52 protein-coding genes (2 of these 52 cut by a window edge) are annotated in these 57,671 nt (G+C 69.0%); 13 read left to right on the top strand and 39 right to left on the bottom strand.

Features of this window, described 5'->3' with window-relative positions; all coding sequences use genetic code 11:
- The 6 genes from gatA to mnmA all read right to left on the bottom strand — a co-directional run.
- Window positions 1-958, bottom strand: the 5' portion of a protein-coding gene (gene gatA / locus HDC34_RS14010; RefSeq protein WP_104311368.1) for an Asp-tRNA(Asn)/Glu-tRNA(Gln) amidotransferase subunit GatA. It extends 569 nt beyond the left edge of the window; the window shows 958 of its 1,527 coding nt (coding positions 1-958); the start codon lies at window positions 956-958; its stop codon lies off the left edge, out of view.
- On the bottom strand, window positions 955-1,254 hold the full coding sequence (gene gatC, locus HDC34_RS14005; protein WP_104311367.1) for an Asp-tRNA(Asn)/Glu-tRNA(Gln) amidotransferase subunit GatC: 300 nt from the start codon (window positions 1,252-1,254) through the stop codon (window positions 955-957). Before gatC ends, gatA begins: the two co-directional genes overlap by 4 nt.
- A 75-nt stretch (window positions 1,255-1,329) precedes the next feature.
- The gene (locus tag HDC34_RS14000) at window positions 1,330-3,540 is read right to left on the bottom strand and encodes a DUF6882 domain-containing protein (protein WP_179557444.1); all 2,211 of its coding nucleotides are present in this window, start codon (window positions 3,538-3,540) and stop codon (window positions 1,330-1,332) included.
- Between the two features lie 118 nt (window positions 3,541-3,658).
- A complete protein-coding gene (gene ligA, locus HDC34_RS13995; RefSeq protein ID WP_179557443.1) occupies window positions 3,659-6,037 on the bottom strand; it encodes an NAD-dependent DNA ligase LigA in 2,379 nt (792 codons plus the stop codon).
- Complete coding sequence (locus tag HDC34_RS13990; RefSeq protein WP_179557442.1) at window positions 6,034-6,510, bottom strand: hypothetical protein; 477 nt, start codon at window positions 6,508-6,510, stop codon at window positions 6,034-6,036. Before HDC34_RS13990 ends, ligA begins: the two co-directional genes overlap by 4 nt.
- Window positions 6,507-7,685, bottom strand: a complete 1,179-nt coding sequence (mnmA, locus tag HDC34_RS13985; protein WP_179557605.1) for a tRNA 2-thiouridine(34) synthase MnmA — start codon at window positions 7,683-7,685, stop codon at window positions 6,507-6,509. The genes HDC34_RS13990 and mnmA overlap by 4 nt, the downstream gene beginning before the upstream one ends.
- A 129-nt stretch (window positions 7,686-7,814) precedes the next feature.
- Here mnmA and HDC34_RS13980 point away from each other — a divergent pair, with 129 nt between their 5' ends.
- Entirely contained in the window at window positions 7,815-8,666 is an 852-nt protein-coding gene (locus HDC34_RS13980) for a DUF2690 domain-containing protein (protein WP_179557441.1), read from the top strand.
- 32 nt (window positions 8,667-8,698) lie between these two features.
- On the opposite strand, the gene HDC34_RS13975 is transcribed toward HDC34_RS13980, so the two are convergent.
- Window positions 8,699-10,333, bottom strand: coding sequence for an MDR family MFS transporter (locus tag HDC34_RS13975; protein ID WP_179557440.1), 1,635 nt, complete (start codon window positions 10,331-10,333; stop codon window positions 8,699-8,701).
- On the bottom strand, window positions 10,330-10,944 hold the full coding sequence (locus tag HDC34_RS13970; protein ID WP_104311360.1) for a TetR family transcriptional regulator: 615 nt from the start codon (window positions 10,942-10,944) through the stop codon (window positions 10,330-10,332). Before HDC34_RS13970 ends, HDC34_RS13975 begins: the two co-directional genes overlap by 4 nt.
- 76 nt (window positions 10,945-11,020) lie before the next feature.
- On the opposite strand from HDC34_RS13970, the gene HDC34_RS13965 reads away from it, so the two are divergent.
- The gene (locus tag HDC34_RS13965; RefSeq protein WP_179557439.1) at window positions 11,021-12,289 is read left to right on the top strand and encodes a CynX/NimT family MFS transporter; all 1,269 of its coding nucleotides are present in this window, start codon (window positions 11,021-11,023) and stop codon (window positions 12,287-12,289) included.
- 25 nt (window positions 12,290-12,314) lie between these two features.
- On the opposite strand, the gene HDC34_RS13960 is transcribed toward HDC34_RS13965, so the two are convergent.
- Both HDC34_RS13960 and HDC34_RS13955 read right to left on the bottom strand, forming a co-directional pair.
- Complete coding sequence (locus HDC34_RS13960; RefSeq protein ID WP_218855289.1) at window positions 12,315-14,186, bottom strand: ABC transporter ATP-binding protein; 1,872 nt, start codon at window positions 14,184-14,186, stop codon at window positions 12,315-12,317.
- Between the two features lie 86 nt (window positions 14,187-14,272).
- On the bottom strand, window positions 14,273-15,484 hold the full coding sequence (locus HDC34_RS13955) for a cysteine desulfurase family protein (protein WP_104311357.1): 1,212 nt from the start codon (window positions 15,482-15,484) through the stop codon (window positions 14,273-14,275).
- Window positions 15,485-15,621: 137 nt separating this feature from the next.
- On the opposite strand from HDC34_RS13955, the gene HDC34_RS13950 reads away from it, so the two are divergent.
- From HDC34_RS13950 to glgB, 3 genes are all read left to right on the top strand, one after another.
- Window positions 15,622-17,754, top strand: a complete 2,133-nt coding sequence (locus HDC34_RS13950; RefSeq protein ID WP_257023295.1) for a glycogen-debranching protein — start codon at window positions 15,622-15,624, stop codon at window positions 17,752-17,754.
- Window positions 17,755-18,120: 366 nt separating this feature from the next.
- A complete protein-coding gene (locus HDC34_RS13945) occupies window positions 18,121-20,115 on the top strand; it encodes an alpha-1,4-glucan--maltose-1-phosphate maltosyltransferase (RefSeq protein WP_179557603.1) in 1,995 nt (664 codons plus the stop codon).
- A 57-nt stretch (window positions 20,116-20,172) separates the two neighbouring features.
- Window positions 20,173-22,377: a 1,4-alpha-glucan branching protein GlgB gene (gene glgB, locus HDC34_RS13940; RefSeq protein WP_179557437.1), complete on the top strand. Its 2,205-nt coding sequence runs from the start codon at window positions 20,173-20,175 to the stop codon at window positions 22,375-22,377.
- A 77-nt stretch (window positions 22,378-22,454) separates the two neighbouring features.
- On the opposite strand, the gene HDC34_RS13935 is transcribed toward glgB, so the two are convergent.
- Complete coding sequence (locus HDC34_RS13935; protein WP_179557436.1) at window positions 22,455-23,435, bottom strand: tetratricopeptide repeat protein; 981 nt, start codon at window positions 23,433-23,435, stop codon at window positions 22,455-22,457.
- A complete protein-coding gene (locus tag HDC34_RS13930) occupies window positions 23,428-25,833 on the bottom strand; it encodes a hypothetical protein (protein ID WP_179557435.1) in 2,406 nt (801 codons plus the stop codon). Before HDC34_RS13930 ends, HDC34_RS13935 begins: the two co-directional genes overlap by 8 nt.
- A gap of 333 nt (window positions 25,834-26,166) precedes the next feature.
- Here HDC34_RS13930 and HDC34_RS13925 point away from each other — a divergent pair, with 333 nt between their 5' ends.
- From HDC34_RS13925 to HDC34_RS13915, 3 genes are all read left to right on the top strand, one after another.
- Window positions 26,167-27,642 carry a DivIVA domain-containing protein gene (locus tag HDC34_RS13925; RefSeq protein WP_179557434.1) on the top strand — a complete coding sequence of 492 codons (1,476 nt, stop codon included), beginning with the start codon at window positions 26,167-26,169 and terminating at the stop codon, window positions 27,640-27,642.
- Window positions 27,643-27,727: 85 nt separating this feature from the next.
- Window positions 27,728-28,774: an AI-2E family transporter gene (locus HDC34_RS13920; protein ID WP_104311352.1), complete on the top strand. Its 1,047-nt coding sequence runs from the start codon at window positions 27,728-27,730 to the stop codon at window positions 28,772-28,774.
- Window positions 28,775-28,837: 63 nt separating this feature from the next.
- On the top strand, window positions 28,838-29,863 hold the full coding sequence (locus HDC34_RS13915; protein WP_308807351.1) for a putative zinc-binding metallopeptidase: 1,026 nt from the start codon (window positions 28,838-28,840) through the stop codon (window positions 29,861-29,863).
- Here HDC34_RS13915 and HDC34_RS13910 read toward each other — a convergent pair.
- The 11 genes from HDC34_RS13910 to rpsB form a co-directional block, all read right to left on the bottom strand.
- Window positions 29,835-30,569, bottom strand: a complete 735-nt coding sequence (locus HDC34_RS13910; RefSeq protein ID WP_179557602.1) for an alpha/beta hydrolase — start codon at window positions 30,567-30,569, stop codon at window positions 29,835-29,837. The two genes, HDC34_RS13915 and HDC34_RS13910, sit on opposite strands and share 29 nt — an antisense overlap.
- A gap of 20 nt (window positions 30,570-30,589) precedes the next feature.
- On the bottom strand, window positions 30,590-30,946 hold the full coding sequence (locus HDC34_RS17910) for a hypothetical protein (protein ID WP_249312497.1): 357 nt from the start codon (window positions 30,944-30,946) through the stop codon (window positions 30,590-30,592).
- Window positions 30,947-31,050: 104 nt separating this feature from the next.
- On the bottom strand, window positions 31,051-31,812 hold the full coding sequence (locus HDC34_RS13900) for a lytic transglycosylase domain-containing protein (RefSeq protein WP_179557432.1): 762 nt from the start codon (window positions 31,810-31,812) through the stop codon (window positions 31,051-31,053).
- 139 nt (window positions 31,813-31,951) lie between these two features.
- Complete coding sequence (locus HDC34_RS13895; RefSeq protein WP_179557431.1) at window positions 31,952-32,605, bottom strand: transglycosylase family protein; 654 nt, start codon at window positions 32,603-32,605, stop codon at window positions 31,952-31,954.
- Window positions 32,606-32,686: 81 nt separating this feature from the next.
- A complete protein-coding gene (locus HDC34_RS13890; RefSeq protein WP_104311348.1) occupies window positions 32,687-33,295 on the bottom strand; it encodes a hypothetical protein in 609 nt (202 codons plus the stop codon).
- Window positions 33,296-33,389: 94 nt separating this feature from the next.
- Window positions 33,390-33,950: a DivIVA domain-containing protein gene (locus tag HDC34_RS13885; RefSeq protein WP_244296327.1), complete on the bottom strand. Its 561-nt coding sequence runs from the start codon at window positions 33,948-33,950 to the stop codon at window positions 33,390-33,392.
- A gap of 55 nt (window positions 33,951-34,005) precedes the next feature.
- Window positions 34,006-35,166, bottom strand: coding sequence for a phosphatidate cytidylyltransferase (locus HDC34_RS13880; RefSeq protein ID WP_308807350.1), 1,161 nt, complete (start codon window positions 35,164-35,166; stop codon window positions 34,006-34,008).
- Between the two features lie 30 nt (window positions 35,167-35,196).
- Window positions 35,197-35,751 (bottom strand): ribosome recycling factor, encoded by a 555-nt coding sequence (gene frr, locus HDC34_RS13875; protein WP_104253187.1) that lies wholly within the window; start codon window positions 35,749-35,751, stop codon window positions 35,197-35,199.
- Between the two features lie 122 nt (window positions 35,752-35,873).
- Complete coding sequence (gene pyrH / locus HDC34_RS13870) at window positions 35,874-36,599, bottom strand: UMP kinase (protein ID WP_104253188.1); 726 nt, start codon at window positions 36,597-36,599, stop codon at window positions 35,874-35,876.
- A 151-nt stretch (window positions 36,600-36,750) separates the two neighbouring features.
- Window positions 36,751-37,581, bottom strand: coding sequence for a translation elongation factor Ts (gene tsf, locus HDC34_RS13865; protein WP_104311347.1), 831 nt, complete (start codon window positions 37,579-37,581; stop codon window positions 36,751-36,753).
- Window positions 37,582-37,608: 27 nt separating this feature from the next.
- Window positions 37,609-38,499: a 30S ribosomal protein S2 gene (gene rpsB / locus HDC34_RS13860; protein ID WP_179557430.1), complete on the bottom strand. Its 891-nt coding sequence runs from the start codon at window positions 38,497-38,499 to the stop codon at window positions 37,609-37,611.
- 309 nt (window positions 38,500-38,808) lie between these two features.
- Here rpsB and HDC34_RS13855 point away from each other — a divergent pair, with 309 nt between their 5' ends.
- On the top strand, window positions 38,809-39,351 hold the full coding sequence (locus tag HDC34_RS13855) for a murein hydrolase activator EnvC (RefSeq protein ID WP_179557429.1): 543 nt from the start codon (window positions 38,809-38,811) through the stop codon (window positions 39,349-39,351).
- 154 nt (window positions 39,352-39,505) lie between these two features.
- The gene (locus tag HDC34_RS13850; protein ID WP_179557428.1) at window positions 39,506-41,035 is read left to right on the top strand and encodes an LPXTG cell wall anchor domain-containing protein; all 1,530 of its coding nucleotides are present in this window, start codon (window positions 39,506-39,508) and stop codon (window positions 41,033-41,035) included.
- Window positions 41,036-41,381: 346 nt separating this feature from the next.
- On the opposite strand, the gene HDC34_RS13845 is transcribed toward HDC34_RS13850, so the two are convergent.
- Entirely contained in the window at window positions 41,382-42,287 is a 906-nt protein-coding gene (locus tag HDC34_RS13845; RefSeq protein WP_104311344.1) for a tyrosine recombinase XerC, read from the bottom strand.
- A gap of 52 nt (window positions 42,288-42,339) precedes the next feature.
- Window positions 42,340-44,481, bottom strand: coding sequence for an MMPL family transporter (locus HDC34_RS13840; RefSeq protein WP_179557427.1), 2,142 nt, complete (start codon window positions 44,479-44,481; stop codon window positions 42,340-42,342).
- Between the two features lie 65 nt (window positions 44,482-44,546).
- Here HDC34_RS13840 and HDC34_RS13835 point away from each other — a divergent pair, with 65 nt between their 5' ends.
- Window positions 44,547-45,017: a MarR family winged helix-turn-helix transcriptional regulator gene (locus HDC34_RS13835; protein WP_179557426.1), complete on the top strand. Its 471-nt coding sequence runs from the start codon at window positions 44,547-44,549 to the stop codon at window positions 45,015-45,017.
- 41 nt (window positions 45,018-45,058) lie between these two features.
- Here HDC34_RS13835 and dprA read toward each other — a convergent pair whose 3' ends face one another.
- From dprA to HDC34_RS13795, 9 genes are all read right to left on the bottom strand, one after another.
- Window positions 45,059-46,381, bottom strand: coding sequence for a DNA-processing protein DprA (gene dprA / locus HDC34_RS13830; RefSeq protein WP_308807349.1), 1,323 nt, complete (start codon window positions 46,379-46,381; stop codon window positions 45,059-45,061).
- A gap of 6 nt (window positions 46,382-46,387) precedes the next feature.
- Window positions 46,388-48,031: a YifB family Mg chelatase-like AAA ATPase gene (locus HDC34_RS13825; protein WP_179557425.1), complete on the bottom strand. Its 1,644-nt coding sequence runs from the start codon at window positions 48,029-48,031 to the stop codon at window positions 46,388-46,390.
- Entirely contained in the window at window positions 48,028-48,387 is a 360-nt protein-coding gene (locus HDC34_RS13820) for a YraN family protein (protein WP_179557424.1), read from the bottom strand. The genes HDC34_RS13825 and HDC34_RS13820 overlap by 4 nt, the downstream gene beginning before the upstream one ends.
- Before the next feature lie 242 nt (window positions 48,388-48,629).
- Window positions 48,630-50,729 (bottom strand): RecQ family ATP-dependent DNA helicase, encoded by a 2,100-nt coding sequence (locus tag HDC34_RS13815; protein WP_308807348.1) that lies wholly within the window; start codon window positions 50,727-50,729, stop codon window positions 48,630-48,632.
- A 90-nt stretch (window positions 50,730-50,819) separates the two neighbouring features.
- Complete coding sequence (locus tag HDC34_RS13810; protein ID WP_068484088.1) at window positions 50,820-51,143, bottom strand: DUF2469 family protein; 324 nt, start codon at window positions 51,141-51,143, stop codon at window positions 50,820-50,822.
- A 12-nt stretch (window positions 51,144-51,155) separates the two neighbouring features.
- On the bottom strand, window positions 51,156-51,809 hold the full coding sequence (locus tag HDC34_RS17905; protein WP_258068050.1) for a ribonuclease HII: 654 nt from the start codon (window positions 51,807-51,809) through the stop codon (window positions 51,156-51,158).
- On the bottom strand, window positions 51,806-52,684 hold the full coding sequence (gene lepB / locus HDC34_RS17900) for a signal peptidase I (RefSeq protein WP_249312498.1): 879 nt from the start codon (window positions 52,682-52,684) through the stop codon (window positions 51,806-51,808). Before lepB ends, HDC34_RS17905 begins: the two co-directional genes overlap by 4 nt.
- 104 nt (window positions 52,685-52,788) lie before the next feature.
- Window positions 52,789-53,139 carry a 50S ribosomal protein L19 gene (gene rplS, locus HDC34_RS13800; RefSeq protein WP_068484112.1) on the bottom strand — a complete coding sequence of 117 codons (351 nt, stop codon included), beginning with the start codon at window positions 53,137-53,139 and terminating at the stop codon, window positions 52,789-52,791.
- Window positions 53,140-53,300: 161 nt separating this feature from the next.
- Window positions 53,301-53,876 (bottom strand): hypothetical protein, encoded by a 576-nt coding sequence (locus tag HDC34_RS13795; RefSeq protein ID WP_179557422.1) that lies wholly within the window; start codon window positions 53,874-53,876, stop codon window positions 53,301-53,303.
- A 76-nt stretch (window positions 53,877-53,952) separates the two neighbouring features.
- Between HDC34_RS13795 and map the strand changes: the two genes are divergently transcribed.
- A complete protein-coding gene (gene map, locus HDC34_RS13790) occupies window positions 53,953-54,720 on the top strand; it encodes a type I methionyl aminopeptidase (protein WP_179557421.1) in 768 nt (255 codons plus the stop codon).
- A 10-nt stretch (window positions 54,721-54,730) separates the two neighbouring features.
- Here the strand turns inward: map and trmD are convergent, their stop codons facing one another.
- The 5 genes from trmD to HDC34_RS13765 all read right to left on the bottom strand — a co-directional run bounded on the left by trmD (window position 54,731) and on the right by HDC34_RS13765 (window position 57,153).
- On the bottom strand, window positions 54,731-55,477 hold the full coding sequence (gene trmD / locus HDC34_RS13785; RefSeq protein ID WP_179557420.1) for a tRNA (guanosine(37)-N1)-methyltransferase TrmD: 747 nt from the start codon (window positions 55,475-55,477) through the stop codon (window positions 54,731-54,733).
- 71 nt (window positions 55,478-55,548) lie between these two features.
- Window positions 55,549-56,148 carry a ribosome maturation factor RimM gene (rimM, locus tag HDC34_RS13780; protein ID WP_308807365.1) on the bottom strand — a complete coding sequence of 200 codons (600 nt, stop codon included), beginning with the start codon at window positions 56,146-56,148 and terminating at the stop codon, window positions 55,549-55,551.
- Window position 56,149: 1 nt separating this feature from the next.
- On the bottom strand, window positions 56,150-56,380 hold the full coding sequence (locus HDC34_RS13775) for an RNA-binding protein (protein ID WP_068484100.1): 231 nt from the start codon (window positions 56,378-56,380) through the stop codon (window positions 56,150-56,152).
- Between the two features lie 2 nt (window positions 56,381-56,382).
- On the bottom strand, window positions 56,383-56,799 hold the full coding sequence (gene rpsP / locus HDC34_RS13770) for a 30S ribosomal protein S16 (protein WP_179557418.1): 417 nt from the start codon (window positions 56,797-56,799) through the stop codon (window positions 56,383-56,385).
- A 144-nt stretch (window positions 56,800-56,943) separates the two neighbouring features.
- Window positions 56,944-57,153: a hypothetical protein gene (locus HDC34_RS13765; RefSeq protein WP_179557417.1), complete on the bottom strand. Its 210-nt coding sequence runs from the start codon at window positions 57,151-57,153 to the stop codon at window positions 56,944-56,946.
- Window positions 57,154-57,275: 122 nt separating this feature from the next.
- Here HDC34_RS13765 and HDC34_RS13760 point away from each other — a divergent pair, with 122 nt between their 5' ends.
- A protein-coding gene (locus HDC34_RS13760) for a glutamate--cysteine ligase (protein ID WP_179557416.1) crosses the window boundary here: on the top strand, window positions 57,276-57,671 show its 5' portion. It continues 708 nt past the right edge of the window; 396 of the gene's 1,104 nt are visible here — the first part of the coding sequence; the start codon lies at window positions 57,276-57,278; its stop codon lies beyond the right edge, outside the window.

Raw genomic sequence — 57,671 nt, 5'->3', positions numbered from 1 at the left:
TCAGGTAGTACGCGGCGACGGCGTACTCGAAGTGCGGCGTCTCGATCCACGAGACGACCGCACCGCGTTCCTCGAGCGCGGCAAGCGCCTCCTGGAAGCGCTGGGTGACCCCGGGTTCGAAGCCCGCCCCGTCGGCGATCTGCTTGGGCACACCGATGCGGAGTCCGCGAACGGAGTCCTCGTTGCGGCCCGCAAGAGCTGCGTCGGTGAAGGACGGCCACTCCCCCGTGAGCGAGGTGGAGTCGCGGCGGTCGTGGCCCGCGAGCACGTCGTGGAGGGCGGCCGTGTCGAGCACGTTGCGTGCTGCCGGCCCGATCTGGTCGAGCGAGGATCCGAGCGCGAGGGCCCCATAGCGGCTGACGCCGCCGTAGGTGGGCTTCATGCCCACGGTGCCCGTGACGGATGCAGGCTGACGGATGGATCCACCGGTGTCGGTTCCGAGAGCGAGCGGCGCCTCGTAGGCGGCGACGGCAGCGGCGGAGCCTCCACCTGAACCGCCGGGAATGCGCTCGAGGTCCCACGGGTTGTGCGTGGCACCGTAGGCGGAGTGCTCGGTGGAGGAGCCCATCGCGAACTCGTCGAGGTTGGTCTTGCCGATGATGACGAGGTCGTTGTCGCGGAGGCGCTCGACGACGGTCGCGTCGTACGGCGGCACCCAGCCCTCGAGGATGCGGGAGCCGGCGGTCGTCGGCGTGCCCTTCGTGGCGATGTTGTCCTTGACGGCGACGGGGACGCCAGCCAGCGGAGCGAGCTTCTCGCCGGCCTGCCGCTTCGCGTCGACACGTCCCGCGGCGGCAAGCGAGGCGTCGGCGTCGACGTGGAGGAACGCGTGGACGTCACCGTCGACAGCCTCGATGCGCTCGAGGTGTGCGGTGGTCGCTTCGATGGAGCTGATGGTGCCGGCCGCGATCGCCGCCGCCAGGTCGGTCGCGCTCAGGCGCGTGATGTCGGCGGTCACTGCTCTTCTCCCAGGATCGCGGTGACACGGAATCGTGTCCCGTCGCTGTCCGGCGCTCCTGCGAGCGCAGCATCGCGGTCGAGCGGTTCGCCGACCTCGTCTGCACGTGTCACGTTGTGCATGGCGATCGGATGCGTCGTCACGTCCACGTCGGGGGTCGCCACCTCCTGCACTTTCTGGATCAGGTGCTGGATTTCGATGAGTTCGCCGGTGACGCGCTCGATCTCGCCGTCTGCGAGGTCGATGCGTGCGAGCTGAGCGAGGTGCTCAACGTCGGCGGCAGTGATGTCGGTCATTCGTCTCCGATAGTGCGTCGGCCAGGGCTGGACAAGTCTAGGCCGCGCCCAGGGCGCGGCCGTGCTCGCTGCTGACTACTGGCGTGGTGGCTGCTGCTGGGGTGGCCAGGGCGGCTGGCCGTTGCCAGGCCAGCGTGGATCGTACCCGGGCTGGCCCGGCTGAGGGTGCTGCCCCTGGTTCGGCCCCTGCTGCGGAGCCTGGCCGGGATACGGACCCTGCCCCTGTGGGTTCTGTCCATACGGTGGCTGGCCCTGTGGCGCCTGACCGTACGGTGGCTGGCGGTTCCAGGCGCCGTCCTGCGGACGTTGCTGCGCCGCGCGCGACGGCGGGAACTGCTGCGGCTGCCCCTGGGGCCTCGGGTCGAAGCCTCCGGGCTGCGCTGGGTACTGGTTGCCGGGATGCTGGCTGCCGGGAGCCTGCTGCTGACCAGGTTGCCACTGCGGCGGCTGGCCCTGGTTCTGCTGAGCGCGCCCCTGTTCGTTGCCGTACGCCGGCGGCTGTACCTGCGGGCGCTGCCAGGAGGCACCCGGCTGGGATTGGCCCTGCCACGGCTGACCCTGGGGGCCCGGGTTCCCGGGCTGGCCGGGCTGCCCCGTGTGCGGGAACTGCTGCCGGGGAGGCTGCTGCCACCCGGCTTGCGGCGGCTGGCCGTGATTTCCGCCCTGCCCCTGCTGGGGATACTGCTGGCCCGGATGTCCCACGGCGCTCGGCTGGCCGTACGCGCTCGGCTGGCCATAGGCGCTCGGCTGGCCGTACGCGCTCGGCTGGCCGTACGCGCTCGGCTGGCCGTAGGCGCTCGGCTGGCCAGGCTGCATGGGCTGCTGGTTGGGTTGGCCGAAGTGATTCGGCTGGCCTGGCTGCGTGGGCTGGCCGTACTGCCCCTGCTGCGGAGGACGCCCGAAGGGAGCTGACGGGCCTGCTTGCGAGGGCGGGACAGGGTTTCCGGCCTGGGCACCCTGGGGCGGGTTCGCGAGGTGCGGCGGAAGGAAGCCCTGTGCTGCGCCCTCACCTGGCGCAGGTGCTGGAACGGGAGGGGGGCCGCCGACAGGTGGGGCGACGGCCGATGGCGGGGTCCGTTCCCAGCGGGGCGAAGCGTCGAACGGCTGCCAGGGGGCACCGGGAGCCGCGGCCTGAGACTGAGCCGTTCCTGATGCCGGTGGAAGCCCCGCGGACGGGGGCGCAGCGGTCTCTGCTCGCCGCTCTGCGCGCTGCGGCGATTCGACGTACGGGGCCGATGCGGGTACGACAGGCGGAGGTGGTGTCGGGAGCCCAGCGGGCGGTACGACAGGAACAGGCGCAGGCTGCGCCTCCGTGGTCTGCAGCTCGTGCAACGGAGCCGGAGGTGCATCGCTCGGTGCGTGATCGAGTTTCACCCCCGGTTCCGGAGTCGGCGTGTGCTCGATCTGCGGCGTGTGATCAGCCGTCGGCTCCTGGTCCGGAACAACCTCGGTGGCCGGTTGCTCTTCGGGCGACACCTGAGCTGTTTCGGCCGACGGAGCGACGTCAGACGTGCGCTCGGGCGCCACCTCGGGCACGCTGCCCGACGTGCTCTCGGACAGGCTGCCCGATGTGCTGTCCGGCACGCTGTCCGGCACGACCTCGGGCTCGCTGCTGTCGGCGGTCGCCTCCGGGGTCACGCGAGCGACCAGGATCCGCTGCGCGTCGTCGAGGGTGATCTCGACGCTGCCGGCACTCGTGGAGAGCTCGTAACTGGACGCGCCCGTGCGGCTGAGCTGCGACTCGCTGCGTGCCGCATACGCGTGGAGGGCACGCACGTGGTCGCCCAGGACCCCGGCATCCAGTGCATCCAGGATGGCGCGCGTCGCTCGCTCGGCGGTCGTCGCCGTGTCTGGCCCCGCTTGCACCATGAGGTGCACCTGCACGCCGGGCGCGGCCTCGAGGACGACGCTGTCGCGCGATCGTGTGAGGGCCTTCGCCGCGAGGACCAGCAGGAGCGGCGCGGCCTCGTCGGTCTTCACCACGGAAGACGACAGCTGCTCCGGCCCGCCATCGAGCACAAACGAACGCACCCGTCCGGCGAGCGCGATGGCCTGCTCCGGGAAGTTGTTGACGTTGTTCCAACCCCACATCCACGTGCCCGCACTCTGGGCGACGCTGCCGATGAGCTGGACCGGGAGCACCGTCGGGCTCGGCTGGGTCTGGTACGTGATCGACGGAGCAGTCAAATCGACATCCCATCCGGCGTCGCCGAGCCGCTCCGTGAGCTGCGCGTGCGCGTCGAAGTGGAGGATGGCGGCGTCGTCCGCCAGATCTTGCAAGCTCACGCTGAGCATGGTTCCCCGTTCCTCCGCGGCGAGCCGATGCCACGGCCTGCACACTGTAGCCGAGCGACCGGGCCGCAGCCTCGGAGTCCGCTCCTGGTCGTCGGACCCTGCGGGTCCCTCATTCTGCTTCTGCTCGCAGGTGCTCCACTGCGCTCGGCCCGCCCTCGAGCAGCAGGCGGAAGCCGTCGGCATCGAGGATCGGGATGCCGAGCTCCTCCGCCTTCGTCAGCTTCGAGCCGGCACCGGGGCCCGCCGCCACGAAGTCCGTCTTCTTGGAAACGCTCCCCGCGGCCTTCCCGCCCGCCGCGATGATCGCCTCCTTCGCGCCGTCGCGCGTGAACCCCTCGAGGGTTCCGGTCGCGACGACGCTCAGGCCGGAGAGCGGACCATCCGCGCTCGTCATCGCGCCGGGTCCGGGGTGGTTCGGAGTCGCGAAGCGAACGCCCGCCGCCCGCCAGGCGTCGATGATCTCCCGGTGCCAGTCTTCCGCGAGCCACTCGACGATCGCGTCGGCGATCGTCGGCCCCACGCCTTCAACCTGTGCCAGCTCCTCGGCGGGCGCCGCCTCGATGGCGTCGAGCGAACCGAACCAGTCAGCCAGCGCGCGTGCAGCGACAGGACCGACGTGGCGGATGTTCAGCGACACGAGCTGACGCCACAGGTCTTTGGTCTTGGCGACTTCGAGCTGCTCGAGGAGCGTCGTCGCCTGCTTCGACGGCTCCACGAGCCGGAAGTCCTTCTTGATGCCGGCCTTGCGGCGCTCCGCCGGCGTCATGTCCTCAGAGCCTGGCGGGTACACCAGAGAGACCTTCTGGAACGGGGCGCGTCGCACGAGCTCGCCCGTCTCCTCGTCGGTCTTGGGCTCACCGGTCTCGGAGTCGCGGACGACGACCTCGATGGGCACGATCTCCTCGAGCGTGAGCGCGAAGAGCCGCGCCTCGGTCTCGAGTGGTGGCTGCTCTGGCACGGTCGGCTGGGTCAGCGCGGCAGCGGTGACCTCGCCGAGCGCATCCACATCGAGTCCTCCGCGCGAGCCGATGTGCTCGACGCGACCACGAACCTGGGCGGGGCACGACCGGGCGTTCGGGCAGCGCAGATCGACGTCGCCCTCCTTCATGGGCCGAAGCGGCGTGCCGCATTCCGGGCAGTCGGCCGGCATCACGAAGTCGCGCACGTCGTCGCCGCGCAGCTCGAGCACCGGGCCGAGCACCTCGGGGATCACATCTCCCGCCTTGCGCAGCACGACGGTGTCGCCGATCTTCACGCCCTTGACGCGAACCACATCCTGGTTGTGGAGAGTGGCCATGCGCACCACGCTGCCCGCGACCTTGACGGGCGCCATGATCGCGAACGGCGTCACTCGCCCGGTGCGGCCGACGCTGGCCGCGATGTCGAGGAGCTTCGTGTGCACTTCCTCTGGCGGGTACTTAAAGGCGATGGCCCAGCGTGGGGCGCGGCTCGTCATGCCGAGCTCGTCGTGCAGGTCGAGCTCGTCTACCTTCACGACGATGCCGTCGAGCTCGTGCTCGACGGAGTGGCGTTCCGCGCCGTAGTGCTCGACGAACTCCACGACGTCGTCGACGGATGCGGCGACCTTCGCGTACGGGGTGACGGGCAGGCCCCAGCTCGCCAGCAGCTCGTAGACCTGGCTCTGCGACTCGACGGGCGGCGACGGCCAGGCACCGATGCCGTGCACGTACATCTGCAGCGAGTGGAGCCGCAGCTCGCCTGCCTCTCGCTCGAGCCCGCTCTTCTTCTCGAGCTGCTGCCGCAGCCCGCCGCTCGCCGCGTTGCGCGGGTTGGCGAAGTCCGGGAATCGCTTGGTCGCTCGTGCCAGCTCGGCGTCCTCGTCGAACTCGCCTCGCGTCGCCTCCGAGCGTGCTTCCCACCTGGCCCGGTACTCCTCGACGGCGCGGGGCCGCAGCGAGGCCTGGAACTCGTTGAGCTCCCTGAACGCGGCGACGGGGATGAACACCTCGCCGCGCACCTCGACGATCGGCGGATGCCCCTCGCCCGCGAGCGCAGCCGGGATGCCGTCGATCTGCAGTGCGTTCTGGGTCACCTCCTCGCCCGTGCGGCCGTCGCCACGGGTCGCCGCGGTCACGAGCTTGCCGTGCTCGTAGCGCAGCGCGATGGCGAGCCCGTCGATCTTCAGCTCGGTGAGCCATTCGATGTGTCGGCCCGCGGACGCCTCCGTCTTGGCGCACCACTCGCGCAGCTCGTCGACCGAGAAGACGTTGTCGAGCGAGAGCATGCGCTCAGCGTGCTCGATGGGCCGCAGGCCGTCCGCGACGCCGCCGCCGACGGTCTGCGTCGGCGAATCCTGCGACTGCAGCTCGGGATGCTCACGCTCGAGCTGGTCCAGCTCACGGACAAGGCCGTCGTACTCGGCGTCGGAGACGAGCTGCGCGTCGCGCTCGTAGTAGGCCGCCTGGTAGCCGGAGACGAGTTCCCGCAGCTCCTCGACGCGGACTCGCGCGTCGTCGAACGTCGTCATGCCGACGCCCCGGAACGCGAGTTGAGCGTCGCCATCGCCGCTTTGCGGCTCACATTCAGCAGCCATTCGTTCTTGGCGGCCAGACGTTTCGTCGCGCGCTTCTCGCTGGTCGTCTCGAGGTAGCTCTGCACGATGCCCACCACTGCGATCAGCCCGGCGAACACCGCGAAGACGATCTGCCAGGTCGGCTCGAGCTGCATGAGGAAGTTCGAGGCGAGGAACACGGTGCCGCCGATGAGGAACCAGAGCACCAGGGCGAGGATCCAGTCCTTCGCGCCGAACTTCCGAGCCTCGAGGGTGCAGCGCTTGGCGAGCTGCAGCGCGGGAGCTGCGAAGTGCGCGTCGTAGTCAGCGCGCCACCGATCGGGGTCGGACAGGTTCCTGTACTGCGCCGCCCAGCGCTCGGCGCGGTCGGTGAGCAGATCCATCGCCTCGCCGTCCTTGAGCGGGCCACCCTCGGTCTTCTTGCTCATGCCGCCTCCTGCTCATCTGCGCTGCGTGTCTCGGCAGAACCCGCCGCTGTCTCACCGGTCTGCACGGCGCTCACTGTGCGGTCGATCGTGAACTGGCCGAGCACGCGCGTGCCGACGTACACGACGGCCGTCTGGCCCGGCGCGACGCCGACGAGGGGCTCATCCACGCTGACACTCCACTCGACGCCAGGGATGGTCGCGTCGTCGCGGGTACTCTCAGCGCTGGCGTGAATCCGCGCGGTTGCGGGCACCGGGTCGGCGTGTGCACGGATCTGCACGTCGCAGCGGAACTCGCCGTCGGTCTCCGACTTCGCGGCCCCCGTCCAGCTCATCCGCTGGCCCGCGATCTCGGCGATCCTCAGCGCTTCCTTCGGCCCGACGACGACCTCGTTGGTCTTCGGACGGATCTCGAGCACGAACCGAGGCTTGCCGTCGGGAGCTGGCACCCCGAGCCGGAGCCCCTTGCGCTGACCGACCGTGTAGGCCGTCGCACCGTCGTGCTCGCCGAGCGTCGTGCCTGCACTGTCGACCACCTGGCCAGTCGCGGTGCCGATGCGATCACCCAGCCATCCCCTGGTGTCGCCATCCGGGATGAAGCAGATGTCGTGCGAGTCGGGCTTCTGCGCGACGCTGATGCCGCGCTCGGCCGCTTCAGCTCGGATCAGGTCCTTCGACGGGGTGTCTCCGAGCGGGAAGTAGCAGTGCTCCAGCTGCTGCTGCGTGAGCACGCCGAGCACGTACGACTGGTCCTTGGCCCAGGCGCTCGCCCGGTGCAGCTCGACCAGCCCGTCCGCCCCCGTCTCAAGCGTCGCATAGTGGCCGGTGCAGACGGCGTCGAACCCGAGGTCGATGGCCTTCTCGAGCAGGGCCGCGAACTTGATCTTCTCGTTGCAGCGCATGCAGGGATTCGGCGTGCGACCAGCGCTGTACTCGGCGATGAAGTCGTCGACCACGTCGAGCTTGAACCGCTCGGAGAAGTCCCAGACGTAGAACGGGATGCCGAGGAGGTCGGCGGCGCGGCGCGCATCCATCGAGTCCTCGATGGTGCAGCACCCGCGCGAACCTGTGCGGAGGGTGCCGGGCATTCGGGAGAGCGCGAGGTGCACGCCGATCACTTCGTGCCCTGCCTCGACGGCTCGGGCTGCTGCGACGGCGGAATCGACCCCGCCGCTCATGGCGGCTAGAACTTTCACCGGATAAGTGTACGTCGGGCCTCCGACAACCCCTCTGGGGAGATGCGTGGCTCTGGTAATTTGACGATGTCCATCGCCGACGAGCGAAGATGCTCACGAGGGAGGCAGCGCGTGAGCGACATCCGAGATTCCCCCGCCCGGTTCGCGTCCGATCTCCAATCGCTTCGCGAAGAGGCCGGCAGGCCCACCATCATGCGGCTCGCGGAGACGGCCGGGATCTCGAAGAGCGTGGTCGGAGACGCCCTTGGCGGTCAGCGACTGCCGACGGCGAAGACCGTGGAGCGTCTGGTCACGGCACTGGGCGCCGATCCGGCCCCTTGGCTCGAGCGTCGCAGCGAGCTCGTCTCCCCGCCGAGCGTCCAGGTCGTGCCCGTGGCCCCCGAGCAGACGGCGGGCGGACCCACGCTCATGGGGCCAGGCACCACGGAGGGGAGCGCGGACGCACCGTCGCCTGGTCCTGAGGCGCCGGTGCCCCTGCCGCCTCCCATCACGAAGCGCAGACTGCTGACCACGGCAGCAGCCGCCGCTCTCATGTCCGCAGCCGTGACAAGCGGGATCTGGTTCGGTGTCGGCCAGCTGCAGACTGCGGATGACCCGTACGCGGGGATCTCCGACGGACTGGACCCCATGCAGACGGTCTGCCGTGACGACGCGGTGGTCGCAGCCAGCGAGATGCGGGAGCGCGAGACGCAGGTGCAGCTGATGTACTCGACGAGCTGCAAGGCCGTCTGGGGACGGGTCACGAGGTACGACGGAGCGGCGGCGGGAAACGAGCTCACGATGTCGGTGTACCCCGCCGTCGACCGCGACTCTGAGCGCGGCCAGTCGGTCTCGGCGTACGACGTGCAGTCCGTGTACACGACGCTCGGCATCAGCCCGCAGACCAGCGAGCGCTGGTGCGGGCTCGCGACGATGACGGCGGACGGGCAGACGATCGACCTCGGGCCGGAGCTCTGCATCTAGCGAGGCACCGAGAGCCCGGCCCCGGAGCCGATTCAGCCGACGTGCGTCGCCGAGGTGGTCGTCGCCGGCTCCTTGCCAGTCGCCAGTGGCTTCTCCTTGAGGAACGACAGGGCGACGATGGAGATGACCGTCAGCGGCACGAGCGCGAGGAAGATCGGGATGAGCGCCTCGTTGTACGAGCCGACGATGATGGCGCGCAGCTGGTCGGGCAGCTGGGCGATCGCAGCGGGCGTGAACGAGCTCGCGCCGTCTTCGGGCGCGGCACCGGCTGGCAGCCGGTCCGCCACCATCTGCGTCAGGCGAGCGGCGAAGACGGAGCCGACGACCGCGGAGCCCAGGGTCGCGCCGACCTGCCGGAAGTAGTTGTTGGCGGCGGTCGCTGTTCCCACGATCCTCGCCGGGAACGAGTTCTGCACGATGAGGGTGAGCAGCTGCATGCTGCCGCCCAGACCGACGCCCATGATGCCGAGAGCGACGCAGATCATCCACACGGGGCTGTCGACGGTGACGAACGACAGCACGACGAGGCCCACGCCGAGCACGGCGGCGCCCGCGATCGGCACCCACTTGTACCGACCTGTGCGCGACACGTACTGCCCGCTCAGGATGGAGGTGATGAGCAACGCGCCCATCATGGGGGTCATGAGCAGACCGGACACGGTCGGACCGGAGCCCGTCACCATCTGCAGGTACGTGGGCATGTAGCCGAGCGTGCCGAACATGATGACGCCGGTTGCGAGGCTGGCGATCGTGGTCAGGATGAAGTTGCGGTCCTTGAACATGCCGAGCGGCATGATCGGGTTCGCTGCGCTGCGCTCGACGAAGACGAAGCCGGCAGCGGAGACCACCGCGAGCGCGGCGAGCAGCAGGATCGTCGGCGAGGTCCACTCGTACTGCGACCCGCCCCACGTGCCGACGAGGACAAGCGCGGTCGTCGCGAGCGAGATGAGCGCCATGCCGCCGACGTCGATGCGCGTGCGCTCCTGGGCGGGGCGCTTCGGCAGCCTGAGCAGGAAGATGGTCGCGAGGAGCGCGAGCGCGCCGAGGGGCAGGTTGATCCAGAACACCCAGCGCCATCCAGGGCCCTCGGTGAACCAGCCGCCGAGCAGCGGGCCGGCGACGGACGAGAATGCGAAGACCGCGCCCATGACGCCCATGTACTTGCCGCGTTCACGAGCCGGGACGACGTCCGCGATAGCCGCCTGAGAGAGGATCATGAGGCCGCCGCCGCCGAGTCCCTGCACGATGCGCGCGCCGATGAGCAGCTCGATGGAGGGGGCAAGGCCGCCCAGCACGGAACCCGCGATGAAGAGGCCGATCGCGATGAGCAGCAGCGGCTTGCGGCCGAAGAGGTCGGAGAGGTTCCCGTAGACCGGCATCATGACCGTCGAGGCCAGGATGAAGGAGGTCACGACCCAGCTCATGTGCTCGACACCGTGCAGCTCGCCGACGATGGTCGGCATGGCGCTCGAGAGCACCGTGTTGTTGAGCGACGCCATGAGCATCGTGACCATGAGCCCCAGGAAGAGCGGCACGATGCTGCGTCGGTGCGCACCGGCTGCGCCCGCCCCCGTCGTGGCAGGCCGCGCCTCGGCGCTGGTTCGGGCTTCTGCGCCGGGGGCGGCGTCGAGGCGAACCTGCGAATCGATGCTGGGGGGAGTCGTCATAGGGCTTCTGAGATCGCTTTCCGGAAGATGTCGATGGAGTGGTTGATGGCGGCTTCCCGGTCGGCCAGGACGCCTTGGGGGTCGTTCCTGCTCGTGAAGCGCAGGATGGTCGCGGCGAGCGAGAGGAGTGCCTTCGCGGACTCGATGCCGTCCGGGAGGGACTCCGTGGAACTGTCGCCGCCCTGCTCGGTCAGGATCGAGAGGACGATGTCCTCTGCCGCGCTGATGTGGCGCCTGAGCCGCTCCTCGAGCACGGGGTGCTGGTCGGCGAGCGTGCGTCGGCGGGGGAAGTCGTCGTGGTCGGGAATCGCGGAGTCGAGGACGGCGAGCATGAGTCGCATGGTGCGGCCGAAGGAATCGCTCTCGCCTTCCCGGAAGTCGTCGAGTGCGCCTTCTGGGAGTGTGGGCGCCTGCATGCCGAGCACCGCGTCCTCTTTGCTCGGGAAGTAGTTGAAGAAGGTCCTGCGCGAGACGCCTGCGCGCTCGCTGATGGCGTCGATCGTCGTCTCGTCGAGGCCGCGCTCGATCGTCAGGTCGGCGGCGGCGTCGTGGATGGCATGCCAGCAGTCGATGCGGTTGCGTTCGCGGAGGGAGAGAGCAGGGTTCGACACCAGTCAAGAATATGCATGAGTGCAAACTTTCACAAGTGCAAGAATCCTGGGGAGCTCCTGAGTACAGTTGCACCTCGTGTCATCTCTCCCCTCCCGGAACCCTTCGGAAAGCGCCCGGTCACCGTGGTTCTGGACCGCCATCGCCGTCCTCGCACTCGTGCTGCTCGCTCTGAACCTGCGAACCGCCGTCACCAATGCGTCGTCGATCTTCGACCTCATCTCGGTGGACCTCCCACTCGAGGGGGCGACCACCGGCGTGCTGACGATGCTGCCCCCGGTCGCCTTCGCGATCGCGGGCCTCATCACTCCGTGGCTCCTGCGACGGGTCCGCCTCGAGCTGCTCATCGTCATCGCGCTCGCCGCGATCATCGCCGGGCACCTCCTCCGCGGAGCCGCTCCGAACCTGCCGACGCTGCTCGGCGGCAGCGGCATCGCCCTGCTCGGCATGGGAATCGGCAACATCCTCCTGCCACCGGTGGTCGTCACCTACTTCCGGTCCCGCATCCCAGTCATGACCTCGACCTACGCGATCGTCGTGGCGCTCGGCACGATGCTGCCGCCCCTCGTCGCGGCCCCCGTCGCCCTGGCCAGCGGATGGCGGACCTCGCTGTCCATGTGGGCCATCGTCGCGGCTTCCGCCGCCGTGCCGTGGGTCGTGCTCCTCGTGCGCGCACAGGTTCGCGCGGCCCGCGGCCACGTCGCCCCGACGACCGGGGCCGTGACGCTGCCCGACGGCACGCGCGCCAAGCCCGCCAGGTCCATCTGGCGCTCGAAGCGAGCCTGGGCGCTCGCGACGACCTTCGCCATCTCATCGATGAACGCCTACTGCTGCTTCGGGTGGCTGCCCACGATCCTGCAGGAGCGGGCAGGCGCCGACACTGTCGCGGCGGCCGGCTACCTCTCGCTGTTCGCCGCCATGGGCATCCCGCTCTCCCTCGCCACACCGCTCGTCATCAAGCACCTCGGGACGACGTGGCCGCTCATCACCGCGGCTGCCGGCTTCGCGTTCGGCTACTCCGGCCTCATCTTCGCCCCGACCGCGGCCCCCGTCCTCTGGGTCGTGCTCATCGGGTTCGGGCAGCTCATCTTCCCGATCTGCCTCACGCTCATCGGCCTCCGTGCGGCTGGCCAACGGGGCTCGGCGATCCTCAGCGGGTTCGTCCAGCTCGTCGGGTACGCCCTCGCGGCGCTCGCCCCGCTCACGGTCGGAGTACTCGCGACGGCAACCGGCAACTGGTCGATCTCGCTGGGGCTCCTGGCCGTGCTCACGCTCGGCGTCATCCCGCTCGCCCCGGCGCTCGCCGGCACATGGAAGATCGAGGACGAGATCCAGCTGGCTCGCTAGACGAGCGCCGCCGCGTCAGCGCGACTCAGATCTCGAGCTCAGGCTGGACATCGGTTCGCTGTTCCTCGTGGAGCGCCGCGTAGAGGCCTCCCCTCGCCATGAGCTCGGCGTGGTTCCCGCGCTCGACGATGCGGCCTTCGTCGATGACGCAGATGAGGTCGGCGTCCTTGACCGTCGAGAGGCGGTGCGCGATGGCCAGGACCGTGCGGCCCCGTGAGGCCTCGTCCAGGGCACGCTGCACGAACCGCTCAGACCGTGTGTCGAGCGCGCTCGTCGCCTCGTCGAGGACCAGCACCGCAGGGTCCTTGAGCAGGACCCTGGCGATGGCCACGCGCTGCTTCTCACCACCGGAGAGTCGGTAGCCTCGCTCCCCCACGAGGGTCTCGTAGCCGTCGGGGAACTTCGAGATCGTCTCGTGGATGTTGGCCTGCCTGCAGGCTTCCTCGATCTCGGCCTGGGTGGCGTCCGGCTTCGCGAAGCGCAGGTTCTCGGCGATGGATGCGTGGAACAGGTAGCTCTCCTGGCTCACGATGCCCGTGTTCGCGATGAGCGCGTCGTGGTCGAGGTCGCGCACGTCGGTGCCCGCGAAGCGCACGGCGCCGGACGCGACCTCGTAGAGCCGGGGCACGAGGTAGCCGATGGTCGTCTTCCCTGCGCCGCTCGGCCCGACGAACGCGACGAACTCCCCCTGGCGAACCGTGAAGGACACGTCGTCGAGCGTAGGGGCCGAGTCGACCTCCGCGTCCGGGTACCGGAACGAGACGTGCTCGAACTCGACCTCGCCGAGCTTCGACTCGTCGAGCGCGACGGGCGACGGCGACGGCGTGATGGCAGGCCTCATGTCGAGATACTCGAAGATGCGCGCGAACAGGGCCTTCGACGTCTGCACCTCGAGGCCGATGCGCATGAGCCCGATGAGCGGCATCGTGAGCCTGGTCTGCACCGTCGTGAACGCCACGATCGCGCCCGCCGTGAGATCGACGCCGCCGGTGATGAGATACGCGCCGACGATGTAGACAGCCGCGGGCACGAGGGAGAACACGATGGACACGAAGGCGAAGAACGTCTGCCCGCTCATCGTCTGCTTCACCTGAAGCCCGATCTGCCGGACGTTCTCCGCGCGGTACCGCTGTCCTTCCGCCTCCTCGCGTCCGAACGACTTCGCGAGCAGGATGCCGGAGACGCTCAGCGATTCCTGCGTGATCGCGGTCATCTCGGAGAGGGACTCCTGCGTCTTCGTCGCGATGCGGGCGCGCACCTGGCCGACCCTTCGCTGCGCCCAGACGAGGGCTGGCATGAGGACGAACGCGATGATGGTCAGCTGCCAGGAGAGCAGCGCCATGGCGACGACCGCCGCGAGGACGGTCACGACGTTGCCGACGACACTCGTGATCATCGACTGCAGCGTCGACGCCACTCCGCCGACGTCGTTCTGGAGGCGGGACTGGATGACCCCGGTCTTCGTGCGCGTGAAGAACGCGAGCTCCATGCGCTGCAGGTGATCGAAGAGGCGCACTCGCAGGTCGCCCATGACGGAGTTGCCGACACTGGCGGTGAAGTAGGTCTGCACGACCCCGAGCGCACTCGAGGCGACCCAGAGCACCGCCATGAGACCGACGATCTTCCACAGCTCGCCGATGTTCGGCCCGGTGCCGCCCGGCGGGAAGAGGCCGACGTCGAACGCCTGCTCGGTCAGCAGCGGGGGCAGCACCGAGATAGCCGCGGTGATGAGCACCAGCACGAGCGCGATCGCGATCTTCCCTCGGTAGGGCGCGAACAGGCGAAGCACGCGCTGCCAGAGGTCGTCGATCTGCGGGGCCTGCTCGTTCGCGGCACGGATCACGGACTCGTCCCGAACACGGCCCCCGGCGGGCGGTCCGCCTCCTGCACCTCGCATCGTCATGGCGTCAGCGTAGGCGCATCCGCCGACGCTTCGACACGTGTCGGGGCGGATGCGCTGCAGGCGCACGCCGCGCCAGGACGCTACACGGTCCGGTCGGAGAACCCAGCCGTGCGCGCCTGCTCCACGATCCTCGGGAGGACGTCGAGGAGCGAGGCGATGTCATCGTCGCCGGTCGACGCGCCCAGGGTGAAGCGCAGTGCGCTCAGCGCCGTTCGCTCGTCCAGACCCATGCCGAGCAGGACATGGGATGGCTCGGCGATGCCCGCCTGGCAGGCAGAGCCGGTGGAGACGGAGAACCCGGCCATGTCGAGGAGGAAGAGGAGGGAGTCACCCTGGCAGCCGTCGAACGTGACGTGCACGTTGCCAGGCACCCGTGCCCGCACCTCGTCGCCCGCGTCGTGGAGCACGCCGTCGAGCGGGGCGCCGCGCAGCTCGGCTCCTGGGATCCTCGCGAGGCCGTCCGCCAGTCGGCGCGCGAGGGCGTCCAGGCGGGCGCCCTCCGTGTCCATTCGCGACATCGCCGCATCCGTCGCAGCTGCGAACGCGAGCGCGGCTGGCACGTCCTGGGTGCCAGAGCGCACGCCCCGCTGCTGCCCGCCCCCGTGGATGAGCGCCTCGACGGTGTGGGCGCGCGCGAGCGCGAGCGCGCCCATGGCCACCGGCCCGCCGATCTTGTGCGCCGAGACGCTGAGCGCGGCGACGTCGAGATCCCGCAGCGAGACCGGGATGTGCCCGAAGGCGGCGACGGCGTCGACGTGCACTGGGATCCCGTGCTCGGCCGCCAGCGCGGCGAGCGAGCGGACCGGCTGCACGGAGCCGACCTCGTTGTTTGCGAGGATGACCGTGATGAGCGCCACCTCGTTCGCGTGCTCCCGCATCCGCTGCTCGGCGACCTCGAGGTCGACGACGCCGGCCTCGTCGACCGGCAGCCAGTCGACGACGGCCCCCTCATGGGCGGCAAGCCATTCGACGGCGTCGACGGTCGCGTGGTGCTCGCCTCGAGGTGCCAGGACTCGGACACGAGCCGCGTCCTGCTGCCGCCTCGCCCAGTACAGGCCCTTGACGCCGAGGTTGATGGCCTCGGTGCCACCAGACGTCAGGACCACCTCGATCGGGTCGGCTCCGAGCGCCGCGGCAACGCGCTCCCGCGCCCCTTCGAGCAGCCGCTTGGCGGCCTGCCCGTGGCCATGAATCGACGACGGATTCCCCGTCAGGTCCAAGCCAGCAAGGAGCGCTTCCCGCGCCTCGCGCACCATCGGGGTCGTCGCGGCATGGTCGAGGTAAACGGCCATTACACTCCCCGCCCTGCCCTGGATACGGGCACTCTCGACATAGACTTGCGCGATCCGTGCGCACCAGAGCGCGCACGCACACGGTCCGTGCAGCCGCCATGCGGCGCCGACCATTCAATTCGAACAGTTTAGGCCTCATGCTCGACTCACAGACCCGCTCCGACCTCGGCGTCACCCACCATCAGGGGATCGCGCGCCTCCGCGTGTTCTCGGCGCACGCATCCGCGATGACCCTCTGCCTCATCGATGCCGACGGCACCGTCACACGAACCGTCGACATGGCCAGCATGCCGGGAGGCATCTGGCAGGCCGAGTGCGCCGAGCTCGTGAACGGCCAACGCTACGCGGTGCGCGCAGACGGGCCGACGACCGGCACCAGCGCCTTCGACAAGCACCGGCTGCTCGTCGAGCCGTACGCCAGGCAGGTCTCGAATGTCGGCACCGTCGCCGTGCCCATCTGGACGGCGCAGGTCGTCGAGTCGGAGCCGTTCGACTGGGGAACTGTGCGCGCGCCCCTGCTGCCGCTGCGCGACGTCGTCGTCTACGAGGCGCACGTCAAGGGGTTCACGCAGCTCGCCCCGCACATGCCGGAGCACCTCCGCGGCAGCTACGCTGGCCTCGCGCACGAGGACACGATCGCCTACCTGCAGTCCGTCGGCATCACGGCCGTCGAGCTGCTGCCCGTCCACGCGTTCGCCTCCGAGTCGTTCCTGCGACGCCAGGGGATGGCGAACTACTGGGGCTACAACACGCTCGGCTTCTTCGCCCCGCACGCCGACTACGCCTCCCCAGGCGCCCGCGCCGCCGGCCCGCACGCCATCGCCCGCGAGTTCAAGGGCATGGTCAAGCACTTGCACGCCGCCGGCATCGAGGTCTACCTCGACGTCGTCTACAACCACACTTCCGAAGGCGGCCGCGGCGACGAGACGTCCATGTTCCGGGGCCTCGACAACGCCACCTACTACCGCCACGACATGCACGGCAACCCCGTCGACCAGACCGGATGCGGCAACTCCCTCGACACGTCCGAGGCCATCGTGCGCGAGCTCATCATCGACTCGCTCCGCTACTGGGTCGAGGAGTTCCGCATCGACGGCTTCCGCTTCGACCTCGCGGCGACGCTCGGACGCAACGCGCACCACGCCTTCGAACGCCACCACCCGCTGCTCGAAGCCATCGTCAGCGACGAGCGCCTCTCGGACACCAAGCTCATCGCCGAGCCGTGGGACGTCGGCATGGGCGGCTGGCAGACGGGCAACTTCCCGGAGGACTGGTCGGAGTGGAACGACAGCTTCCGCGACCACGCCCGCTCATTCTGGGTGCGCGACATCGCCGAGGCGCGCAGCTCCGGCGTCCATCCCGAGGGTGCGGGCGCCTTCAGCACGTCGCTCGCCGGCTCGTCCAACATGTTCAGCGACGAGCGGGGGCCGCTGGCCTCGGTGAACTTCGTCACCGCGCACGACGGCTTCACCCTGCGTGATCTCGTCTCCTACAACGTCAAGCACAACCTGCAGAACGCGGAACTCGGTCGCGACGGCACCGGCGACAACCGCTCGTGGAACTTCGGAGTGGAGGGGCCGAGCGACAGCAGCAGCATCGAGACGCTGCGCCGCCGCTCGATGCGCAACCTCCTGAGCACGGTCCTCCTGAGCGCGGGTGTCCCCATGCTCACGGCCGGCGACGAGGTCGCGAGGTCGCAGAAGGGGAACAACAATCCCTACAACCAGGACTCGCCGCTCACCTGGTTCTCCTGGGACCTCAGCGAGATCCAGCTCGCTCAGCTCGCGCACACGAGACGACTCATCGAGCTGCGGGGGAAGCACCAGGTGCTGCGCCCGAGCAGCTTCAACCACGGGCACGCGCTGAGCGAGCACGGGACGAGGCGACGGTGGTTCGACGCGCTCGGCAACCCTATGGGCGACGGCTCCTGGCAGGGGCCCGGCGGCCGCACCCTGCAGGTGCTGCTCGACGCCTACATCCCCGAGGCAGACGCCGACTTCACGGGTGACGCGGTGCTCGTCGACGGCGAGCGGATGCTCGTCGACCGGCTTCTTTTCGTCATCCACGGCAGCGAGGACGACGCGGCGCTGCGGGCACCCGCCGTCGACCAGGTCACGGGCTACCGTCTGCTCTGGGATTCGACGCACGAGCACCCAGATGAGGCGCTCAGCTCGAGCCGCGTGCTCGTACCTGGACAGCTCACCGGCCTCGCGGGGCCCTCGGTGCAGGTGTACGCGGTGGATGTGGAGCACGCGCACCACCACATCTGATCGGACACCGTGCGGGACGTCGTTCACATTCCGTGACACGCGGACAGCCCCGTTGAGGGTGGGTGTTGGTAGCGTTCGGTTGTGGCAACGACACCAGCGTCAGAAGACCAGATTCCACCGAGCCGCCCGCGTCGGGCGACCGCCAAGCGAGTGAGCGCCTCGCCGAAGGCAGCTCCGGCTCCAGAGGCGACACCGGCGACGAGCGAGTCAGCCCCGGCGACCAGCCAGCCAGCGCCGGTCGTGCAGGCTCCAGCCAAGGTGACGCGCGCGCGCAAGCCGAAGGCGTCGGCGGCGAAGCCCGCGGCCGCAGCCGCCGTCGCGACGGCGCTCCCGTCGACGGGCGACCAGTTCCCCGGCTCCGGGTACGTGCCGGCGATCGGGCGCATCCCGATCCTCGACCTGCAGCCGCAGCTCGTCGACAACCTCTTCCCCACGAAGGGATACGTCGGGGACGTCGTCCCGTTCTCCTGCGTCTCCTTCCGCGAGGGGCACGACATCATCGGCGTCGAGCTCGTGCTGACCGCACCTGGCGCACAGCCGGAGCGCATCCGCATGCAGCCTGGCCCGAAGGGCACCGACTCCTGGCTTGCCGAGGCCCAGGTCACGGTGGCGGGCACCCACGAGTGGTGGATAGAGGCCTGGAACGACGACTTCGCGACCTGGCAGCACAACGCGGAGATCAAGATCCCAGCCGGCATCGACGTCGATGTGATGCTCGAGCTCGGTGCGCAGGTCGTCGACCGCGCTGCCACCAACCCCGAGCTCACCAGCCATCAGAGCGCCGTGCTGCGGGATGCGGCGACCGCGTCGCGCTTCACGTCGCGTTCCGCGTCCTTCCGTCTCGCGTCCCTCCTCGCCGACGACGTGCTCGAGGTCATCGAGGCGCACCCCGTGCGCTCCCTCGTGACGAGCTCCGCCAAGCGCAGCATCCAGGTCGACCGCGCCCTCGCCGGGAACGCGGCCTGGTACGAGTTCTTCCCGCGCTCGGAAGGGGCGACGCAGGCGGCGGACGGCAGCTGGACCTCCGGCACCTTCCGAACCGCAGCCGAGCGGGTCCCCGCAGTCGCGGCCATGAACTTCGATGTGCTCTACGTGCCCCCGATCCACCCGATCGGCCGCACCAATCGCAAGGGCCCCAACAACTCGCTCACGACAGAACCCGGCGACCCCGGCTCGCCGTGGGCCATCGGTGCTGCAGAGGGCGGGCACCGCGACATCCACCCCGACCTCGGCACGGTCGAGGACTTCCGCTACTTCGTCAGCGAGATCGAGAAGAACGGCATGGAGCTCGCCCTCGACCTCGCGCTGCAGGCCACGCCTGACCACCCCTGGGTCGCCGAGCACCCGGACTGGTTCACGCAGCTGCCGGACGGCAGCATCGCCTACGCAGAGAACCCACCCAAGAAGTACCAGGACATCTACCCGATCAACTTCGACGGAGACCGCAACGGACTCTACGCCGAGGTCCTCGAGACGGTCGAGTACTGGATCGAGCTCGGGGTCAAGATCTTCCGCGTCGACAACCCGCACACGAAGCCGCTGCAGTTCTGGGAGTGGCTCATCCACGAGGTGAACGCCAAGCACCCGGAGGTCATCTTCCTGGCCGAGGCATTCACCCGCCCCGCCATCATGCACGCGCTCGCGAAGGCCGGATTCCAGCAGTCGTACACCTACTTCACCTGGCGCAACACGAAGCAGGAGCTCGAGGAGTACCTCACCGAGGTCTCGAAGGAGTCGAGCGACTTCCTTCGCCCGAACTTCTTCGTCAACACTCCGGACATCCTCACCGAGTACCTGCAGCAGGGTGGGCGGAACGCAGCCAAGATCCGCGCCATCGTCGCCGCCACCTCCTCGCCGCTGTGGGGCGTCTACGCCGGGTTCGAGCTCGCCGAGAACGTGGCACGTCCGGGCTCGGAAGAGAACATCGACAACGAGAAGTACGAGTACAAGCAGCGCGACTGGGCCGCCCAGGAGGCGAGCGGCTACTCGCTCGCCCCGCTCCTGACGAAGCTCAACGAGCTGCGGCGCGCCAACCCGGCACTGCAGCAGCTGCGAAACTTCGAAGTGCAGTTCAGCGACAACGAGAACGTGCTCGTCTTCTCCAAGCACCTGCCGGCCGAGTACTCCCCAGACGGCGTCTCCAACACGGTCATCGTCGCGGTTAACCTCAATCACTCCGGCATCGAGGAGGCGACGGTCTACATCGACCAGACCAAGTTCGGCTTCGCCGCCGACACGGAATTCGGCGTGGAAGACCTCCTCAGCGGGCACGAGTGGATCTGGGGCGGCGCGAACTACGTGCGCCTCGACCCCTCCACCCTCCCCGCGCACATCCTGCGCGTCAGGCACTCGGCACTCTGACCCGTCGTTCGGCCGCGCCGCGAGGCGCGGCCGAACGATCTCGAGAACGGAAACACCATGACCGACGAACTCCAGCCAGCGGCCCCAGTGACGACCAGCATTCCCGATGGTGAGCTGCGCGCAGTCGCCGACGGCACGCACTCGGGACCGCACGCGATCCTCGGGCAGCATCTGCAGGGAGACGGGCGCACGGTCATCCGCGCGCGACGCCCCCTCGCCGAGCGTGTGACAGCGATCCTCACCTCGAGCGGCGAACGGGTCGAGCTGCACCACCTCGCCCACGGCATCTGGCAGGGCGCACACGAGCACGGCCTCGACGACTATCAGCTCGAGACGGTCTACACGGACGGCGTCCCCCACACGGTCGACGACCCGTACCGGTTCCTCCCCGTCGTCGGTGAGGTCGACCAGTTCCTCTTCGGCGAGGGCCGCCACGAGCGGCTCTGGCACGTGTTCGGTGCCCACCACCGCGAGCACTGGGGCACCCACGCACCGGTGTCTGGCACCTCGTTCGTCGTGTGGGCACCGCACGCCCAGGCAGTCCGGGTCATCGGCTCCTTCAACGGCTGGGACGGCCGAGCGCACGCGATGCGACGCCTCGATGCCCTCGGCATCTGGGAGCTCTTCGTGCCGGGCGTCTCGCCGCACGAGACCTACAAGTTCCAGATCCGCACCGCGTCAGGCGAATGGGTGGAGAAAGCAGACCCGCTCGCGCTGCACGCCGAGCAGCCACCGCAGACCGCATCCGTCATCGCGACCCCCAGCACGTACGAGTGGGGCGACGACGACTGGATGAGAGCGCGGGCGCAGAAGGACCCGCACACGGGTCCCATGACCACGTATGAGCTCCACGCGATGTCCTGGCGGCCGGGCCTCGGGTACCGGGAGCTCGCCGACCAGCTCGTCGAGTACCTCGATGGCCTCGAGTTCACGCACGTCGAGTTCATGCCGCTCGCCGAGCACCCCTTCGGCGGCTCGTGGGGCTACCAGGTCACCGGCTACTACGCGCCCACGTCGCGCCTCGGCTCGCCAGACGACCTGCGGTACCTCATCGACCGGCTGCACCAGGCCGGCTACGGCGTCATCATGGACTGGGTGCCCGGGCACTTCCCCAAGGACAGCTTCGGCCTCGCGGAGTTCGACGGGCAGGCGCTCTACGAGCACGCCGACCCGCGCCTGGGCGAGCAGCTGGACTGGGGCACCAAGGTGTTCAACTTCGGCGACTCCCAGGTGCGCAACTTCCTCGTCGCCAACGCGCTCTACTGGCTCGAGGAGTTCCACATCGACGGTCTCCGGGTCGACGCCGTGGCCTCGATCCTGTACCTCGACTACTCGCGCGAGGAGTGGGTGCCGAACATCCACGGCGGACGCGAGAACCTCGAGGCCATCGCCTTCCTCCAGGAGGTCAACGCCACCGCCTACAAGCTGTACCCGGGCATCGCGATGATCGCGGAGGAGTCGACGAGCTGGGCCGGGGTGACCAAGCCGACCGAGTGGGGCGGCCTGGGCTTCGGGCTCAAGTGGAACATGGGCTGGATGAACGACAGCCTCCGCTACGTGGAGCGCGACCCGATCTACCGCTCGCACCATCAGGGCGACCTGACCTTCTCGTTCGTGTACGCCTGGAGCGAGCGGTTCCTGCTCCCCATCAGCCACGACGAGGTCGTCCACGGCAAGGGCTCCCTGTACTCCAAGATGCCGGGTGACGAATGGCAGAAGCTCGCGGGCACGCGGCTCTTCCTCGCCTACCAGTGGGGACATCCGGGCAAGCAGCTCCTCTTCATGGGCCAGGAGTTCGCTCAGCAGACGGAGTGGAGCGAGTCCCGCGGCCTCGACTGGTGGCAGCTCGACAACCCGGGCCACGCAGGCGTGCAGCGGCTCGTGGGCGACCTCAACCGGCTCGCGAAGAACGAAGGCGCGCTGTGGCAGCGCGACGACGACCCTTCCGGGATGGTGTGGTTGAGCGGTGACGACGCGGCCAACAGCGTGCTCGCATTCGCTCGGCGTGGCCACGATGGCACCCCCGACGTCGCGATGGTCTTCAACTTCTCCAACCAGGTCATCAGCGGCTACCGTCTCGGCCTGCCACACGCCGGCCGCTGGTCCGAGGTGCTCAACACCGACGCCGAGACCTACGCGGGATCGGGTGCAGGCAACTACGGCTCTGTCACGACCGAGGAGACCCCGTCGCACGGGTTCGCGCAGTCGGCGGCCGTCACCGTGCCGCCGCTCGCCGCGGTCTGGTTCAAGTACGAGGGCTGATCGGCCCGCACGCAGCAACGACGAGGCCCGGATGCGATCTGATCGCATCCGGGCCTCGTCGTCGTCGCACCGCGACGTCAGAACAGCAGGTTCGTGAGCCTTGCACGTGCCGCGCCGACGCGCGGGTCGGCGACACCGACGACCAGGAACAGGTCGAGGAGGCGCTCGCGAACGGCCGTCTTGCCCTCGGCGTCGAGCTTCGGGAACAGCGTGAGGAGGCGATCGAACGCGTCGTCGATGTGGCCACCGGACAGGTCGAGGTCGGCGACGTCCAGCTGCGCGTCGAGCTCGTCCGGCGCGGCTGCCGCGCGCTGCCGGATCTCCTCGAGGGTCTTGCCCTGGAGGCGCACGAGGAGCTGGACCTGCGCGAGACCCGCTCGAGCCTCGTCGTCGGCGGGGCGCTCAGCGAGTGCGCGCTCGTAGGCGTCAACCGCGGCCGCGTAGTCTCCGCGCTCGAGCGCTTCGAAGGCCTCCGCGTGCAGCGGCGGCAGCGGCGGGGCGGCAGGCTCCTGCGCCTCCGCGTCGTCCTGGGGCGTCCCATCCACGGCGACATGGCCGGTCAGGCCCTGCTGGGCTGCGACCTGCAGGATCTCGCCGACTATCTGGGTGATCTGCTCCTCAGGCGGGTTGCCGGAGAACAGCTGCAGCGGGCGACCGCCGATGATGGCGATGACCTGCGGCTGCTGACCGAGCTGCGGGTGAGCATCCAGGTCGACGCGCACGAGCACGACCCGACCTTCTGCCCCGCGGACGATGTTGGCGAGCACCGGCGAGAGCGCCTGCGCATCGCTGGACCAGGCCGCGTGCATCTCGACGATGACGGGCAGGAACTGCGAGAGCTGCATGAACTGCTCGAGCGTCTGCTCGTCGGCGTCGACCACGACATCCGGCAGGGTCGCAACGGGCTCTCCGGCGGCGGGTGCGGCGGCCTGGCCTGGTGCCCCGCCTGCCGGGGTTTGCGGGGCCTGGCCGGCCGGGGTGCTCGCGCGCTGCACGAGCGAGGAGAGATCGACTGCTCCGTAGAGACTTGCTGGGTTGAGCGGTGGGGTTTCAGCCATAGGTAACCTCGTTCGCGTTGAGCTGGCGTGCGCCGGTCATGGTGTTGGCGAAGCCGAGCAATTGGATTGCGCCGCCTGTCGCTTCAGACGGCACGTAGAACATGAGCTGGTTCGTGTAGAGGGTCTCGAATCCCAGCGACGACGAGCTGGCGCCTGCGAGGGCCGCGGTGCGCCCCTGCACGCTGAGGGTCGCGAGCTGGGTACGCGCGCTCAGCTTCTCGACCTCCTCGATCGAGACGGCGACGATCGCTCCGCCGTCGAGCGTCTGCACGCCGAAGGGCGGGTCGTCGGTCTGCCGCGTCTGGAACTCGATGCGTGCGGCGTTCGCGTCGATCTCGCCGGAGACCGCCGCCCGAGCCTCGGAGATCTGCGTGCGCAGCGAGTCGCCGTCGGGAGAGAACAACGCGGCGAACTGCGAGCCGTCGCCGTTGCTGATGACGTCCGCGTAGGCACCGGCGAGCTCTTCCGGTGCGATGACGAGCGGCTGCTCGAGTCCGTCGATGCCTGGGGCGCCGATCTCGGCCGGAGCGGCTTCCGGGAGCGTGACATCGGGGGTGAGCTGCACGATGGAGGCGACCTTGTAGGTGTCGCGGGCGCTCGACTGCGTCAGCATGATCCCGAACGGTGCCGTCGGGGTCTCTCCCCCGGCTTCGCGAACCACGAAGATCGACTTCGGCCACGAGTCTGACGCCTGCGGGACGGCGTAGACGACCTCGCCCGTGGGGAACGCGACGGGCCCCGGGAGGGCGTTGTCGGCCGCCTTCGCCTGGTACTCGGCTGCTCGCTCCTGGTAGGCGGCCTGCGTGAAGCGCGGCTTCAGCCCGTCCGGGTTGTTCGCAGCGTCCCCCTCCTGGGCGAGGCGCGCAGCATCGTCGAGAATCTCGGCGAGCTGCTGCGAGTTGACGGCCGGGAGAGCTTCGCCCTCGGTGAGCAGCGCCTGGTCGATGGATGAGGTCGGGGTCGGAGTCGTCGGTGCGCTCGTGGATCCACCGAACTGCTCCGGCCAGAAGTCGGCCGAGCATCCGGTGAGTGCGATCGACCCGACGAGCAGCACCGGTATGAGCCTAAAGAGGCGCTTCGGGGCCTGGCTGCGGTCCCGCCCGCGGGGCCGGCGCCACTGCTGGGGCTCTGCGGCCGGCGTGCCAGCTGCAGGGGTCTCAGGGCTCGGCCCGGACGCGTCACCCGATGGCGGCTCTCCGGCATCCGAGGAGTTGTCGTCGCGCTTGTCCCCGTCATCCTTCGTGGAGGGCTCGGGTCGGTCCTCGTCCGTCGGCGCAGCCGCGGGTGCCGGTTCGGCGTGGGCGTCGGGCTGGGCGAGCGGAGCTGCCTCGACAGTTTCAGGTTCAGGTTCGGAGGACGTGGATGGGGCGCTCCAGCTGAACGGGTCGTCGACGGCCGCTGGCGTTCCCTCGGCCGCGGGTGCGGAGGCAGGAACGGGCGCTTCTGCGCTCGGAGCCCGGAACGAGGGGAAGGCCGGTGCGTCGGTCTGCCGCGAGTGCTCATCCGCAGCCGCGGGAGGGGCCCATGCGTGGACAGGCTGCTCGTCTGGTGCGCCTGCGCGGGAGTTCACGTCTGCGGGCTCCGGCTGGGTGCCCTCGGAGAGCCTGACCGAGGCCGCGACCACGCCCTGCGATTGCTCGACCGGGTCCACATCCGTGGCATCGAGTCCGTCGTCGGCGCTGGGCACCGAACGCCCGAACGCGAATGCCGGTGTCGTGGCGGCCTCGCCGACCGCGGGAGCATCCGTCGAGGCCTCCGGTTCGAGCACGTCGTGAGTCTGGCGCTGGGGCTTGGAGCGGCGGCGCATGCTCAACAACGCCCAGAGCAGGAGACCGAGGGAGATCAGCAGGAGCACTCCACCGCCGAGCAGGAGCGGACCGGCCATAGGCGCGCGGCCGTCGAGCGGCCAGGAGATGGACACCTGGCTCGGCGCGGGCGACTCGCCGTCGGACTGGACGAGGAGCGCGAAGCCGACCGGCAGGGTCTGCTCCAGCTTGAGTTCACCGTCACCCTCGTACTCCTGGAACCACAGGTCATTGCCGAGGATGTTCGGTGCCGTCGTCTCGTCAGCCGATGCCTCGCCCGGGGTGAAGACCAGCGCGCCGCTCGTGTCGTCGAGCGTGACGATCTCGTGCTGGGTCGTGCCGACCCAGCCAGCGATGTCAGCCTGACGACCGATCGCGACGCGGATGGGTCCGTCTCCGCTGATCGTGATGGACTGCGTCCCGGCGTGCTCGATGAGCGTGTCGCTCGGGATGACGAGCAACGGCGACTCCTGGGACACCGTTCCGGTCGCCACGACCGAGTCGGCAGCCCTCGCTTCCGTGACCTGCAGCCAGCCGACGACGAGCAGCGCCGCACTTCCGAGGAATGCGATCGCGGCTAGGATGAATCTCACTGAGTGACTCCTTCTCGAGTGATTGCGCCGTGCATCGTTTGTGCGCTCGACGTGCTCCTCTCGCGAGGGTGCCGTCGTCGTCCATGAGGTTCATGGCGACTCTCGACCCCTCAATCTAACGCACCATGCCCGCGCTTCCCCTGGAATACGCCGGTGTCGGCCGGGAAAAGGGCCAAAGTCGGGTCTCGCGGAGAGCGAACCCCGAACTTTTCATGCAGGTTCCCACCGCCATTCTGTGCCTCATCAGGCTGCGTCTCCCACCCGCCGTCTAGACTTCACGATGTGCGCACGCGGTGGTCGCGCACTCGCAACCTGACTCACGCGGAGGCGTTCTTGGCATTCGACGACATCAACTTCAATACAGCGATGCGCGGTTACAACCGCGAAGAGGTCGACGAGGTCATCAGGTCGCTGCGCACCCAGCTCGCCCAGGCCGGGAACCAGGATTCCGGCGCGAGCCGCGAGATCGCGGCCATGCGCACCCGGATCAAGCAGCTCGAGACGGAGCTCAACGAGGTCGGCAACCCCACCTACTCCGGGCTCGGCACGAAGCTCGCCGGCACGCTCGCGACGGCCGAGCAGCAGGCCCAGAAGCTCACCGCCGAAGCCCAGCGCGAAGCGGACAAGATCCTGAGCGAGGCCCACCGAAACGCTGCGCGCATCCACCAGGAGGCGAACGACTACGCAGAGCGCGTCACGCGGGAGGCCGATGTGCGGGCGTCTCGCGTCTTGAGCGACTCTCGCTCGGAAGCCGACAGCCTTCTCGAGAACGCCAAGCAGGAGGCCGACCTCACCCGCACCAACCAGGAGCGTGAGATCGAGACCGTCAAGGACCAGGTCACGACCGAGCTCCGTGAGCTGCGGCACTCCACCGACCTCGAGATCAGCGCGCTGCGCGCGTCCGTCGAGGAGGAGCTCGCGACCAAGCGCCAGGCTGTCGAGAACGAGATCGCCGAGTCCGCGGCTCGACTCTCCGAGCGCCAGCGCGAGATGGACAAGGTGCGAGCCGACTTCGAGCGCGAGGCCGCCGCTCGGCGCACCCAGATGGAGCACGAGCAGGAAGCCGCGCGGCAACTCGCGAAGGGTGAGATCGATGCACTCCGCGAGGGTTCGGTGCGGGAGCTCAACGCGAAGCGCACGGAGCTCGATGTCGAGCTCTCCAAGCGCCGCAACGCGTTCGAGCAGCAGCTCGTCGCAGCTGGCCGGAAGGCGGAGGCGGCCGCGAAGAAGCTCATCGACGATGCCACCGAGCAGCTGGCCGATCTGAACCAGCGCAGCGAGCAGGTCCGACGCGAGGCGGGCAAGATCATGGCCGATGCACGCCGCCGAGCGCAGGAGACGCAGGACCAGGCAGAACGCAAGGCAGCCGATCTCCTCGAGACCAGCAACAAGCAGGCTCGCGAGCGCAACACCGAGGTGGAGCAGCACACGAAGAGCCTGCTCGACAATGCCGAGCAGCGCCTCTCCGAGCTCCGCGAGGAGCGCGACCAGGTGCAGAGCTACCTGGATCAGCTCAAGCGGGCGTTCTCTCGCACCGATTTCAGCCTGCCGGAGGCGGACGAGCAGATCACGAAGCGCCCGTCAGAGTCGGCGGATGAAGCCCCGGCCTCGAGTGAAGACGCAGCCGGTGCGCAGGCTCACGCGTTCGCCCTGTCCAGCGGCGGAGCGCAGTCGGAGTCGGAGCCGAACGAAGCCGATGCGTCGACGGACGACCCCACCAAGCAAGAGGCCCCGGTTGCCGCCCAGTCCGGCGGCCAGAACCGTGGACAGAACGCCGGCCAGAAGCGTGGCGCACCCCGCCAGCGCTGACCCGCGCGGCGCGAACTGAGGCGGCACCGCGCGTCTAGAATCGGATCCCGGTCTCAGGCCGGGATCCGATCAGGGGGAACACCGCATGCGCATCGAGAATCCGTTCAGGCTCGGCTTCATCGCCACGATCGGCGTCCTCGTAGCGCTGGTACTCGGCGGGATGATCGCCTCACTGAGCACGATCCTCACGTACATCGGTGCCGCGCTGTTCCTCGCGCTCGGCTTCGAGCCGATCATCGCCTTCCTCGAGCGCCACCGGTGGCCGAGATGGGCCGCGATCATCTCATCCCTCGGCGGCGCCGCGATCGCACTGGGGCTGGTCGTCTGGGCACTCATACCGAGCATCTCGACGCAGGTCGAGCAGCTCTCGGTCCGCTACTCGTCCATCGTGAACGACCTCGCCGGCTCCAACGTCATCGAGTGGGTCGACGAGCGCTTCCCTGACCTGCAGGCGCAGGAGTTCGTCACCGACGCGCTCGAATGGCTGCGCAACAACCTCGCCACCATCGGCGGCGGCGTGCTCGAGGTCGGCTTCGGGATCGTGAACGCCTTCTTCGGCGTGCTCATCGTCTTCATCCTCATGCTCTACTTCGTCTCGAGCATGAACAGCATCAAGCGCGGCTTCTACCAGCTGCTTCCCGCCTCCCGCCGAGCACGCACGGCCGAGCTGACCGAGCAGATCACCGCGTCCGTCGGAAAGTTCGTGCTCGGTCAGCTGGCGCTGGGCCTCGCGAACGGCATCCTCTCCTTCACGTTCCTGTCGATCATCGGCGCTTCGATGCCCGCCGTGTTCGCGGTCATCGCGTTCCTCGGCTCCCTCATCCCGCTCGTCGGCACGCTCTCGGCGTCGATCATCATCGTGCTGCTCCAGTTGGCGCTCCTGCCGGTCGACAGCAGCGTCTGGTGGATGGCGGCCATCTACTACGTCGTCTACATGCAGGTCGAGGCCTACCTCATCAGCCCGCGCATCATGAGCTCAGCCGTGCAGGTCCCCGGCGCGATCGTGGTCATCGCCGCGCTCACGGGCGGCACACTCCTCGGCCTCCTCGGCGCCCTCGTGGCCATCCCCATCGCCGCCGCGATCCTCCTCATCGTCAAACAGGTCTGGATCCCCGCGCAGAACGAGCGATAGCTCCGTCGGCGAGTTCGAGAGCTCGGCGCGGCAACGGCTCCTCGTGGCCCTATGATTCGAGGCGTGCTGAGCATCAAGTGCCCCCGTTGCGCGTCGCTCGTGATGCTCGAGTCGCTCTCGTGCGCCGCCTGCGCGACGCCGCTCGCGTTCCACGACGAGACCCAGGCCTTCGTCGACGTGAGTGGCGGTGCCGTGCTCGTCGACGGCAGGCTCTGGCGGTCCTGCGGCAACCGGGACTGGAAGTGCAACTGGCTCGTGGAAGACGGCATCGCCACGTCGTCGTGCCTGTCGTGCCGCCTCGTGCGCAAGCGCCCCGCATTCGACGACACGCTTGCGCTCGAGAAGCTTGCCGAAGCGGATGCGGACCGGCGGCGACTGCTCGCGCAGTGCCTGCACCTCCGGCTGCCCATCGAGAGCTACGCGGACCACGACGGCGGCCTCGGGTTCGACCTGCTCTCGAGCCGGAGCTCAGGTCAGCGCGTCACGATCGGGCACGCGAACGGCATCATCACGATCGACCTGGCCGAGACGCTGGATGCGCACCGTGAGGCACTCCGCGTGCGTCTCGGTGAGCCCTACCGGACGTTGCTGGGCCACTTCCGGCACGAGATCGGGCACTACTACCAGTCGATCCTGCTCGACGACGAGGTGCTGCTGTCCGAGTGCCGCGAGCTGTTCGGCGACGAGCGAGCGAGCTACCGTGAGGCGCTCGACCGCCACTACCGGCTGGGAGCCCCAGAGGGCTGGTCGGCCTCGTACATCTCCGAGTACGCGACGATGCACCCCTGGGAGGACTTCGCGGAGACCTTCGCGCACTACCTGCACATCCTCGGCTCGCTGTGGACGGCGGCCGCGTCGAACGTGCACCTGCAGCCGTCGACGACGCCCCTCATCGACTACACGGAAGAGCCCATCGAGCGGGTGCTCGCCGACTGGCACGAGGTGTCGCTCCTACTCAACCGCTTCAGCCGGGCAATGGGTCAGAACGACCTGTACCCGTTTGTGCTGAACGCTCCAACCGAGGTCAAGCTCGGCTTCATGCACCGCATTGTGACGCGCATCACTCGCCGGGCGTCCACGACGAGCTGAGCGGAAGGGCAGCAGGGTTCGTGCGCCGCACGATCTCCGTCAGCACGCGCTTCGTCTGCTTCTCCCCCACCCAGAGGTGCCGACCCTCGTCGACGGGCACCAGCTCCAAGTTGGGAAGGTGCGCAATGCGCTCTGCCGCCTCATCTGGTTTGAGGAAGTCGTCATGTTCTGGGACGACGAGCACGACTGGAATGGTCGCATCCGCCCAGCGGTCCAGCTCGTCCTGGCTCGTGCGGCGCAGGGGCGGGGAGAGCAGGATGAGCCCTTGGACATCGGGGTGCTCGTGCCCGTGCTTGAGCGCCAGCTCGGTGCCGAAGGACCAGCCGACGAGCCACGGGTTCGGCAGCCCACGCTCGCGGACGAACGCCATCGCCGCCTCCACGTCAGCACGCTCCATCTCGCCATCGCCGAACTCCCCGTCGCTCGTGCCGCGAGGCGACGTGGTGCCGCGCGTGTTGAAGCGGAGCACGGCGAGGTCGGCCTGGGCGGGGAGTCGAAGGGACGCCTTGCGGAGCACGTGCGAGTCCATGAACCCGCCGGCGGTGGGCAGCGGATGCAGGGTGACCAGCGTGGCGACGGGCTCCCGGTCGAGCGGCAGTGCCAGCTCGCCGACCAGCGTGAGGCCGTCGCTCGTGCGCAGCTCGATCTCCTCGCGGCGTGCGGGAAGCTCCGTGCCGCTCTTGATCTCGACCGTCGTGGCTTCCATAGGGGTCTTCGGTGCTTCAGTCACGCCATCCTCCAACAGTGGTTGTGCCAGTGACGCCGGGCCGCCAGCGCATGCTCGTCGCCCAGGATGCCCTCGGCGCGCCAGACGACGACGTGCGCGACGCCGGCCTCGACAGGATTCGGGCATCCGGGGCAGACGTAGTCCTTGACGGCTCGCACCGCGGAGATCGGCTGCACGGTGTACGGGACACCCCGACGCACCTCGGTTCGCCGCCATCCGTCGCGCAGGTGCTCGAGCTCGTCGGCTGCTCCTGTGGCGCGATCCGCGGCAGCCTGCTGGCGCTTCGCCGCCCGGCCGCCCCTCGCTCGAGACGAGGATTCCCCGCCTTGGCGGCGGGAGCGGTTCGAGCGGGGCATGCCGACCATTCTAGGAAGTCCGCCCGCACCGGACCGACAGACAACGCCGCGTGACCCGGAGGTCACGCGGCGACGTCTGCTGTGCGCGCGGAGCGCCGGGCGTCTCAGTACCAGTTGTTGGCTTCCGAATGCGCCCAGGCGCCGCACGGGGTGCCGTAGCGGCCCTTGATGTAGTCGATGCCCCAGCGGATCTGCGTCGCGGGGTTGGTGCGCCAGTCGGATCCGTGAGTGGCCATCTTGCTGCCAGGCAGTGACTGCGGGATGCCGTAGGCGCCGGATGACGGGTTCTCGGCGGCGGCGTTCCAGCCGGACTCGCGCTGCCACAGCTTCTCGAGGCACGCGAACTCGCCGGTGCCCCAGCCCATCGACGCGACGATGTCGGCGGCGACGGCCTTCGAAGTGCCGGGATCCGGTGCCACGTAGTCGGGGCTGCTGTACGAAGACGAGGAAGAGGAGGAGGATGACGACGACGAGGAGCTGGACTCCTCTTCCGTTGGCGTCGGGGTGGGAGTCGGAGTCGGCGTCGGCGTGGTCACGACGATGCCGGCCAGGTCGTTGCTGCGCGGTTCAGCGCTCGGGGCTGCGGCGCCCTCGTCAGCAACTGCTTCGTCGTCCTGAGCCTCGACTGCGGAGACGAGGCTGACCTGATACCCCTGGGCACCCGCCGCGGTGAGATCCGCGACGCTCGGCGCGATCGCCAGCGCCGGTGACGCGCCTCCGGCGACGCCAGCCTGCAGGACGGCGGTGAGCGCCAGCGCGCCAACTGCGGTGCTGGCTGCGATGGGGACGATGATCTTCGCCCGTGAGCGTCGTGCGGCTGTCGGACGCGCTGCTCGCGTCGAGCCGGTTCGCTGCAACGTGGTCATTGATCTCCCGGGGTTGGAACTAGGGACTCACCGAGGATAACGGAATGGTTACGGAATGGCAACGAAAGCGACGGCAGCCGCCCGGTCACTCTCGCCCGAGATGCACCAAGGCAGCAGCCTTGGGATGCCTGAGAACGGCCTAGTAGCAGCTCCACTGACCCCAGCCGGCCTTGGCCTGCAGCATCTTCGCGCGCATCGTCTGCTCTTCGACGGAGGCCTCAGATGGGAGGCCTGTCCCGCCAACGGACTGCCAGGTCGGGATCGAGAACTGGTAGAGACCGTAGTAGCCGGCTGGGTTCACCGCGGCCGGGTTGCCGCCGGACTCGCACTGGGCGATGCGGGCAAGCGTCGCATCCACGCTCGGGTCGGAAGAGACGTTCGCCTCTTCGTACGAGCTGCCGCCGGACGAGCTGGTGTTCGGCGACGGCGCCTTGGGTGCAGGAGCTGGCTCCGGCTCTGGCTCCGGCGTGGGGGTCGGTGTCGGCGTGGTCACGACGATGCTCGCGATGTCGCTTGTGCGGGCCTCGGAGGCCTTCGCCTCATCGACTGCGGAGACAAGACTCACGGCGTACCCCTGTGCGCCCGCCACGGTGAGCTCGTCGACGGATGCAACGGAGAGCACCCCGCTCTCGCCATCGTTCTGAGCGCCAAGCTGCACCGTCGCGGTCACGGCGAGGGCCGCGATCGCGAGCCCAGCCAGGGTCGGCACGACAACACGAGCGCCGATGCGACGGCGGAGACCGGCGGGTCGAGAGGCCCGGGTTGAGCCGGTGCGGATATCTGTCGTGGTCATGCGGGTACTCCCAGGTGGTTCGCGTGTGCGCGGTCTTCAACTGCGGCGGTGCTCCGGCCAAGCCGAGCGGCACCCCAGGACTCAGTAGGAGCCGTTGTGCTGGTTCCAGGCTGCGCAGGGGGTGCCCCACGCTCGGTCGATGTAGTCGATCCCCCACTTGATCTGCGTGATCGGGTTCGTCTTCCAGTCGGCACCCATGGTGGCGAGCTTCTCAGCGGGCCAGGACTGGGGGATGCCGTAGGCACCGGATTCGGTGTTCTCGGCCAGGTAGTTCCAGCCGGATTCCTTCATCCAGAGCTTGTCGAGGCAGGACATCTGGTCGGGGCCCCAGCCGTACTGGGACTTGACCATCTCCTCGGTGATCTTCTTGAGCGACGCGGGATCCGTCGGCACGACGTCGATGCTGACTCCCGAGCCCCGGTCGTCGATGGTGGCCCCCTGGGACGCCTCGCCTGAGACGGCCAGGACCGCGTACGCCTGGGCCTGCTCCTGCGAGAGCTCCTGCAGGTTCGGACCGATGGAGGCATCCGCCGAGGCGGTGGCACCGGCGCCCGTGAGCGTCGTCACCGCGATGGCCCCTACTGCGACGACGCCGAGGGCCGCGGACCCGAAGATCGCGGCGCGGCGCTTCGCGCGTTGCTGACGGCGCTGGCGCGCACGCTCTCCGCGCGTTGCAGTGGCTTCCGGCATGGAGCTCCATCCGACGGGTCAAGGGGACCCGGCAATCGTAACGGGAAGGTCACGATTTGACAACGCTCAGGCCAACTGGAGGTGCGAGGGGGTCCTAACGAATCGCCAGCATGACGTCGATGACGGCGTCGATGAGGAGGTCGACCTGCGTCTCCTTGTAGCCGTGGCGCTTCGGAGTGAACGCCACTCCCCTGACCTCGCGCAGCGACATCGCCGTGCCGCCACGCAGGAAGTCGGCGAGCCGACCAGAGAACTCGTCGACCTCCTTGACGTCGTACCCACGCTGCAGAACGGAGACGCGATCGAAGCGCTCACCATCCTCACGGCGGAGTCGCGCCAGCACCGCGCGGGCCGTCGTCTTGGTCTCGCGGAGGAAGACCTCGCGGCCGACACGCTCGATGTGCTCATCACGCTCGCGAATGGCGACCGCGTCTTCGAGGCGCTCGAGCGCCGCATCCACGTGCGGAGCGGAATACCCGCCCTTGCGCATCGTGAACGCCGTGTGGCGGATGCTGCTCGTGGACAGGCGTTTGCCCTGCGTGCCGTTGTCGAAGTTGTCGTAGCGCTGCCGAGCGACGCGGAATGCACGGTCGACCTCTTCGGCGTCGTAGCCGAGGGTGCCACGAGGTGCCAGAGGGAATGAAGTGCTGCTCACGCCGACCATTCTGCCGCATCGTGAGCGAACATGGCGCAGGCTCCCCGGCGGGGCACTACCAGAGCGTCGAGTCGGCGCTCCAGAAATAGAGGGCGAACGCCATGGCACCCGACGGCAGGATCGAGTCGATGCGGTCGAAGAACCCACCGTGACCCGGCAGCCAGGAGCTCATGTCCTTGATCTTCAGGTCGCGCTTGATCATCGACTCCGTGAGATCTCCGGCGGTCGCGGTGATCAGCAGCAGCGGGCCCATGATGAGGCCGAACCACCATTGCTGGTCGAGGAGGAACAGGCTCACGAGGATGCCGACGACCACGGACGTCAGCGCCGCACCCGCGAAGCCCTCCCAGGTCTTCCCGGGGCTGATCTTCGGCGCGAGCTTGTGCTTGCCGAAGTTGAGCCCGAAGACGTACGCGCCGACGTCGACCGCCACGACGATGATGAGGAAGCCGAGCACCCACCATTGGCCGTCTTCCTGAGCTGTCAGGAGCACCGTGAACGAGCCCAGGTACGAGACGTAGATGAGGATCAGCGCCGCGGCGAGGAAATCAGCCCAGACCGCTTTCCGGGGCGGGCGGTCCTTGGAGACGGAGGCTTCGACGAGCCGCCACACGGTGACGACGAACACGCCGACCAGCAGCGCGATCCATTGCCCGACGACCTCGAGGAAGTAGGCGGCGGGGATGATGGCGACCGCCGCGGCCACGAGCGGGATGCGCGGCACGTCACGTCCTGCTCCGCGCATCGCGCTCGCCAGCTCGATCGTCGCGAAGACGACCATGGCGATCGCGAACGGGATGAAGAGCTCTTTGATGAAAATCAGGCTCGACAGCAGCAGCGCGCCGAGCACCACCCCGAACAGCACGGCGAAGGCCAGGTTGCGCCCGCTGCGGGCGTTGATCGCGTCATTGCGCGCGCGCAGCTTGTCGCGTTGCTCTCGCACCTGCGTGCGCGCGTTCTGGGCCCTCGACTCCAGGTCGTGGAGGATGTTCGCGCCGGTGTCACCGAGCCGAGACTGGGAGCGGAGCGGCGCCAGCGGCGGGGCCAGCTCGCCGTCAGAGAGGGTGGGGAGCTCACGAGATGCCATCGGGTCCCCGACGACGGGCTCCGCGTTGCCCTCACCGGCCGCCGGACCGAAGGCGCTTGACGTGTCATGCGCTTCGGGCTCCGTCGCCGAGTCCCGGACCTCCGGGTCCGGACGTTCGCCGGGTTCCACCCCGTCACTCCCAGTCGTCGACACGAGTGATTAGACCTCGAGGAGCTCGGCTTCCTTGTGCTTGGAAGCCTCGTCGATGCGGTCGATGTGCGCCTTCGTGAACGTCTCGAGTTCCTTCTCGCCGCGAGTGATGTCGTCTTCGCCGACCTCATCCTTGAGAGCTTCGAGATCGGTCTTCGCCTTGCGACGGATGTTGCGGACAGCGACGCGAGCTTCCTCCGCCTTGGTCTGCACCAGCTTCACGTACTCCTTGCGACGGTCCGCCGTGAGCTCCGGCATGACGACGCGGATGAGGTTGCCGTCGTTGCTCGGCGTCACGCCGAGGTTCGGGCGGGAGACGATCGCCTTCTCGATCTCCTTCAGCGCCGACTTGTCGTAGGGCGTGATGACCAGCACACGGGCCTCGGGCACCGCGATGGACGCGAGCTGCTCGAGCGGCGTGGCCGTTCCGTAGTAGTCGACGGGGATCTTCGTGAAGAGCTGCGGGTTCGCACGCCCCGTCCGCACCGTGGAGAAGTCTTCCTTCGCGTGGTCGACAGCCTTCGCCATCTTGTCTTTGGTCTCGGTGAGCACGTCGTTGATCACGGGGTGTCCTTTCCAGGGCGTTCTGCATCATCCTACCGAGGTGGCGGGATGCGCACGCTACGCGCGAGGGCGCGGCGCGCTGACGAAATTGTCGCGGGGTGACGGTGTCTGGCGGTCGGCGGCTAGTCGAGGCTCGACGTGACGAGCGTTCCGATGTCCTCGCCCAGGATCGCGCGGGCGATGTTGCCCTCGGGGCTCATGCCGAACACTCGCATGTCCATGCCGTTGTCCATGCAGAGGCTGAAGGCCGTGGAGTCGACGACCTTGAGGCCGCGCTGGAGCGCATCCTGGTACGTGACCGAGTGGAGGAGCTCCGCGGTCTCGTCGCGTCGCGGGTCGGCGGTGTAGACGCCGTCGACGCCGTTCTTCGCAACCAGCACCACGTCTGCGCCGACCTCCAGGGCGCGCTGAGCGGCAACCGTGTCGGTGGAGAAGTACGGGAGGCCCGCACCCGCACCGAAGATGACGACGCGGCCCTTCTCCATGTGGCGCTTCGAGCGCAGCGGGATGTACGGTTCTGCGACCTGGCGCATCTCGATCGCCGACTGGACGCGGGCCGGGGTTCCTGCCTGCTCGATGAAGTCCTGCAGCGCGAGGGCGTTCATGACAGTGCCGAGCATGCCCATGTAGTCGGCTCGTGCGCGGTCCATGCCGGCGTTGGCGAGCTGAGCTCCGCGGAAGAAGTTCCCGCCGCCGACGACGATGGCGACTTCCACGTCGCGTGCGGCAGCGGCGATCTCCTTGGAGATGCTCGTGAGCACCTCGGGATCAACACCCATCTTGCCTGCACCGAACGCTTCGCCAGAGAGCTTGAGGAGAACGCGTCTGCGCGGGGCCTGTGGTGACATGTGTGCTCCTTGTGGGGGTCGCTGATCGTCCACGAGCCTACCTTGTGCCGAGCGGGCGCACGTCTCAGGCGGGCGCCTCCGCCGGTGGCCGGAGACGCGAAACGGGGCCGGATGCTGCTGCATCCGGCCCCGAATTCGTGAACGTCTGGCGTTACGCGCCGACGCGAATGCGACCGAAGTCGACGACGTTGACGTTTGCGGCGTCAGCGATCTTCTTCACGGTCTGCTTGTTGTCGCGAGCGTAGTCCTGCTCGAGGAGCACGATCTGCTTGAAGAAGCCGGTCAGGCGACCTTCGATGATCTTCGGAAGAGCGGCCTCAGGCTTGCCCTCGCTCCGCGAGATCTCCTCGACGATGACCCGCTCCTTGTCGATTGCTTCGGCAGGAACGTCCTCACGAGTGAGGTACTGCGGGTCGAACATCGCGATGTGCTGAGCAATTCCGCGAGCCGTAGCCGCGTCGTCGCCCTCGTACGCCACGACGACGCCGACCTGCGGTGGCAGGTCCTGCGAGGTGCGGTGCAGGTAGATCTCGAAGTTGGCTCCCTTGAGGAGGGCCACCTTGCGGAGCTCCATCTTCTCGCCGAGGATCGCAGCGACGCCGTCGATGGTCTCCTTGACGGTCGTCCCGTCGACGGGGGCGGCAAGCGCCTCCTCGAGGGTCGACGCGCCAGCGGCGGCCACAGCATCGAGCACCTTCTCGGAGAGGGCGATGAACTTGTCGCCCTTCGCCACGAAGTCGGTCTCGGTTGCGAGCTCGATGAGCGTCGCGGTGCCGTTTCCGTTGTCCTTCGCGGCGACGAGGCCTTCACTGGTGGAGCGGTCAGCGCGCTTCGCGTTGCCCTTCGCACCCTTGAGGCGGAGGATCTCGACGGCCTTTTCCTTGTCGCCGTCGGCCTCTTCGAGCGCCTTCTTCGTGTCGACCATGCCAGTACCGAGCTGCTCGCGCAGCTCCTTGACATCAGCGAGGGTGAAGTTAGCCATGTGTGGGGTTCTCCCTAGTGCTTGAAGTTACTTGGACTCTTCGACGGCTTCGACAGCCTCGACCGCTTCAGCGGCCTCGGTTGCCTCTGCGGGCTCAGCTGCTGTCTCGGCCTCAGCGGCTTCGGCAGGTGCCTCGGCGACGGCCTCAGCGGCAGGAGCGTCGCCCTGCAGCAGGTCGCTCTCCCACTCTGCGAGCGGCTCGACCTCGGTCTGACCCTCGGTCGGCTTCTGGTGGCGCTGGATCAGGCCCTCAGCTGCGGCGTCAGCGATGATTCGCGTGAGCAGTGCAACGGAGCGGATGGCGTCGTCGTTGCCCGGGATCGGGTAGTTGACGTCGTCCGGGTCGCAGTTCGTGTCGAGGATCGCGATGACGGGGATGCCGAGCTTCTTGGCCTCGTCGATCGCGAGGTGCTCCTTCTTGGTGTCGACAACCCAGAGCGCCGAAGGCGTCTTCGAGAGGTTGCGGATACCACCGAGCGACTTCTCGAGCTTGTCACGCTCGCGACGCTGGATGAGGAGTTCCTTCTTGGTGAAGCCGCGGGTCGTGTCGTCGAAGTCGACGAGGTCGAGCTCCTTGAGACGGTTGAGGCGCTTCTGGACGGTGCCGAAGTTGGTGAGGAGGCCACCGAGCCAGCGCTGGTTCACGTAGGGCTGGCCCACGCGCGTCGCCTGCTCGGAGATCGATTCCTGTGCCTGCTTCTTCGTGCCGACGAAGAGGATGGTGCCGCCGTGGGCGACCGTCTCCTTGACGAAGTCGAATGCAGCATCGATGTAGCCCAGCGACTGCTGGAGGTCGATGATGTAGATGCCGCTGCGCTCGGTGAAGATGAAGCGCTTCATCTTCGGGTTCCAGCGACGGGTCTGGTGCCCGAAGTGGACGCCGCTGTCGAGCAGCTGGCGAATGGTGACGACTGCCATGGTCGTTCTCCCTTGTGGAATGCGCATTGCTGCGCGCGGTTGTTCTCTGCGACCGGCGGCCGCACAGCCTGGTACCCAACGCGCATCCGCTCTCACACCGCAATGCGAGAGACCGATGGATGCACGCCTCGATGGGCACGCGAAGTCAGCCCGCTGGGCGGGCTGCTGGGCACAGTCTACACACGCGGAGTGTCGCGCGGAACAGCGGGGCACGCTCGACTCCGTTGTTCCCGCGCCTGGGGACAGGTGTCGTCCACAGGCAGCTGACCTCACCCGTCGAGCTGCTTCGTGGGCAAGCACCATGACTGCATGCACCGCCCATCGCCGCTCCGACAGATCACCACCCGCAGGGCCCGGATCCTCCGAGTGCTGTTCATCACGGTGCTCATCGGCAGCACGAACCTGATGACGGCACCGCACGTCTCGGCCGAGCCGGGCGGGTGGCTGTGGCCCGTCGAGGCCTCACCCCAGGTCACGCGCCCGTTTGCACTCGACACCCCGTATGGCCCCGGTCACCGCGGCATCGACATCGCCGCCAAACCCGGGAGCGAGGTCGTCGCCCCGGCGGCAGGGGTCGTCAGGTTCAGCGGCTTCGTCGTCGACCGCCCGGTGCTCTCGATCCAGCATGCCGATGGAGCGCTGACGAGCTACGAGCCGGTCGTCTCCGACCTCCACCCGGGGGCTCCGGTCCTGGCCGGGCAGCGCATCGGCACGCTCAGTCCCGATCACCGACATACGCCGGAGGGCGCACTGCACGTGGGGCTGCGCCAGGAGGGCGCATACCTCGACCCCGCGCCGTACTTCGACGCCCTCCGTCCGAGGGCCGCAGTCCTGCTCCCCCTCTACCGGTGAACAGCCGGTGACCACACCATCTCCACCAGAAAGGCACCACATGTCTCTCCTTCCTCGACGCCGCTCACGAACCGCGGACGGCACTTCCCCAGGCCTACATCGAACTGCGCGCGGCCTCCTGGCCCGCCTGTCGCGAGCCGGAGCGGGAATCGCCATGCTCGCGATGGCCGCGACCTTCCTCCTCTTCTCCGGGGCGCAGTCGGCAAGCGCGGCGGGCTACGGCCCGGGCTTCGACGACGCTCAGAACGGCGGGCAGGGGCGGATCGGCGCCTACAGCTTCGAGGGACGCAACGTGTACTGCCTGCAGCCGTGGCTCCCACGCCCGCTTGACGAGACCACGAAAGGTGATGTGGTGGACGGCCAGCAGTTCCAGATGAACGATGACAGCACCGCGCGGGTGAACTGGGCGATCTCCACGCACGGGCAATCCGCTGACCCCGTCGTGACGAGCGCCGTCGCGATGTTCGTCTGGTCGCTCGCCGCCCCGGACAGCTACGCCAGCCACGGGACGAGCGGAGACGAGCACTACCTCGGACGAGTACCCGCGGACCGGAGGGGCGAGGTCAGCAGCACGCTCGCGACCATCCGTGAGGGGGCGACGAAGGTCGGAGCGCGAGTACTCGCGAACCACTCGGGGAGCCTGCAGTTCACCACCGACGCCGCCGATGCCAAGAAGGGCACCGTCACGCTGTCATCAGACCTCTCGGGCGCCACCGGCACGGTGGTGCTCTCAGGCGCGACCTTCGCGTCCACGGCAACCGACACCGCGACGCTCACCGTCGGGGAAGCATCACCGATCGTGGTCGCGCCCGCCGGCTTCGAGCGGGGCCCCGTCACGGTCAGCGCGACGGCGAAGGTCACCGCGCCGTCGGAACCATGGGCCGCGAAGATCCTGCTGCTCCACACCCCGGGCGCGCAGCTGCTCGGGAGCAGCGGAGGCACGGTCCCCGGCGAGTTCACCGTAGTGGGCCAGGACCGCGTGCCCCGAGTGCCGACGCCTGCCCCGACACCGACAGCGACAGCGACAGCGACAGCGACAGCGACAGCGACAGCGACAGCCTCGCCGACCCCGACCCCGACCCCGACGCGCACGGCCGCTCCCCCGCGCATCCCGAGCCCAACGCCGTCCGTGACGGCACCACCCACGCAGGCTCCGACGCAGGCACCGACCACGACGCCGACGCCGACCCCCATCCCAACAGCTGCGCCGAGCATCACGCCGACGCCCAGCAGCAGTCCGATCATGACGCCACCGCCCGCCTCGCCTGCTCCGTCGACGACAACGCCGACGGCGAAGCCGCCAGCACCCGACACGCAGACCCCAGCGCCCACCAGGACGCCCGCACCTCAGACCACCACAGACGCGGGCACACCGCCGAGCACACCCGCCGCACCGACGCCGAGCGCAAGCACTTCGCAGAGCCCGACAGCGAGCGCAACCGCGACATCGACATCGACATCGACATCGACCGCGGTACCACCGAACACCCCGTCCACGTCCACGCCCACGCCGGCGGGCACGGCGGCTGCAGGACCGACACCGCCGACGAGCCCCCAGCCGGAGGCACTCGCCCAGACCGGGGCAACGGCCGTGAGCTGGCCGCTCCTCCTCGGCGGCGGTGCACTTGTCATCGGCGCGCTCGCCCTGGCCTGGGGATTCCTGAGTCGACGACGCCAGGCCTGACACCCCTCTCGAGGACGGCCGAACGGACGCGCTCGAGGGGCCCGAACCCACGCCAGCCAAGCGAACAGACCGCGGGCCCAGCCCGGGAAAGGAGCCGCCATACCCAGGATGAGATGCACACCCGCGCATGCGCGCCGCGACGGACAAACCCAGCCGTCGCGGCGACGCGCACGCCCCACCCCGGCGCACTCACTCATCAGGACCCGCGGACGGCAGCCCCAGGACCGCGGACGACAGACCACAGACGGAGACCCAGACCCGGATCCGGACCCGGACCCGGACCTGGCCTCAGACGCGAACCCGAACGGCGTCGTCATCTGAGCACAAGCCCCGCCGGCCCGGCCGTTCAGGCTCGTGGATGCGCCTGCACGTACGACGCCCTCAGCCGATCGGCCGAGACGTGCGTGTAGATCTGCGTCGTCCCGAGATCAGAGTGACCGAGGATCTCCTGCACGGCCCGCAGGTCGGCTCCCCCGTCAAGCAGATGTGTCGCCGCCGTGTGTCGGAACGTGTGCGGGCCAGACGGCCCCCCGCCGGGCGCGGCCCCGAGCACCTCCCGGGAAAGGGCGTACACCGTGCGAGCATCCATTCGCCCACCGCGCACACCCAAGAACAGGGCCCCGCCAGACTGAGGCTGCTCCAGCAACGGTCGACCAGACGAGAGCCACCCATCGATCGCCTTCGCGGCGTGAGCGCCGAAGGGGACAACACGCTCCTTGTCCCCCTTCCCGACGACCCTGACGACCCGCCGACCGAGATCGACGGCGCCGACGTCCAGCGAACAGCACTCCGAGACGCGGATGCCGGACGCGTAGAGCAGCTCGATGATCGCGAGGTCACGCACCTCAACAGGGTCACCGCTCGACGCGCGATCCGCGAGCGCATCGAGGATGCCCCGCATCCCCTCTGCCGACACCACCCGAGGCAGAGTCGAGCCAGCCTTCGGGCTCTTCAGGCGACGAGCAGAGTCCGCACCGCGGCCCGTCTCCTCGAGCCACGACGTGAACCCCCGGAACGAGGCCGCCATCCGAGCAAGGCTCGACGCAGCCTTGCCCGCCTGCGTCTGCTGCCACAACACGTCGCGGAAGACCTCCAGCGTGAGCCCATCCAAGGCATCCACACCCTGGTGCTCGCACGAGTCGAGCAGCAGACTCAGATCGCTGGCATACGCCTGGACCGTCCGAGGGGACAACCCGCGCTCGGCGCGCAGCGAACGCAGGTACGTGTCGACCGCATGCGAGAGCTCCTGCATGGCGACCATCGTAGGTCGCCACCCGGAGAGCTGGCGGCGACCCGGACAACTCCTACGGCTTGGCGTGCGCCGGTTCGGACGGGCTGGATCCCTGATGCACCGATGCATCCCGCGCCGAAGCGGCGTGCGCCGGTTTCGCGTGCGCCGGGTGCCCGCCGCCGAGGGCCCCCTTGCTCGGCCACCAGAAGCGGTCCCCCGTCAGGAACGCAAGCGCGGGCACGATCACCGTGCGCACCAGCAGGGTGTCCAGCAGGACACCGACGCAGACGATGATGCCGATCTGGGTGAGCGTGATGAGCGGCAGCACACCGAGCGCGGCGAAGACCGCGGCCAGCAGGATCCCGGCGCTCGTGATAACCCCGCCCGTCGCCGACAGGGAGCGGATCATGCCATCCCTCGTGCCGTGCTTCGCGGCCTCCTCGCGTGCCCTCGTCACGAGGAAGATGTTGTAGTCGACACCGAGGGCGACGAGGAACAGGAAGCTGAACAGCAGCACGGACGTGTCGAGGGCCGGGAAGCCGAAGACGTTGGTGAACAGGAGCCAGCTCGCCCCAACTGAGGCGAAGAACGAGCCGACGACGGTCAGCAGGAGCAGAATCGGCGCCACCAGAGAGCGCAGCAGCAGCAGGAGCACGACGAAGACGACGGCGAGGATCAACGGGAACAGCAGGAGCTGGTCGCGGTCCTGGGCGGCCTGCTCGTCAAGCGCCTGCGCGTCGAGCCCTCCCACGATGGCCCCCGCCCCGTCGACCTGTGACAGCTCGGCGCGCAACCGTTCAACCGTGGCGAGCGCTTCCTCGGTCTCCGCAGGAGACGAGAGGCCGACGTCGATGCGCGTCAGAGTTCCATTGGAATCGCCCACCGCCGCCGACGCGACGCCCTCGATCTCAGCAGCTCGCTGCGCCACCGCCTCCGCCTGGTCAGCCTTCGAGACGACGATCGCGGGGGCTCCAGCCAGGTCGGGGAAGTGGTCGTTGAGCAGCTCCTGACCGACAACCGCCTCCGGTGTCGACGTGAAGCGCTCCGTCTGCGCGAGGCCGACCTTGATGCTCGGCGCGATGGCCGCGAGCGCGATGAGCACGACGATTCCTGCTCCAGCCACGATGGCCGGACGCTTCGAGACGCCCGTGCCGAGCTTGAACCAGAATCCCTTGCCGTGCTGGTCGTCGCCGACTCGAGGCACCACCGGCCAGAAGATCCCTCGGGGGAACAGCACGAGCGTCGCTGGCAGGAGCGCGAGCGCGAAGGCCATCGCCACGACCACTCCGATGGCGCAGGCCAGGCCGAGCACGACGTTGCCGCCGAGCGAGGCGAAGAGCAGCGTCGCCAGGCTCAGCGCGACAGTGCCACCGCTGGCGATGATGGCGGGACCGGCTCCGCGAAGCGCCGTTGCCATGGCCTCGCGCCGGTCTTCCGAGACGCGGAGCTCGTCGCGGTACCTGGCGATGAGAAGGAGGGCGTAGTTCGTGCCAGCGCCGAAGACGAGCACCGACAGGATGCCCTTGATCGATGCATCCATCGTCAGATCGAAGGCGCCAACGATGCGGGTCGAGACGATCCCCGCGACGCCATCGGCGAGACCGACGACGGAGAGCGGGATGAGCCAGAGCACCGGGCTGCGGTAGGTGACGATGAGGAGGAAGGCCACGACGAGCACGGTGACGGTGAGCAGCGTGAAGTTGGCGCCCTCGAAGACGGCTGCGATGTCGACGGCGAAGCCCTCGGGCCCGGTCATGACCGGGACCAGGCCATCTGGGAGTCCGTCTGCCGCTGCGGCGCGGAGCGCTTCGGCCCGCGCGGACTGCGCTTCCACGTCGCTCGTGGCGTCCAGGGGCACCGTGAGGATCATGGCCTCGCCGTCTTCGGCCGGGAAGGCGGGCGGCAGAGCCTCGACTCCGGCCGCTTCGGCGATGCCGGGGCTGGCCGCGGCGACGGCGGCGAGGTCGTCGGGCGTGAGCGCTTCGCCCTCACGATGGAACACGAACAGCGCGGCCGAGCTGTCCTCGGTCTCGAAGGATGCGAGCGCCTCCTCCACCTTCGCCGACTCGGCGGATGCGGGCAGGTCACCCGCCGGTGCCACGTCTCCGCTCTCGCCCGAGCCCCAGAAGAAAGCGAGGCCGCTGAGGGCGACGAAGACGACGATGACGATCGCACCACTCGCCTTGCCGGTGATGAATCGAATGATCCCGCCCATGGTCGAACCGCCTAAATCCACTAGTAATCAATTTGCTTAGCTAACTTAGCGCTAGGATGGATGTCATGCAATCCGGGGATGAGCGGGGTCGCGTGTTTCCGCGCGTCCATGAGTCGACGGCGCTGCTGCGCGAGATCCTCACGATCTCGGACGAGTACGAGGTGGTCGTCGCGAAGGAACTCGACGTGAATCACACCGATCTGGTCGCCATGCAGCACCTCATCTCGTCGGGTCATCTCACGCCGTCCGACATAGCTCGGAGGCTGGGCATCACGACTGCCGCGGTGACCGTCGTGGTCGATCGGCTCGTGAAGGCGGGGCACGTGCGCCGGGAGCCGAACCCGAGCGACCGTCGCGGTGTGCTCGTCGTGCCGGATGAGGGGTCGACGGCGAAGGCTCGCGGCCTGCTCGCGCCGATGATCATGGACATCGACTCGGTTGCCCAGGAGTTCGATGAAGGCGAGCGCGAGGTCATCGTCCGCTACCTGCAGGGCGTCGTGTCGAGCTACCGCGAGCACCTGCAGCCGCCGCGCTGACCACGACTGCCCGGGGGCCGGGGGCATCCGACGCCCCGTCATCACCTCGTGTTCGGCGCTTTCACCCATCCGGCGGGCGTCTCGCGAGCGAGCTGATGCATCTCGAGCTCGGCGAGCCCCGCGGCGGTCTCGGCTGTGGTGAGCCCGGCCGAAGAGCCGACGGCGTCGATGCGCTGCGGTCTTGCGACTCGCAGTGCGTCTTTCGCGCGAACGGCGTTGGAGGAGAGTCGCTCGCTGACGTCCGCGACTGAGCCGCGCTCCCCTGGCCACGAAGCGCCGTCCGGCAGCGCCAGCTCAGGTGTCTGGCTCTGTCCGAGCATCTCGACGATGTCGTCGACGGAGGTGATGAGCGTCGCGTCCGTTTCTCGGAGCAGACGATGGCAGCCCACGGATGCCGCGCTCGTGACGGGGCCGGGCACCGCACCGAGTGGTCGTCCGAGTGTGAGCGTGTGGGCGGCCGTGTTGGCGGCACCAGAGCGACGGCCCGCCTCGACCACGACCGTGCCGGAGGCGAGGGCGCTGATGATCCGGTTGCGTTGGAGGAACCTCCACCGGGTGGGCGCCTGGCCGACCGGCAGCTCCGAGACCAGCGCACCCTGCGCGATGATGCGCTCGAGCAGCGCACGGTTGCCCTGCGGGTAGAGCCGATCCGGGCCGCCCGCCAGCACCGCGACCGTCGTGGCGTCTTCCGCGAGCGCGACGCGGTGAGCGACTGCGTCGATGCCGTACGCCCCGCCGGAGACGAGCGCGTAGCCGCGGTTCGCGAGCCCGCTCGCGAGCCGCACGGTGACTTCTTCGCCGTACGTGGTCGAGGCTCGGGCTCCGACGAGGGCCACTGAGGGGGCGAGCTGGCGAAGGGTGTCGACGGAGCCGCGCACCCAGAGCGCGCACGGGGCATGCGGTCCGAGGTCATCGAGCTGCGTCGGCCACTCCGGGTCGCCCGGAAGCACGGCCAGCACTCCGAGTTTCGCGGAGTTTCGCAAGATGGCCAAGGTCCGGTCGATATCGAGGCGATCTCGCCATCGCTCGAGGGCGGAGGCGAGGTCGGCGAGTGGGATCCCTGCCCCGGATCCGCGCTCCCTGGCACGCTGCAGCAGCGCACCCGAGGTGACGGCGTCGAGAGCCGCGACTGGCCCGAGCGCTCCGAGGAGGAGCCCCGCAGTGGCGTCGCCTGGTTCGACGGTGCACGACCAGGCGAGTTGCGCGATGCGGGCTCGCACCTCGTCGTCCCTCGTCGCGTCGGTGCCAGGCCTGGTCACCCCCGAGAGCGCCGCGCGCATCTGGTCGACGTCGGGCCGACCGTGACGGGGCCCTTCCGCGGCTGCGGAGGACTGGTGGGTGCCTGGTTCGAACGGTGTGTGCACGGCGAGCTACCCCAGTCTGATTCGGTAGGAGAGTGCCTCCTGGACGTGCTGGAGTTCGGGGCGAGGAACCCCGGCGAGGTCCGCGATCGTCCAGGCGACCCGGAGCACACGGTCGTGCCCGCGCATGGTGACCTGCCCGCGCTCGAGCGCAACCGCGAGCGGCGCGTACGCCTCTCGCGCCGGGCGGTTGGCCGGAGTTCGGAGCCATCGTGAGATGACTCGGGCGTTGAGGCTCCAGGGCGTGGCGGCCAGGCGCTGGCGTGCGCGCGCTCTGGCGAGGCGGACCATCTCCCGCGCATCGGCGGTGCTGGTGGTCGATCGTGCTGCGGAGCTGCCGGGTTCTTCGAGCTGCGCCTCATGGTCGACGAGCCGGGCGCGGGCCGCGGAGACCCGCTCGACGCGCAGCTGCAGGTCGATGCGGTCGAGCAGCGGACCGGAGAGGCGAGCGAGGTAGCGTCGAGGTGCGGATGCGTCGCAGCGGCAATCGACGTCTGGGTCGCCGTGGTTGCCGCAGGGGCAGGGGTTCGCGGCCAGCACGAGCTGCATCTCGGCCGGGTAGGCGGCCCTCCCCTGCGCACGATGGATCTCGATGACGCCGTTCTCGAGTGGCTGCCGCATCGAATCGAGCGTGTGGCGCGAGAACTCCGGCGCCTCGTCGAGGAAGAGCACTCCGCCCGTCGCGAGGGAGATGGCGCCTGGGCGGATCATGCCGCTGCCGCCTCCGAGCAGCGCGACCGTCGAAGCCGTGTGGTGCGGCGCTTCGAACGGCGGCCGGCGGTCGAGGCGCGCTGAGAGCGGAATGCCGCGGAGCGAGCGAACCGCGGCAAGCGTGACGGCCGCCTCAGGTTCGAGATCGGGCAGGATGCCCGGCAGTCGCTCCGCCAGCATGGTCTTGCCTGCGCCTGGTGGCCCGAGCATCAGCAGGTGGTGGCCGCCGGCTGCGGCGATGACGAGGGTGCGCACGGCCGCTTCGTTGCCGACGACGTCGGAGAGGTCGAGCGCCGTGTCCTGCTCGTGCTGCTGCAGGTGCTGGTGCGGGCGGGCGCTGTCGCCTGGCTGCTCTTCCCGTGCGGTGGATCTGGCTGCGGGGCTGGAGGGATACGCCAGCTCCTCCGTGAGGTCGTCGGCGTCCGCGCCGTAGTGCAGCGCGACGGCCCGGAGCGAGGCGACGGCGACCACGCGGATGTCCTCGACGAGCTCCGCCTCGGCTTTCGAGTCTGCCGGCACGACTACGGTGTCGAACCCCGCGGCCCTGGCTGCGGCGACGGCCGGCAGGACGCCGACGACCGCCCTGACCTGCCCCGTCAACGAGAGCTCCCCGATGTGCACGGCCCTGGTCGGCGATTCTGCTGAGATGATGCCCGCCGCGGCCAGGAACGAGACGGCGATCGCGAGGTCGAACCCGGCGCCGTGCTTGCGCAGCGACGCCGGGTACATGTTCGTGATGACTCGGCTGGCCGGCAGCGGGCATCCGGAGCTCTGCAGCGCGGCTCGGACTCGCTCGCGCGCTTCCCCGAGCGAGGTGTCGGGCAGCCCGACGAGCTTGAAGAACGGCAGGCCGGGGCTGATCTGCGTCTCGACCTCGACGAGCTCGCCTCCGAGCCCCTCGAGCGCGATCGCCACCGAGTGGCCGACCGTGCCCTGCGTCACGCGCCGACCCCAGCAACGTGCTCCACATTGGGCGCTCGGTCGCGCGGTGCGACCACCGCGACCACGTCGAGGCGCATCGCGCCGCGCTCATCGGGATGCGCGAGCATCCAGAGCCCCGCGAGTCTCCGCATGCGCGCGAGCTTCACGGGCGTGATCGCCTCGAGCGGATGCCCCGCCGCGGTCGAACGCCTCGCCTTCACCTCCGTGAAGACGATGTACCCGCCCTGCCGCGAGACGATGTCGATCTCGCCCTCCCGACAGCGCCAGTTCCGCTCCACCACGTCGTGGCCGTGCTCCTCCAGGTACGCGGTCGCGAGATTCTCTCCGAGCCGCCCCAGCTGATCCTTGGCACGCATCCGCACCACCTCCCTTGCCGGGAGTCTGACCTGCCACGAGCGTCCGACCAGCGACGAGGAGGGACGGTGTGGACAACCTCTTGCCCACAGTCACGACGTCAGCAGAGTGCGGCACGGCAACGGGGCAGTGGCTTCGGCAGCGTCCCGACGTCCGGGAGACGTCGGCGTCAGAGGGACGCGGTCGCCCCCAGCCCTGCTCGGGGGGCACCCGAGAACAAGCCCGGCTGCAGTCGGGCCCCGGCTCAGCCCTTCTGCGCGAGGGCCAGCGGCAGCACGGCGCTCGCCCCGGCGAGACGAAGCTCGCGCGCGCACACCGTCATCGTCCAGCCGCTGTCGACGAAGTCATCGATGAGGAGCACGGGCCCCGCCGGGACCTCAAGCGAGCCTGCCGAGAACCGGCCCTCGACGTTCGAGAGCCGGAACGCGCTGTTCCCTCCAGGCTGACCGGCAGGCCCGCCGCGGACCAGGTCCAGGGAGCCGAGAAGCGGTAGGCGGCCCGCCTCGGCGATGCCCTCGGCAAGCGACGCGCTCAACCTGGGCCTCGAGCGCGATGGGACGAAAGCAACGGCCTGCGGGCGCGCGTCCCACTTCCACTCGGAGAGGATGCGGATGCACGCCTGCAGGAGCGGCCCCGTCACGGTCGTCTCCGGACCGGCAGCAGCGAACAGCTCGCGCAGCGGCCCACCCCAGCCGAGGTCGCTGAGCCGCGCGAGCACACGCCCCTCGGCCGCCTGCTGCTCTTTCGGGATGCGCCCCTTGAGGTCGACGCCGAGGCTCGCCATGCCGCTCGGCCATTGGCGTCGCGGTGCGATGTCGGCGCCGACACGGTCGAGCGCGGCACCGGCCCGCGCCTGCACCGCCGCGTCTGTCGTCGAGTCGAACCAGATGCCCGCGCAGTTGTCGCAGCGCCCGCACGGGGCGGCAGTCGAGTCGTCGAGCTGTCGCTGCAGGAACTCCATGCGGCAGCCGTCGGTGCGCTCGTAGTCGATCATGGCCTGTGCCTCCGCGGACCGGGCCGCGGCGATGCGCGAGTAGCGGTCGCCGTCGTAGCTCCACGCCTGCCCGGTGGAGACCCAGCCGCCCTGCTCGCGCCGCACGGCGCCGTCGACATCGAGCACCTTCAGCAGCAGCTCGAGGCGCGACCGGCGGAGGTCGACCGCAGACTCGAGCGCGACCGTCGACCTGGGCGAACCTCCGAGCGCGCCGAGTACCGCCTGGGCGCGCTCCTCGTCTGGCATGGAGACCGTCGCGAAGTACTCCCAGATGGCACGGTCCTCCTCACCTGGCAGGAGCAGCACGTCGGCGGAGGCGCTTGATCGCCCGGCACGGCCCACCTGCTGGTAGTAGGCCACAGGTGACGACGGTGCGCCGAGGTGCACCACGAAACCCAGGTCGGGTTTGTCGAAGCCCATGCCGAGCGCACTCGTCGCGACGAGCGCCTTGACCTCGTTGCGCTTGAGCGCGGCCTCGAGGCGCTCGCGCTCGTCTGGGTCGGTCTTGCCCGTGTACGCGGGCGCGTGGATGCCCGCCTCGCGGAGCGCCGCTGATGTGTCTTCGGCGCCAGCCACGGTGAGGGTGTAGATGATGCCGGACCCCGGGAGCTCGTCGAGGTGCTGCAGCAGCCAGGCGAGTCGCTCACGGGCGTTGCCGAGCCGCAGCACGCCGAGGCGCAGGCTCGCACGGGCGAGCGGGCCGCGGATGGTCAGGATGCCGCTGCGGCCGAGCTGCTCCTCGATGTCGTGCACCACGCGCTCGTTCGCGGTCGCGGTCGTCGCGAGCACGGGGATGTCGGCGCCCAGACCGGAGATCAGCGACGCGATGCGTCGGTAGTCGGGGCGGAAGTCGTGGCCCCAGTCGGAGATGCAGTGCGCCTCGTCGACCACGACGAGGCCCGTGCGTGCCAAGAGCTCGGGCAGCTGCGTGTCTCTGAACTCGGGGTTGTTGAGCCGCTCGGGCGAGACGAGCAGCACGTCGATCTCGTCGGCCGCCAGCTGCTCGCGGATGCTCGCCCACTCGTGCGCGTTCGCCGACGACATCGACACGGCGCGGACACCCGCCCGGCTCGCGGCCTCCACCTGGTCGCGCATGAGCGCGAGCAGCGGCGAGATGAGGATGGTCGGGCCCGCTCCCCTGGCGCGCAGCATGAGGCTCGCGATGAAGTAGACGGCCGATTTGCCCCAGCCCGTGCGCTGCACGACGAGGACTCGCCTCCGCTCATCGACGATCGCCGAGATCGCCTCGAGCTGCCCGTCGTGGAAGACTGCGTCGTCTCGGCCGACCAGGGCCCGGAGGATCTGGGTTGCGGCGGATGCGGTGGCCTCGGGAATCGTCGTGTCTGTCACCCCATGAGGCTCCCACGAACCACCGACATCGGCGTTCAGGCGGCGCGTCGCGTCCGCTCGAGCGCGAGTGCCCTCCGGAGCCCGTCCGCGCTACTCGTCGAGTGCGAGCTCCTTGGGGAGCTCGAACTCCTTCGAACCGGTCTCCTCGACGTTGACGTCCTTGAACGTCAGCACTCGAACCTGCTTCACGAAGCGGTCGGAGCGGTAGATGTCCCAGACCCAGACGTCCTTCATCGTGAGCTCGAAGTAGAAGTCGTGCTCGGTGTCGCGCCTGACCAGGTCCACGCTGTTCGCGAGGTAGAAGCGGCGTTCGGTCTCGATCACGTACTTGAACTGCCCCGCGACGTCGCGGTACTCGCGAAACAGGGAGAGCTCCTGCTCGCGCTCGTAATCGTCGAAATTCTCGTCGTCCATGATCCGCCCAGTCTAGGGGGTCGCGGCCCGAAGCCACGTGTGCCGGTGGAGCTCGCTCGGACCCGTCGCGGCGATCGCCGCGAGGTGGGCCGCGCTGCCGTATCCCTTGTTCGACTCCCACAGGTACTCGGGATGCGCTTCCGCAGCCGAGACCATGAGGGCGTCGCGCTCGAGCTTCGCGATCACGGAGGCCGCGGCCACTGAGGTGCAGTCGCGGTCGGCTTTCGGTCGCACCACGACGCGCAGCGGCGTCGAGAGGCACGGAGAGAGCCAGTCGTGCGAGCCGTCCAGCAGCACCACCGCATCCGCGACCGGCACCCCGATCGCGTGCAGCTCGGCGAGGGCCCTCTTGGCGGCCGCCCCGAGGCAGGCCGTGATGCCGCGTTCGTCGATCTCGATGGCGCTCGCGTAGCCGACGCCGACGCCCATCGCCCACGCCTCGATGCCAGCGCGCGCCTCGAGTCGGCGCTTCGCGCTCAGCAGCTTCGAGTCGCGCACACCAGCGGGCGCCGTGAGCTCGATCCGTCTGACGTCGATGGCACACGCGCCCACCGCGACCGGGCCGGCGATCGCGCCGCGCCCGACCTCGTCGACGCCGATGACGACCGGGGCTGTGAGCAGCAGCTCGCGTTCGAGTTCGAGCGTCGGGTCGACCGGTGGGGTCACTCCTGGTCCGTCCGCTCGGGCACGCGATCGAAGACCTCTGGGTAGTTCCCGAGGAACGTGAACCTGTCGAGCGGCCAGTTGAGCAGGAACGCCTTGCCGACGACGTCGTCGACGGGCACGAAGCCGCCCCCTGGCTCGTCCTGGTGGTAGCGGGAGTCCTCGGAGTTGTAGCGGTTGTCGCCCATGACCCACAGGTGACCTTCCGGCACGGTCACGTCGAACGGCATTCCGGATGCGGCCTGACCGTCCTGGAGCAGCAGGTACGGCTCGCCGATCGGCAGCCCGTTGATGAGCACCTGCCCGTACTCGTTGCAGCAGGAGACGACGTCGCCAGGCAGGCCGATGACACGCTTGATGAGGTGGTTGCTCGTCTCCTCGGGCTTCAACCCGACGAACTCGAGCGCGCCATCGACGGCCGCCTGCGAGCCCGACTTGGCGGGTGGCGTGACCACGGGCAGCCATCCGCCCGGGTCCTCGAACACGACGATGTCGCCGCGCTCGATGCCGACCAGATCTGGGACCAGCAGGTTCACGAGCACTCGGTCCTCGACGACGAGGGTGTCGTTCATCGATGCCGAGGGGATGTAGAAGGGTCGGAGCAGGAACGTCTTGATGAGCATCGACATGACGATCGCGAGGACGGCGACGATGACCAGGTCGCGCGCGAACGAGAGCATGGCCTTGCCGAGACCACGACTGGGCGCCGGAACCGGCTCGTCGTCGGCGATGAGCCCGGTGGCGTGGATGGGCGCGTCTGCGATCGCGGAGGAGCCGAGCCCAGCGGGCCGTGCGGCTCGCCCGAGGCGGTGCCGCCCCTCATGGGGCGGTCTGCCGTGGGATGGGGCGCGGAGGTCGCGCGCACTCGCGTCGCCCATGGCTCCCCCTCGCGGTCGGTCCGCGGTGGCGGAACCCTCAGTCAGTGTGTGGAACGACACGAATGGCTCCCGCGTTGGGGAGCCATTCGCCTACTGCTTGAAGCTTAGTTGTCGCGCTTCTCACGGATCTTCGCAGCCTTGCCACGACGGCCACGCAGGTAGTAGAGCTTCGCACGACGCACGGCGCCGCGGGAGACGATCTCGATCTTCTCGATGACCGGGGTGTGCACGGGGAACGTGCGCTCGACGCCCACCTGGAAGCTGACCTTGCGGACCGTGAAGGTCTCGCGGACGCCGGCGCCCTGACGTGCGATGACAACACCCTGGAAGACCTGGACGCGCGAGCGCGTGCCTTCGACGATGTTCACGTGCACCTTGACGGTGTCGCCGGGGCGGAAGTCTGGGACATCGCTGCGCAGCGATGCTGCGTCGATGACATCGATAACGTTGGTCATGATTTCGCTCTCTGCAGTCGCCACAGGTCGGCTGCGAAGGTCAGTGAAGAGGTTGGCGTGCATCGCGAAGTGCTCTCGTCCCCTGTGGCAGAGTCGAGCCGCGGCACAAGGATCCAGTAAACCATGCCGACGTTGCCCCCGCAATGCGAGAGCGGGCCAGCTCAGCGACGTTCGTCGTCCGGTTCGGCGTCGAGCGTGATGATCTTGCCGGCATCCGGCCCGGAGGCGCCCCCGGGCCCCGACGTCGGCGTCCTGTTTCCCGGCGTCCCAGGCGTTCCGGGCATTCCGGGCCCCGCCATCCCCGGCATCGTGCCGAAGAGGCCGAACGGGTTCGCCTGCGGGCCGGCCGCCTGCGCAGCGGCGAGGCGCTCCTGGACCACGGCGGTGAGCCGGCGACGCGCGATGGAGCCTGCGACCACCATCGACAGGAACGCGGCGGCGAGCACCCAGAGGCCCGGGGCATCCGGCACCACTGCGCCGGCCGCCCACAGCAGCCACGGCACGACGATGAGCGGCAGGTCGCGTGCCTGCAGCGCCTTGCTCTCCCGGATGTCCGGCCGGAGCCAGAAGTTCGCGGAGAGGATGAGCAGCCCCGCGACGGCCGCGAGACCCGCGAAGCCGAAGACGAACAGGCGGCCGACCGGCGCTCCCAAGATGAGCCAGCCCACGAACTGCCAGGCTGCGAGGAAGAGCGCAGCGGGGAGGAGTGCGCGGTAGACGAGACGGCCGATGCCCATGATGCAACGCTACGGGAGGATCCCGAGCGGAGGCAGAGACGTTCGCTCATGGCACGAGCGCCGGTACGATTGGCGGATGATCGAGCTGCGCACCCAGAACGAAATCGAAGAGATGCGACCCGCGGGGCGCTTCGTCGCCGAGGTCCTCAGCGAGCTCTCGCAGAGCGCCGGGGTCGGCACGAACCTCCTCGAGCTCGACGCCAGAGCCCACGAGCTCATCACGAAGCGCGGCGCGAAGAGCTGTTACATCGACTACCACCCCTCCTTCGGCGCCTCGCCGTTCGGCAAGGTCATCTGCACGTCGGTCAACGACGCCGTCCTGCATGGACTCCCGCACGACTACGCCCTCAAGGACGGCGACGTCCTCACGCTCGACTTCGCCGTCGCCGTCGACGGCTGGGTCAGCGACTCGGCGATCACGGTGGTCGTCGGCACGCCCCGCGAGGCCGACCTGCGCCTCATCGACACCACCGAGGTGGCACTCGAGGCGGCCATCGAGGCGGCTCGCCCCGGCAACAAGCTCGGGGACATCTCGCACGCCATCGGCCAGGTCGCGAAGAACGCCGGCTACCCCGTCAACGTCGAGTTCGGTGGCCACGGGGTCGGCCGAACCATGCACCAGGAGCCGAGCGTCCCCAACCGCGGACGCGCGAACCGCGGCATGCCGCTCAAGCCGGGCCTCGTGCTGGCACTCGAGCCCTGGCTGCTCGAGACGACGGACAAGCTCGTCCAGGATGCCGACGGCTGGACCCTCCGAAGCGCGGACGGCTCGCGGGGCGCGCACAGCGAGCACACGGTCGTCATCACGGACGGCGACCCGATCATCCTCACCGCGCGCAGCTAGCTGGCGGCGGCTAGCGGAGTTCGGGCGGGAGCAGCTCGGGGCGGACGCGGCGCGTGCGCTCGAGCTGCTGCTCGCGGCGCCACGCGGCGATCTTCGCGTGGTGGCCGCTCAGCAGCACGTCGGGGACCTCGCGGCCTCGCCAGAGCGCTGGCTTCGTGTAGCTCGGGTATTCGAGCAGGCCGTCCTCGTGCGACTCCTCGACGAGCGACTCCGGGTTGCCGACGACGCCTGGCACGAGCCGACCGAACGCCTCGATCATGGCGGTCACGGCGACCTCTCCCCCGTTGAGCACGTAGTCTCCGAGGCTGACGAGCTCGACCCTGGCACGCTCGGCGGTGTCATCGAAGACGCGCTGGTCGATGCCCTCGTAGCGACCGCAGCCGAAGACGATGTGCGGCTCGAGCGCGTAGCGCCTCGCAGTCGCCTGCGTGAAGACCGTCCCGGCTGGCGACGGGAAGACGACAAGCGGTCGAGCATCCTCGGCGTCGTCGGCGACGGCGAGCCCCGAGGCACCACGATCACGCGCAGCATCGCCCAGGATGGCGTCGATCGTCTGCCCCCACGGCTCCGGCTTCATGACCATGCCGGCGCCCCCGCCGTACGGGGTGTCGTCGACCGTGCGGTGCCGGTCGGTTGTCGCATCGCGCAGGTCGTGCACACGAACATCGATGATGCCGTCCTGCCGCGCCTTGCCGAGCAGAGAGACGTCGAGCACCTGGAAGAACTCGGGGAAGATCGTGACGATGTCGACGCGCATGGGCTCCAGCTTAAGCGGATGCGCGCCCGCAGCTAAGTGCGGGCGCGCAGAACGCAGATGAGGGGACGAGGCTATTCGGCGTCAGCCTTGGGCTCGGCGGCGGGCGCCTCTGCTTCGACCTGCGCCTCATCGACCTCTTCGAAGAGGCCGTTGGGCGGGGTGATGCTGACGATGCCGGCCTCGAGGTCGACCTCGGCGACGATGGCCTTCACGAGTGGGACCAGCACCTCCGCGTCCTCGGTCTTGACGACGAGGAGGTCCTGGGCTGGGAAGTGCTCGACGCGGATGACCTGGCCGACGGATGTGCCATCGCGCCGGACATCGAGCCCGACGAGCTGGTGGTCGTACCAGGCGTCGTCCTCGAGCTCCTCTGCGTCGTTGGAGTCGACCCAGAGAATGGCCTTCGCGAGGCTCTCCGCGGCCGTCCGGTCGCCGATGCCGACGAAGAAGCCGACGGGGTGCCCGTTGTACCAGCGGAGTTCGTGCAGTTCCAGGCTCTTGCCGTGCCACTCGCTGTCGGTCGGCACCTGGAGGCTGAAGCTCGCGCCTGGCACGAAGCGCCGGTCGGGCTCATCGGTGAAGAGCTCGAGCTTGATGGCACCCTTCAGTCCGTGGGCCTTGGTGAGGCGACCGACACGGAGCTGGGTGATGCCCTTCTTCTTGCCTGCCACCTCAGTCGTCAACTACGTCGACGCGAACTCGGCGGCCGTCGGCAAGCGCGGTCACGACGGTGCGCAGCGCCTTGGCGGTGCGGCCGGAGCGACCGATGACGCGGCCGAGGTCCTCGGAGTGCACACGCACTTCGAGGACCTCGCCGCGCGCAGCCGTGCTGCGGTCCACGCGGACATCGTCGGGGTGATCGACGATTCCCTTGACGAGATGTTCCAGCGCGGAAGCGAGCATGACTAGGCCTCGACCTCTTCGGTCGCTGCTTCTTCGGTGACCTCTTCGGCGGCCGGAGCTGCCTTGGGCTCAGCCTTGGGGCGCAGGACAGGCTTCTTGCCGGCCTCTGCGACGAAGGGGACCTTGCCCTCAGGTGCCTTGACCTGGTTCTCGGTCGAGCCTTCGCCCGTGAACTTGCCCCAGTCGCCCGTGAGCTTGAGGAGCACGACGACGGCCTCGGAGGCCTGTGCGCCGACGCTCAGCCAGTACTGTGCACGCTCCGAGTTGACCTCGATGAGCGAGGGGTTCTCGGTGGGGTGGTACTTGCCGATCTCCTCGATGACGCGACCGTCGCGCTTGGTGCGCGAGTCGGCGACGACGATGCGGTAGTAGGGTGCCCGGATCTTGCCCAGGCGCTTCAGACGAATTTTGACAGCCACGTGTCTCCTGATGGTGTGTGTATCGGCGAACGACAGCCGGAGGGCGTGGGGCACACTCGGCAGAGCTCAATGGTGAACCGCGGGCCGGATTAGAGGGTCGAGCCCGCGAGGCTCAACTGCCTAGTTTGGCAGATTCTCGGCCAGTTAGCCAACCGCAGAATCATCGCTCGATGTCCCGCGGCCATCGCGGTCATCGGCCCAGTCGCTCGAGCGTTCCGCTGCGCGCTGTCGGCGCTGGACGAAGAAGAGCACGATGCCGCCGAGGAGCACGAGCAGAACGGCCCCGATGACGTACGGAACGAAGTCCTGCGCACCCGCGGTCGCGAGCTCCGAGAGTGCATCCGAGTAGCGCATGAGGGCCTCCGCTTCGCGGGCGGCGCCTGCCGTCGCCCGACTCCTCCCCCTATCTTGCGGCGGATTCGGAATACCCCGCAATGCAGACACGCCGCGACCACTGGTGCGTCTACGCTTCAACCATGCGTTTCGCCTCATCAGAGCGTTCGACACTCGGCGTCGAATGGGAGCTCGGTATCGTCGACGCTGCGTCGCGCGAGCTGACCGGCATCGCTCCAGAGCTCATCGCCCGCCTCGACGACGAGCGGTTCACGAAGGAGTTCCTGACGAACACCGTCGAGCTCGTGACGGGGGTGCACCGTTCCGCGGGAGCGGCCGTCGACGAGCTGCGCGACTTGAGGGACTCCCTGCTGACTGCCGCGGACGAGGCTGGCGCGGCGGTCATCGGCTCCGGCACGCATCCGTTCTCGAAGTGGCGCGAGCAGCAGCGCTCCCCCGGTGAGCGCTACCGCATGGTCGCCGAGCGATCCGGGCGCTGGGGCGGACAGCTCGCGATCTGGGGCGTGCACACCCACATC

It is taken from the genome of Pseudoclavibacter sp. JAI123, assembly GCF_013409665.1.
GTDB lineage: Bacteria > Actinomycetota > Actinomycetes > Actinomycetales > Microbacteriaceae > Pseudoclavibacter.
The sequence above is the reverse complement of the archived record's forward strand: the minus strand, read 5'-3'. Positions and strand labels throughout refer to the sequence as shown.

Bases quoted from the DNA above. Each gene is read 5' to 3' on its own strand.
- gatC (WP_104311367.1), bottom strand. From the start codon at position 1,254: ATGACCGACATCACTGCCGCCGACGTTGAGCACCTCGCTCAGCTCGCA.
- ligA (WP_179557443.1), bottom strand. From the start codon at position 6,037: ATGACGACGTTCGACGACGCGCGAGTCCGCGTCGAGGAGCTGCGGGAA.
- HDC34_RS13990 (WP_179557442.1), bottom strand. From the start codon at position 6,510: ATGAGCAAGAAGACCGAGGGTGGCCCGCTCAAGGACGGCGAGGCGATG.
- mnmA (WP_179557605.1), bottom strand. From the start codon at position 7,685: ATGAGCGGCGGGGTCGATTCCGCCGTCGCAGCAGCCCGAGCCGTCGAG.
- HDC34_RS13975 (WP_179557440.1), bottom strand. From the start codon at position 10,333: ATGACGACTCCCCCCAGCATCGATTCGCAGGTTCGCCTCGACGCCGCC.
- HDC34_RS13960 (WP_218855289.1), bottom strand. From the start codon at position 14,186: ATGCGAGGTGCAGGAGGCGGACCGCCCGCCGGGGGCCGTGTTCGGGAC.
- HDC34_RS13955 (WP_104311357.1), bottom strand. From the start codon at position 15,484: ATGGCCGTTTACCTCGACCATGCCGCGACGACCCCGATGGTGCGCGAG.
- HDC34_RS13950 (WP_257023295.1), top strand. From the start codon at position 15,622: ATGCTCGACTCACAGACCCGCTCCGACCTCGGCGTCACCCACCATCAG.
- glgB (WP_179557437.1), top strand. From the start codon at position 20,173: ATGACCGACGAACTCCAGCCAGCGGCCCCAGTGACGACCAGCATTCCC.
- HDC34_RS13935 (WP_179557436.1), bottom strand. From the start codon at position 23,435: ATGGCTGAAACCCCACCGCTCAACCCAGCAAGTCTCTACGGAGCAGTC.
- HDC34_RS13920 (WP_104311352.1), top strand. From the start codon at position 27,728: ATGCGCATCGAGAATCCGTTCAGGCTCGGCTTCATCGCCACGATCGGC.
- HDC34_RS13910 (WP_179557602.1), bottom strand. From the start codon at position 30,569: ATGGAAGCCACGACGGTCGAGATCAAGAGCGGCACGGAGCTTCCCGCA.
- HDC34_RS17910 (WP_249312497.1), bottom strand. From the start codon at position 30,946: ATGCCCCGCTCGAACCGCTCCCGCCGCCAAGGCGGGGAATCCTCGTCT.
- HDC34_RS13900 (WP_179557432.1), bottom strand. From the start codon at position 31,812: ATGACCACGTTGCAGCGAACCGGCTCGACGCGAGCAGCGCGTCCGACA.
- HDC34_RS13895 (WP_179557431.1), bottom strand. From the start codon at position 32,605: ATGACCACGACAGATATCCGCACCGGCTCAACCCGGGCCTCTCGACCC.
- HDC34_RS13890 (WP_104311348.1), bottom strand. From the start codon at position 33,295: ATGCCGGAAGCCACTGCAACGCGCGGAGAGCGTGCGCGCCAGCGCCGT.
- pyrH (WP_104253188.1), bottom strand. From the start codon at position 36,599: ATGTCACCACAGGCCCCGCGCAGACGCGTTCTCCTCAAGCTCTCTGGC.
- tsf (WP_104311347.1), bottom strand. From the start codon at position 37,581: ATGGCTAACTTCACCCTCGCTGATGTCAAGGAGCTGCGCGAGCAGCTC.
- rpsB (WP_179557430.1), bottom strand. From the start codon at position 38,499: ATGGCAGTCGTCACCATTCGCCAGCTGCTCGACAGCGGCGTCCACTTC.
- HDC34_RS13855 (WP_179557429.1), top strand. From the start codon at position 38,809: ATGCACCGCCCATCGCCGCTCCGACAGATCACCACCCGCAGGGCCCGG.
- HDC34_RS13850 (WP_179557428.1), top strand. From the start codon at position 39,506: ATGCTCGCGATGGCCGCGACCTTCCTCCTCTTCTCCGGGGCGCAGTCG.
- HDC34_RS13845 (WP_104311344.1), bottom strand. From the start codon at position 42,287: ATGCAGGAGCTCTCGCATGCGGTCGACACGTACCTGCGTTCGCTGCGC.
- HDC34_RS13840 (WP_179557427.1), bottom strand. From the start codon at position 44,481: ATGGGCGGGATCATTCGATTCATCACCGGCAAGGCGAGTGGTGCGATC.
- HDC34_RS13835 (WP_179557426.1), top strand. From the start codon at position 44,547: ATGCAATCCGGGGATGAGCGGGGTCGCGTGTTTCCGCGCGTCCATGAG.
- HDC34_RS13820 (WP_179557424.1), bottom strand. From the start codon at position 48,387: ATGCGTGCCAAGGATCAGCTGGGGCGGCTCGGAGAGAATCTCGCGACC.
- HDC34_RS13810 (WP_068484088.1), bottom strand. From the start codon at position 51,143: ATGGACGACGAGAATTTCGACGATTACGAGCGCGAGCAGGAGCTCTCC.
- lepB (WP_249312498.1), bottom strand. From the start codon at position 52,684: ATGGGCGACGCGAGTGCGCGCGACCTCCGCGCCCCATCCCACGGCAGA.
- rplS (WP_068484112.1), bottom strand. From the start codon at position 53,139: ATGACCAACGTTATCGATGTCATCGACGCAGCATCGCTGCGCAGCGAT.
- HDC34_RS13795 (WP_179557422.1), bottom strand. From the start codon at position 53,876: ATGGGCATCGGCCGTCTCGTCTACCGCGCACTCCTCCCCGCTGCGCTC.
- map (WP_179557421.1), top strand. From the start codon at position 53,953: ATGATCGAGCTGCGCACCCAGAACGAAATCGAAGAGATGCGACCCGCG.
- trmD (WP_179557420.1), bottom strand. From the start codon at position 55,477: ATGCGCGTCGACATCGTCACGATCTTCCCCGAGTTCTTCCAGGTGCTC.
- HDC34_RS13775 (WP_068484100.1), bottom strand. From the start codon at position 56,380: ATGCTCGCTTCCGCGCTGGAACATCTCGTCAAGGGAATCGTCGATCAC.
- HDC34_RS13765 (WP_179557417.1), bottom strand. From the start codon at position 57,153: ATGCGCTACTCGGATGCACTCTCGGAGCTCGCGACCGCGGGTGCGCAG.